Below are 57,045 nucleotides of genomic sequence, written 5' to 3'. Positions count from 1 at the left end.
TCCGAGCGACAAGCTGCATATCGGCCATGCTTACACGACGGTGGCGGGGGATGCAATGTCCCGTTACAAACGGCTTCGCGGCTACAACGTGATGTACTTGACAGGTACGGACGAGCACGGGCAAAAAATCGAGCGCAAGGCGCAGGAAAAAGGCGTGACGCCTCAGCAATTCGTCGATAACATCGTTGCGGGCATCAAGGAGCTGTGGAACAAGCTGGACATTTCGTACGACGACTTCATTCGGACGACCGAGCCTCGGCATACGCTGTCCGTGGAGAAAATTTTCGCCCGTCTGATCGAGCAGGACGACATTTATTTGGGCACATACGAGGGCTGGTATTGTACGCCGTGCGAATCGTTTTTCCCCGAAAACAAGCTGGTGGACGGCCACTGTCCGGACTGCGGGCGTCCCGTCGAGCTGATCAAGGAAGAGAGCTATTTCTTCCGGATGAGCAAATATGCGGACCGTTTGCTGAAATATTATGAAGACAATCCGGACTTCATCCAGCCGGAATCGCGCAAAAACGAGATGATCAACAATTTCATCAAGCCGGGTCTAGAAGATTTGGCCGTATCTCGGACTACGTTCGATTGGGGCGTCAAAGTGCCTAACGATCCGAAGCATGTCATTTATGTATGGATCGACGCACTGTCCAACTACATTACGGCGCTCGGTTACGGCAGCGACGATGATAGCAAATTCCGGACGTATTGGCCGGCGGATGTTCATCTGGTAGGTAAGGAAATTATCCGTTTCCATACGATTTACTGGCCGATTATGCTGATGGCGCTGGATTTGCCGCTGCCTAAGAAGGTGTTCGGGCACGGTTGGCTGCTGATGAAGGACGGCAAAATGTCGAAGTCCAAAGGAAACGTTGTAGATCCGGTCACTTTGATCGACCGCTACGGCTTGGACGCGCTCCGTTATTACCTGCTGCGCGAAGTTCCTTTCGGCTCGGACGGCACGTTCACCCCGGAAAGCTTCGTGGAGCGGATCAATTTCGACTTGGCGAATGATCTGGGCAACTTGCTCAGCCGTACTGTCGTCATGATTGACAAATATTTCGGCGGTACCATCCCGGAATATATTCAAGGGGCGACGGAATTCGACGCCGCATTGCTTGAGACTGTGGAAACGACGGTTCGTAAGGTAGAGGAAGCGATGGAAAACATGGAGTTCTCCGTTGCGCTGGGCGCGATCTGGCAAATGGTCAGCCGGACGAACAAATATATCGACGAGACGCAGCCGTGGGCGCTGGTCAAAGACGAAGGCAAACGTCCGACGCTCGGCTCCGTGCTGTATAGTCTGGCGGAATCTCTACGCATCGCCTCTGTTATGCTTCAGCCTTTCATGACCCAAACGCCGCACAAAATGTGGCAGCAGCTCGGGATCCAGGAAGGACCGCTCACTGCATGGGATTCGATTCATGTGTTCGGAGCGCTGCCAAGCGGAACGCGCGTAGAGAAGGGCGAAGTGATGTTCCCGCGGCTCGAGGTTGAGAAGGAAGTCGCCTATATTGCGGAAGCTATGGGCGGAACAGCTGCTTCTGCTGAGCCTGAAGCGGAAGCTCCGAAGGCGGTTAAGGCTGAAGCCGGCAAAAAAGGCGCCGAGGGGGCGAAGCAAGAGGAAGCTGTCGAGGGCGTGCAGGAAATTTCCATCGACGACTTCTTCAAGGTCGATCTGCGAGTAGCGGAAGTGCTTGCCGCTGAGCCGGTAAAAGGCGCCGACAAGCTGCTCAAGCTGCAGCTCGATCTTGGTACAGAGCGCCGTCAGGTTGTTTCCGGCATCGCGAAATTTTACACGCCGGAGCAATTGGTTGGCCGCAAAGTGATTTGCGTAACGAACTTGAAGCCGGTGAAGCTGCGCGGCGAAATGTCCCAAGGAATGATCCTCGCGGCATCGCACGGAGATCAATTGACTTTAGCTACAATTTCTGATGCACTTCCTAACGGATCTGTGGTAAAATGAGGATTGTTCACGTTAACAATTCATAATGAAATTTTATGACTCTTTTACCAGGAGGCTTTGATCTATGCAAAACAATGATGGAATGAACTACGCACCGCAGGGCAAACCGAACAAGGTAGTGGAGAAAGGCGAATTTGCTTTTGCCGCGATTGCTCTGGACCACGGCCACATTTACGGTATGTGTAACGGCTTGATCGAAGCGGGTGCGGACTTGGTCGCTGTGTACGATCGGGACCCTGCCAAAGTGGAAGCATTCATTAAAAAGTATCCGCAAGCAAGAGCGGCTTCCTCCGAAGAAGAAATTTTGAACGATCTGACGATCAAGCTGATCGCTGGAGCTGCCGTTCCTTCCGAGCGTTGTGCCTTGGGACTTCGCGCTATGGATCACGGCAAAGATTACTTCACGGACAAGACGCCTTTCACAACGTTGGAGCAGATCGAACAAGCTCGCGCTAAAGTAAAAGAAACCGGCAAGAAATACATGGTTTACTACAGCGAGCGTCTGCATGTAGAGAGCGCTGTATTCGCCGGCCAGTTAATCGAGCAGGGAGCTATCGGCCGTGTCGTTCAGGTTATCGGCTTCGGACCTCACCGTCTGAACGCGCCTTCGAGACCGGACTGGTTCTTCAAGCATGAAAATTACGGCGGCATTTTGTGCGACATCGGCAGCCACCAAATCGAGCAGTTCTTGTACTACACCGGAGCCAAAGACGCAACGGTGCTGCACAGTAAAATTGCCAACTACAACAGCAAGGACTATCCGGAGCTTGAAGATTTCGGCGATGCAACGCTCGTTGCCGACAATGGCGCGACGAACTATTTCCGCGTTGACTGGCTGACCCCGGCTGGTCTAGGCACTTGGGGCGACGGACGGACGACGATTCTCGGTACCGAAGGGTACATCGAGATTCGTAAGTACATCGATATCGCCCGCGATCCGAAGGGCGACCATCTGTACCTCGTCAACAAAGAAGGCGAGAAGCATTTCTCGTTGAGAGGCGAAGTAGGCTTCCCGTTCTTCGGCCAGCTGATCCTTGACTGCATCAACCGTACGGAAATTGCGATGACGCAAGAGCATGCCTTCAAGGCGGGCGAGCTTTGCGTGAAAGCGCAATTGCAAGCGGTGCGCGTAGAGTAGTCGTTGTTTTGCATAGAGCACCTGTCCTCCCGACCTTGATGGTCTGGAGGACAGGTGTTTTTTTGTTGCACGCACTGCAGGTCGAGGGCAGCTGTAACGCGGAAAAACCGCGTTACAGAGCGCAACAGAGGCAGCAAGCGGCGCAAGAGAGAGCTGTAAGTCGGAAAAACCGACTTACAGAAGGCCTCCCGCAGGCCGATGGCAGCTGTAACGCGGAAAAACCGCGTTACAGAGCGCAACAGAGGCGGCGCAAGAGAGAGCTGTAAGTCGGAAAAGCCGACTTACAGCAGGCCCGCCGCGGGCCAAGAACAGCTGTAACGCGGAAAAACCGCGTTACAGAGCGCAACAGAGGCAGCAAGCGGCGCAAGAATGAGCTGTAAGTCGGAAAAACCGACTTACAGAAGGCCCGCCGCAGGCCGCAGGCAGCTGTAACGCGGAAAAATCGCGTTACAGGGTGCAACAGCGGCAGCAAGCGGCGCAAGAGGGAGCTGTAAGTCGGAAAAACCGACTTACAAAGGGTCCGCCGCAGGCCGATGGCAGCTGTAACGCGGAAAAACCGCGTTACAGAGCGCAACAGAGGCGGCGCAAGAGAGAGCTGTAAGTCGGAAAAGCTGACTTACAGCAGGCCCGCCGCGGGCCAAGAACAGCTGTAACGCGGAAAAACCGCGTTACAGCTGCTCTCCTACAACCCTGCCCAATCCGCAGCGATACCATGAGCTAATCGATAGCATCGGATGCGTTCTTTTCCGCTCCCGCCGGAGACGAGCAACCCTTTAGTAAGCAAAGTGTGAAGCAGCTTCCGAGCTTTTTCAGGTGCTACGTCGAGCAATAAGCGGACGTCATTAGGTACCAAGCTGCGATTCGTTCGAATCGCCAATCGAAGTATTTCTTTTTCCTCAGGAGTTAGACCACTGAGTATAGGATTGAACGAAACCCCTCCCAGCCATCTCCCCATAAACTGCTGAAGGAGTTGTTCACACATTCGCGGACGTTCCTTTACATCATCAAATGAAAACCGCAAAATTTTCCATCCGTCGATGACCAAATGGTTTTGCCGAATCCATTGATCGGAAAATTGAGTTCTGCTTATTCTTTGCAGATGCGGACCGAACCCGTCAATCTCAATTGCCAAACGAATCGAGGATTGGATATAAGCAAAATCCAAATAGCGGAATCCGTCTCGAAAATCATTCACCTCATATTCGGGGTGCAGATGATTGAAATGACCGAAAGCAGGCCACCAAACCTGCTCCAAAAAACATTTTTCCGCATAGCCATGTCCATCTGCGAATCGGCGCAGCCGTTCACCGCGGCGAAGTTGCCTGTGATACTCAATGAAATTCTCATAGGATAACTCGAAGCCCATCCCTATTCCACCCCTTGGAAATAAATAAAGCCGCCATCCATCAGCAAAGGCTGAATGAAATGGCGGCGTGTGCTTCACGACGCAATGGTTTGTTTTTTACAAATTGTACCTTGTCATGTGGATTCGAGTCAAGATAAACAAAATAAGCCTGAATTGTTTGCTGTGGAGAAGGTGCTTTACTATATGATGCAGAACAACCCTAGTAGCACTTATGTAGGAAAGAGGGAGTATTCGCATCATGTCATCATTGGAAATCAATATCAACCAGCTAAATTGCAGGGTCGAGTGCTCATTATTCAAATATTGGACAATGCTGGATGAAATCAATAACTTTTCATCTCATTTTGAGAGCGGCAAAATTTATGCCCTTGTAGGAAAGGGTTGGAATGGCGGCTGGGCTTTATCCTATTTTCTGACTGGAAGATCCGAGGCAAATGAACGCTGTTACGATTCGGTGTATGTAAACGGCGAAAAAGCCAATTCCCTTTTATTCCGAAAAATAGCTTGTTACATAGGGGAGGGAGTTTCAGAACACCCATTTCAATCAAGAACACGTTACCGGAATAAATTCACCAGAAAACTTTTCGGAATAAAAACAGTAGCGGAGCAGATCCAACAAGGAATTTTATATAGTAATAACAGGTATAGCTATGAAGATGTCGCAGCAATGTTTGAATTAACCGGCGTCTATGAGCATGATGAGAGAAACGGCCGGGTCCACAGACCATTAGCGTATCAGGGCAATGAAATATGGAGAGCCTCCATGGCCATTGGTTTTGCCTATGGAAAGAAAGTATATGCCGCCCCGTTGATGATGCCCAATAAAGATTGGTTGAATTACATTATTGGAGATTATAACAGAAGGTATATTGAACTTCTTAGAAGTCACAACTCTATCATTATTATTCCCGTACATAACGACCAACAAGTGAAAAATTGGGCGGATGAAATCATTTACTTGTAATTCCGCCCCCAACCCCTAAACCTCGTTAATCGTAAATATTATTAACTATTGACACAAGCCCGGTGCGGACGTATAATCGAAATCGGCTAATAAAAAACTTTACGATTTACATTTCAGGGGGAACGTTTCATGCTGTTTCGCAAAAAAATGCTTGTTGTTCCGATGCTGCTGGCATTGATAGCCGCAGTCGCCCTTTCAGGGTGCGGAAAGTCGCAAGCTACGCTGGTCAACGGGAAAATCAATGTCGTTGCAAGCTTCTATCCTCTATATGATTTTACGAAAAAGATAGGCGGAAACCACGTCAACGTTATCAATCTCGTGCCGACAGGGGTAGAACCCCACGACTGGTCGCCAAAGAGCCGCGATATGCAGAACTTGTCCAAGTCGCAAATGTTCGTCTACTTGGGCGCCGGGTTCGAAGGCTGGGTTCACGATACGCTCGATAGTCTTCCGAAAGACTCGACAGTAGCTATAGTAGAAGGAAGCAAAGGCGTGGAGCTCATCGCATCCACTGAGGAAGGTCACGACCATGCAAAAGAGAGCAAAGACGCTCATGATCATAATGAAGCGGAGTTTGACCCGCACGTCTGGTTAAGCCCCGTCAATGCGAAGGTGATTGCGCGCAATATTAAAGATCAGCTCGTGAAAACCGACGCTGCGCACCAAGCGGATTATGAAGCCAACTACGCCAAACTGGCGGGCCAGCTGGATCAGCTGCACAACAAATATAAAGAGTCGCTGTCCAAGCTGCCGAAGAAAGAAATCGTCGTTACGCACCAATCGTTCGGCTATTTGACCAAAGAGTATGGGCTGACCCAGAAAGCCATCATGGGCTTGTCGCCGGATTCGGAGCCGACGTCCAAGGATTTGAAGGAGATTAACGATTTTATCCGGAACAACAATGTGAAATATATCTTTTTCGAAGAGCTCGTATCCGACCGCCTGGCGAAAACGTTGGCCAAGGACGCCAAAGTTGAGACCATAGTGCTGAACCCGCTGGAAGGCTTAACGGAAGAGCAGACGAAATCCGGTGCCGATTACCTGTCTGTGATGGAGTCGAATTTGAATAATTTAATAAAAGCATTACAATAGAAGTAAGACCTGCGAAAAAAGGAGCTTGCAGCTATGGAACAAGTGAATGCAGGATGTCATCAGAGCATTGTCTCGATTGATGACGTCTTTTTTTTCTACGAAAATAAAAAAGTCATTGAACATCTCAATTTCAATGTGCTTGAGAGGGATTTTGTCGGCCTGATCGGATCGAACGGGGCGGGCAAAACAACGCTGCTGAAAATGATCGTCGGGCTTTTGAAGCCGACCCAAGGGGAAATCCGGCTGTTCGGACAGCCTATCTCCACGTTCCGCGATTGGGATAGAATCGGCTACGTGCCGCAAAAGAACGCGTTCAACCCGCTGTTTCCGGCGACGGTTCGCGAGGTTGTGCTGTCGGGACTGTACGGGAAAAAGAGCATGTTCCGCCGGCTGACGAAGGCCGACCAGCAAAAATGCGAGGACGCGCTGTACGTCATGCGCATCGAGGATTTGGCCGACCGCCGGATAGGCCAGCTGTCGGGCGGACAGCAGCAGCGCGTATTTTTGGCGCGGGCGCTAATTAACAACCCGGAGCTGCTCATATTGGACGAGCCAACGGTAGGGATCGACGCCGAGACGCAGGCCGGCTTTTTCCGGATGATCCGGCATATGCACCAGCATCACCACATTACATTTATAATGGTATCCCACGATATGGATATGGTACAATCATATATCGGGACGGAGCCGGTTCAGAAGAGCGGGACGCTCTCCTTTTACGTGAAGCATACGCATGAACCGGAAAATTGCAAGGAAACGAACTTAACCCATACGATGCAGCAGCTGCGGGAGCAGATAGAGGTACTATCCTAATTCAAAAAAACGCAGCGTATCATTCAGGAAATAGAATCGGGAAACAGGCTTGCAGGAAAGCTGCGGAGCTGAAGCTAGGAGAGAATCAGGTGGATATTTTTTCGGAGTATTTTTTTCAAAGAGCGCTGCTGGGAGGCTTGCTGATCGGTCTAGCCGCTCCCATGATGGGGGTATTTCTTGTGCTGCGCAGACTATCGATGATCGGCGATACATTAGCCCACGTGTCGATAGCCGGTATCGCCCTCGGATTTTTGATCAACGTATATCCTATAGGCGTCGGCCTTTTATTCGCGATATTGGCTTCGTTTGCGATAGAACGCCTGCGAAAAGCATATAAGACCTACGCCGAGCTGTCGATAGCCATCATTATGTCAGGCGGGGTAGCCTTGGCGACGCTGCTGTTTACGCTGGGCAAAGGCTTCAATATTAATGTGATGAGCTATTTTTTCGGAAGCATCTATACGCTTGATACAACGGACGTATGGGTCGTTCTGGGAGTCACGGTCCTTGTGGTCGGCGTCATTTTGTTTAATTACAAAGAGCTGTTTCTGATGTTTTTCGATGAGGATGCGGCCGGTGTGAGCGGGCTGCCGTTACGTTTCTACAATATCATGATTACAATGCTTACGGCGCTCGTCATCAGCGTGGCGATCAAAATCGTAGGGGCGCTGCTAGTATCCTCCCTGTTAACCATTCCGGTCGCTTGCAGTCTGCTAGTAGCCAAGAGCTTCCGGAACTCGTTGTTCTGGGCGGTATTGTTCTCCGAAATCGCGGTTCTGGGTGGACTGATCGCCGCTGGAGTATGGAGCTTGGCGCCGGGAGCTACGATTGTGCTGGTGCTGATCGGCTTGCTGATTATCAGCATGTTTGTTAAACGGGGATTCCGTTTGTAAGTGTAAGAGGATTTCGCAAGAAGGGGGCATCTCGTAGACATGGAAGTGAACTTATGGATAGCGCTATGGGCCGGGTTTGCATCGTTTATTTCACCTTGCTGCCTGCCGCTCTATCCCTCATATTTATCGTACATAACCGGGATATCCGTCAGTCAGTTGAAGGAAGGCGCCAATACCGGAGTGCGCGCCAAGACGGTATCTCACACGCTTTGTTTCATTATCGGCTTTTCGATTATTTTTTACAGCCTGGGCTGGGGCGCCGGACTCGTTTCGAATCTTTTCATTGATTATAAAGATTTGCTGCGTCAGATTGCCGCTATTCTCATTTTTGCCATGGGCCTGTTCTTACTGGGGATATTCCAGCCGCAATGGCTTTTGAAGGAACGCAAGGTGCAGTGGAAGTTTAAGCCTGCGGGCTATTTGGGCTCTATCCTGGTAGGAATGGGGTTTGCAGCAGGATGGAGTCCGTGTATCGGACCGATTCTATCGGCGATTCTCGCATTGGCTGCTACGAATCCGGATTCATGGTTCCCGCTGATCAGCATGTATTCGCTCGGCTTCGCGATTCCGTTTTTCGTTCTGGCGTTTTTCATCGGAACCACGAAGTGGATTTTGCGCTATTCCTCTAAAATTATGAAAATAGGCGGGGGCTTGATGATCGTCATGGCTATCCTGCTGTATACGGATCAAATGACCCGCATCACCATTTGGCTGAACTCGATTACCCCCGACTACTTGAAGTTTTAAGTGAAATAATCGATCGTAGCATTCGGGAAATTATCGAAAATTTGCTCGGTTATGAACTCGCGCAGCGCCGTTGCCTGTTCATCGGGATAGACGTACTTGCCTTGACCCCAGCGGCCCCATTTATACTTGCGCTTCGTTTCGTCGAGCTCAAGCTTCGTTTTGGGATAACGCTGCTGGATCACGTTCTTGGCGGTCTTCGTAAAACGGTGCTGAATCAATTCGAACGTTAAATCAGAGGTGGCTTCTTCGGGAAGCGCCTCTTTTAATTTTTCCAGCAGCACGCGGTATCCATCCTCCCAGCCTTCATGCCAGATGATGGGGGCGATGATGAAGCCTAACGGATAGCCGGCTTTCGCCACTTTGCCCGCGGCCGTGATTCGTTCGTAGAAGCTGGAGGTGGCAGGCTCGAAATTTTTGATGACATAATCGGCATTCACGCTAAAACGAAATCGGGTATGTTTATTATGTTTAGCGTCCAACAGTGGTTCCACATGGTGAAACTTCGTTACAAAACGCAACCGGCCGAACGGTTCCTTGCCCATAAATTCAATCAGCTCTTTGAGTGAGCCGCTTATATGCTCCAAGCCTACGGGATCGGAGGTACACGCCGCTTCGAACCGGGTAATTTCCGGCGCGCGTTCTTCGATGTATTGTTTGGCCGCTTGTAAAATATCGTCCGTATTCACATAGATGCGAATGTACGGCTTGGCGCCGAGCGTAGTCTGCAAATAGCAGTAGTGACAGTGCGCCATACAGCCTGTTGCGATAGGTATGGCATATTCGGCGGATGGCTTGGACGTATCGAACTTCAATGTTTTGCGGATACCTACGACCAGCGTTCGTTTGGCGATGCGGTACTTCTCCAGGTCGCTTTCCCCGGGCAGGTTGGTGATGCGGTTATGCGACGTCGTCATATGAATCGGAAGCCCTTGCTGCTTGGCCCATTCCAGAATTCGTTGGCCTTTCGGATAATTCAGAGCGTCCGGCTCGAAATAAACAAGCTCGGGAACGAACACATCCGTCTGGCGAACCGGCGGAGATAACATTTCAACCGACATGGTGTCTAGCACTCCTTCAGATGGATTAGCACATTTTGGTGACTTGACTTGCTTCCTGCAGGCGGCATGTGTTATAGTAAAAGGCGCTTATTATGACCATAGTTTGATCCTGTTCGCTTCAGCTCACTCATGGGAATTGCAATGAAGCTTGCAAGACGGGGCTTTTTTACGAGAAGCGATACATCAGCAGGACCACGCAACGGTTGACGATGTACGGGAGGAAGAGCAGATGGCTACACCGAGTATGGAGGATTATCTGGAAAGGATCTACAAGCTGATCGATGAAAAAGGATATGCCCGCGTATCCGACATCGCCGAAGGCTTGGAAGTGCATCCTTCTTCAGTCACCAAGATGATCCAGAAATTGGACAAAGATAACTATTTGGTGTATGAAAAGTACCGCGGTCTCGTACTGACATCCAAAGGGCAAAAGATGGGCAAGAGACTGGTCGACCGGCACCAGCTGTTGGAAGAATTTCTGACTATGATCGGCGTATCGGAGGATACGATTTATAAAGATGTGGAAGGAATCGAGCATCACTTGAGCTGGGATTCCATAACTTGTATTGAAACGCTGCTTGAGTATTTCCGCAGAGACCCGTCCCGCGGAGAAGAACTGATGAAGCTGAAAAAGGAAATGGACGAATCGTAACATCCCGCATCCGACTACTTGCTCGGGTGCTTTTTTGTTGAAATGCCGGGGCGGGCGGGGCCGTCACAAGACGGGAGCTTGTTCCTGGCTTCAGTTCGTAATTTTTTGCAACAAAAAGGGCATATATGGTATAGTTTGCGTATAAATGTTCGTTTCTTGAGGTGAATTTTTTGCTAAAAAAGCTGGTTCCGCAACTGCAAGTGAATACGATTTACGACATTGATCTGCATGCATTGTGGGAGCAGGGCAAGCGCGGGATTATTACGGATCTCGATAATACTCTGGTAGGGGCGAAGGCGCCTTTGGCCACTCCGGAGCTGATCGACTGGCTGAAGGTTGTAGGACAGCTCGGTTTTCAGGTTGTTATCGTATCCAACAATAACAAGCTGCGCGTAAGCAAATTTGCGGAGCCCTTATCGCTTCCTTTTATTTACCGGGCCAAAAAGCCGACAAGCGCGGCGTTCCACAAGGCGTTGAAGCTGATGAACCTGAAGCCGGAAGAGACGGTCGTCATAGGCGACCAGATGATGACTGATGTTCTCGGCGGCAACCGAATGGGATTGTACACGATATTGGTCCTTCCGATCGCCAGAGGCGACGAGGGGATTTTTACGAAGATCGTGAACCGGACGCTGGAAAAAGCCGCATTAACATGGATGAGAAAGTAGGTAATTGACAACATGACAGAAACGAATTTGGAGCACGCGGCCTGTGCCGGCTGCGGAGTGAAGCTGCAGACCGAATCGGCGGAGAAGCTCGGCTATGTTCCCGAGAAGGCTTTGGAACGGACGCCGGTCATTTGCCAGCGCTGCTTCCGGATTAAAAATTATAATGAAGTGTCCGGCGTCACACTGAATCAGGACGACTTCCTCAAGCTGCTCAGCCATGTCGGCAGCACGGATTCGCTCGTCGTCAATATCGTCGATATATTCGACTTTGAAGGTACATTAATCAGCGGCTTGTCCCGATTCGTCGGCAACAATCCGATCGTGCTGGCCGTCAACAAGATCGATCTGCTGCCTAAAGTAACCAACTACAATAAAATTGTGAACTGGGTGCAGCGGCAGGCCAAAGAATTCGGCTTGAAGGTCGTTGAGGTCGTATTGTGCTCCGCCAAGCAAAATATGGGATTCGAGCGGGTGCTTGAAGCGCTGGACAAGCATCGGAACGGACGCGACATCTATGTCGTCGGTGCGACCAATGTCGGCAAATCCACGCTGATCAACCGTCTCATTCGCGACTATAGCGATTTGGACGCCGAGCTGACAACTTCGCATTACCCGGGTACGACGCTTGATCTGGTCAAAATTCCGCTTGATGACGGAACGTTCATTATCGATACGCCGGGAATCGTCTACAGCCACCGGTTGACCGAACTGGTCAGCAAGCAGGACTTGGGCAAGCTCATGCCGGATAAACCGGTCAAGCCGCTTGTGTTTCAGCTGAACGAGCAGCAGACGCTGTTCTTCGGAAGCTTTGCCCGGTTTGATTTCGTTCAGGGCGAACGGCAGTCGTTTACGTTCTACGTATCGAACGCCTTGCAGCCGCACCGGACGAAGCTGGAGCGTGCGGACGAGCTGTACGAAGAGCATAAAGGAGAGCTGCTTGCTCCGCCTACCCGCGAAGCGCTGGAGCTCTTGCCTAAGCTGGTCAAGAATCCGGTCAGAATACCGAAAGGGAAGCTGTACGACGTCTCGATCTCGGGACTCGGCTGGGTAAAGGTCAACAGCAGCGCCGGGGCCGATCTGGTCATTCACGCTCCGAAAGGCGTTAAAGTTGCAGTAAGAGAAGCGATTATATAAATATTTAGTCGAGCAACAGCAAGTATGGGAGCGGGGGTCAGAAGTATCATGGGGAATAAGTTGGACAGTCATACGATAATGTACGGAGTGTTCGGTGATCCGATCCGGCATTCCAAATCGCCGATTATGCTCAACCGCGCTTTTGAGGAGACGGGAATTAACGCTGCCTATGCGGCGTTTCATATTTTACCGGACCAATTGAAGGATGCCGTTGCGGGAATTCGCGCGCTGCAGTTCCGCGGCGTTAACGTGACGATCCCTCATAAAGTCGAGGTTATGGACTATATGGACGAAATCGACGAGAGCGCCCGAGTGATCGGAGCCGTCAATACGATCGTGAACGATAACGGTCGGTTGACCGGCTATAATACCGATGGAATCGGGTATGTACGTTCCTTGAAAGAGGAGACCGGGATTGATCTGAAAGGGAAAAAGGTGCTCATGCTCGGAGCCGGCGGAGCGGCACGCGGTGTCGGTTATGCGTTGGCCAAGGAAGGCGCCTCACACATCTACATTTCCAACCGGACGGTGGAAAAAGCGGACGAGCTGGCTGAAACGCTCTCCGGCTTCACTAGCACTAGCGGCATGGGGAGCGACCGTGTGGCGGACGTCGTCGATGAGGTCAGCTTAATCGTCAATATTACGCCGGCAGGCATGCATCCGAATGTCGATACAGTCCCCATGGACACGTCGCTGATCAAGGATCATCTGGTTGTTAGCGATACAGTCTACAATCCGCTGGTTACGAAGTTTCTTCGCGAAGCGAAAGAACGCGGCGCCGTCATTCATCCCGGGCTTGGCATGTTCATCTACCAGGGGGCATACGCCTTTGAATATTGGACTGGGGTCCCTGCTCCTATTGCGGCTATGCGTCAAGTCGTGGAGCAATCGTTTACGAAATAACAACGTGTTGCAGGCAAATGCAAGCTGAAATCAAGTCAACGCGTATCACATCAGAATAGAGGCAAATCATATGTTAACAGGCAAACAGAAGCGTTATTTGCGCTCGCAGGCGCATCATTTGAACCCGATTTTTCAAGTCGGCAAAGGCGGTGTCAACGATCATTTGATCCGTCACATTGAGGAAGCTTTGGAAGTGCGGGAATTGATCAAAATCACCGTACTGAACAACTGCATGGAGGACCGCAGCGAGGTTGCCGAGCAGCTGGCTGAAGGAGCCGGAGCGGAGCTTGTTCAAGTCATCGGCAAAATTATTATTCTGTACAAAGAATCGCGCGAACATAAAACTATCGAGCTGCCGGTGTAACCGATGCCGGCGAATGCCGGAGAAGACCGTAGAAAACCGTGGGCAGCGGAAGCAAAATGAGGTGTATGCATGAAGATTGGCATCATGGGGGGAACGTTCGATCCGATCCATATCGGCCACCTGATTGCAGCGCAATGTGCTTGCGAGCAGGCGGGACTGGACGAGGTCTGGTTCATGCCGACGAATGTTCCGCCTCATAAACGGCAAGCTCCCGGAGCGACGCCCGAGCAGCGATGGGAGATGGTGTGCCGCGCTGTCGACGGGCATCCTTATTTCCGGCCAACGGATCTGGAATTGAAAAAAGGCGGCGTATCTTACAGTATCGATACGGTCAAGCTGCTTCGGCAGGAGCATCCCGGCCATCATTTTGCATATATTATCGGAGCGGACATGGTGCAGTATTTGCCGAAATGGTACAAGGCGGAGGAGCTGGTCCAGCTGGTCTCGTTCATCGGCCTGCAGAGGCCGGGATACGTGCTGGAGGAGGACCTGCTTCCCCAGGCCATTCGCCAGGCCGTAACGATGGCTGCGATGCCTTTAATCGAGCTGTCCTCCACAACGATTAGGGAGAGAAGAAGCCGGAACCAATCCATCCGATACATGGTTCCCGACCGTGTATATGAGTATATCGAGGTGAACGGAATTTATGGATCGTAAGCAGCTGATGGAAGCGGTAAAAGCGCAAATGCCCGCCAAACGGTGGGAGCATACGCTAGGGGTCATGGAAACGGCAGTCCTGCTGGCCAGGCAATACGGATGTGACCAGGAAAAGGCTTATTTGGCCGCTATCGCTCACGACGTATGCAAATATTGGCCTGTCAAGGAACAGGAAAGTATAATCCGGGACAACCATTTGTCTGACGATTTGCTCGATTATGATAAGGAGCTGTGGCATGCTCCGGCGGGAGCTTTTGTTGCGGAGCGGGATTACGGTATAACGGACGAAGATGTATTGAATGCGATTCGTTTCCATACATCGGGCCGGGTCGGGATGTCGTTGCTGGAGAAGGTCGTCTGTCTCGCCGATTATATCGAGCCTGGACGCGATTTTCCGGGCGTGAATAATATCCGTGAAATCGCTGAACATAGTGTAGAGAAGGCGTTGGTCGCCGGATTCGATGGCACGATACGGTTTTTGCTGGAAAAAGGCAAGAAAATCTATCCGCTTACGGTTTTGACGCGAAACGCGCTTCTTGAAGAAATCAAGCGGCTGGAAGAGCAGCAATCATTATAATCATTAAGTGAAGACATAAGTCATTGGCATAATGAATAGAACAACCATAAAGGAACTACCATTTAAGAGGAGGAACATGAATGAGTATAACCCCGGATAAATTGATGGCCCTTGCTGTAGATGCGGCAGACGACAAAAAAGCGATGAATGTGGTCACGTTGGACCTGCAAGGTATTTCCCTCATTGCCGATTACTTCGTAATCTGTCACGGGAATTCCGAAACGCAAGTGCAGGCGATTGCCACTGAAATCAAGAAAAAGGCCGAAGAGAAGGGCGCACGAGTTCGCGGATTGGAAGGAATGGATACGGCACGCTGGGTGCTGGTCGATCTGGGCGATGTTATCGTTCATGTGTTCCATCGCGATGACCGGGAATATTACAATATCGAGCGTCTGTGGTCTGACGCGAAAGTGGTTGAGCGGGTATGAGATTGGAAGCAGGCAATTGGGTCAAGCTGGAGGTGGCGAGAGAAGTCTCGCCCCACGGCTATTTTTTGACCGACGATAATCAGGATGTGCTGCTGCATTATAGCGAAGTGGAAGGCGATATCACGGTAGGCAGCATGGTCGATGTGTTTCTGTTCTATGATTCGGAGGACCGGCTGGCTGCGACGATGCGAAAGCCGTTGATTCAATTAGGCGAAGTGGCGCTGCTGGAAGTCGTCGATATTCATCGCCGCTTCGGCTGTTTTCTTGAAATGGGCCTTGGCCGCCATTTGCTGCTGCCTTTCCGTGAGCTTCCGGAGCTTCCGGAGCTACGTCCGCAAGTGGGGGACAAGGTGTTCGTTATGCTAGCCCACGACCGTCAGGGGCGTCTTGTAGCCAAACTGGCAGGAGAAAAGGATTTGCTGCCGCTGTGCTTTCATGCGCCGACCACGTGGCGTAACACTTGGGTTCAAGGCAGAGTATATAAGACGCTGCAGATGGGGACGTTCGTCATATGCGAAGGCGGAGTTCTCGGTTTCGGAGCCATCGGGATGATCCACGCTTCGGAACGGACAAGACTGTTACGACTTGGCGAGCAGGTGGAAGTACGGGTCAGCTACATACGTGACGACGGCAAAGTGAACTGTACGATGAGGGCGGTCAAGGAAGTCGGCCGCGACGAGGATGCGGAGAAGCTGCTCCAGTTTTTGCAGGAGCGCCCGAACGGCTCTATGCCTTATTCGGACGAGACGCCGGCGGATGTGATCATGCAGCGCTTCAAAATCAGCAAATCCGCTTTTAAACGAGCGGTCGGAAAGCTGATGAAGGAAGGGCTCGTATACCAGGAAGGCAGCTGGACTCACCTGAAGAAGGATTCTGCTGCGGAATCGGAAATGAATCCAAAGAATTAAATAAGCGTATGCGTACCGGCTTTGCCTTGAAGGCTGCCTGCAACGATCTTGACAGGGGTTGCGGGAGGACAAGGCTGCCGGTTTTTGCATGCCTGCCGGAAAGGAGCGGAAGAAACGTGGCCTACGAATTGTTCGCCTATCATTATGACCGCCTTATGGAAGATATGCCTTATGCGGAATGGCTTGATTTCTTGAACCAGTGCTGGGTGAAATACGGTCAGCCGCAAACCGTCGCCGATCTTGGCTGCGGTACCGGCAATATTGCTCTGCCATTGTCTCAACAAGGCTATGAAGTGTTCGGCATCGACTTGTCCGAGGATATGCTGGCGGTAGCCCAGCAAAAAGCTTACGAAGCGCAGCGGGAGCAGCCGTTTCAAGGCCGCGGCGAAGTGACCTGGCTTCAGCAGGATATGCGGGACTGGAGCTTGATGCAGCCTGTAGATGCCGTCATTTCCCTATGCGACTGCATGAACTACTTATTGGAAGAAGAAGATGTGGCGCAAGCGATTCGCCAGGCTTATGCGGGGCTGAAGGAAGGCGGCCTTTTCGTGTTTGACGTACATACCCGCCATCAGCTGGAATCGTATGCGGAAGAACAGCCGTTCTTCCTGAATGAAGACGACATCGCCTACATATGGACAAGCGATTACGATTCGGAACGATGCGAGATTGAGCACGCGCTTACGATCTTTGTTAAAGACGAAGCGTCCTCCCATGGTGCGGACGAATGCTTCCGTAGAGTCGAGGAGCTGCATTCGCAGCGGGCTTACCCGTTGGAATGGCTGAAGCAGGAGCTGCAGGAAGCCGGCTTTCGAGAAGTGGATGTGTACGCCGATTTTATGTGGAAGTCGGTTGCGGAAGAGACGGAACGCGCTTTTTTCGTCGCGCGCAAATAGGTTAGCTTGCCCATGGACGCATAGAGCATGGCTATCCTTTCATGATTATGTTCACGATTCCTAGAATGATCCCCCATAGTGGAAGAGACAAAGCAATGCCGTTGATAATCCCGGACATGTAAGGACCTCCTTACTTGTTAAGTGCTAAACTAGCACTAGCATTGCCATTTTACCGGTGAAGTAATCAAATCAGGCGTCTTCATGTACAATAGATTCGAGTGGGCTTGACATTGCTGCCGTATTTTACATATAATCGCTTTATATGTAGTTACCGGCTGAGATAAGAAGTAGTAACTCTGCATCATGTTATTCAGAGAGTCAGCGGTTGGTGTGAGCTGGCACTTGGTGAGAGTGAACTCGTCTTGGAGCTAGAGGGTGAAGTTCAAGCATGCATTAGATCGTGTGATCTTCTGCATAAACTTGAATCTAGCCTGATCGTCGCCCTCGCGTTAAGGGGAAGAGTGAACAGGGGCAAAGCATGCCTTCTGTTAACTAGGGTGGTACCACGGGAAGCTCGCCTCTCGTCCCTAGCGTTGCGCTAGCGATGAGGGGCTTTTCTATTTTGCAGCTGAACTTTTTTGAATTTTGGAGGAGGCACATTCGTATGACACAAGAAGCTAAAGAGCAGCAGGGCTATAACCCCCTGGTCATCGAACCGAAATGGCAATCACATTGGGAAAACAATAAAACGTTCAAAGTGCTGGACGATGAGAGTAAACCGAAATTTTACGCTCTGGACATGTTTCCTTATCCGTCCGGTGCCGGTCTGCACGTAGGACACCCGGAAGGCTACACGGCTACGGATATCGTATCCCGCTACAAGCGGATGCGCGGTTATAACGTTCTTCATCCGATGGGATGGGACGCATTCGGACTTCCAGCGGAGCAGCATGCACTCGATACCGGGCAGCATCCGCGCGATATTACGATCAAGAACATCAACAATTTCCGCCGGCAAATCAAGTCGCTCGGCTTCTCCTATGATTGGGACCGCGAGATCAGCACGACCGATCCGGAGTATTACAAATGGACGCAATGGATCTTCATTCAGCTGTACAACAAAGGTCTCGCTTACGTCGACGAAGTGCCGGTAAACTGGTGTCCTGCACTGGGAACGGTTCTGGCCAACGAGGAAGTCATTGACGGCTTGAGCGAACGCGGCGGCCATCCGGTTATCCGTAAGCCGATGCGTCAATGGGTATTGAAAATTACCGAGTATGCGGAGCGCTTGCTGGAAGATTTGGAGGAGCTTGACTGGTCCGAATCGATCAAGGATATGCAGCGCAACTGGATCGGCAAATCGAAGGGCGCCGAGGTCGTCTTCCAAATCGAAGGCCACGCGGATCAAAGCTTGAAAGTATTTACTACCCGTCCGGACACCTTGTTCGGCGCTACGTACTGCGTAATGGCTCCGGAGCATGAGATGGTGGAGCAAATTATGTCGGCCGATCAGGCAGCCGCTGTGAAGGAATATCAGGACAAAGCGGCGCGCAAAAGCGACCTGGAGCGTACCGACCTGGCGAAAGACAAATCCGGCGTATTCACGGGCGCTTATGCGATCAATCCGGTAAACGGAGGCAAAGTGCCGATCTGGATTGCCGACTATGTGCTTGCAGGCTACGGAACAGGCGCCATCATGGCGGTTCCAGGACACGATCAGCGTGACTGGGAGTTTGCGAAGCAGTTCGATCTGCCGATTGTTGAAGTAGTCAAGGGTGGAGACGTAACGAAGGAGGCGTACGCCGGAGACGGCGAGCACGTGAATTCCGGGCTGTTGAACGGTTTGAACAACGAGCAGGGGATCGCCTCCATGACCGAGTGGCTGGAAGCTAACGGCAAAGGTCAAGGCAAAGTAACGTACCGTTTGCGCGACTGGTTGTTTAGCCGTCAACGCTATTGGGGCGAGCCGATTCCGATTCTTCACTTGGAAAACGGCACGATGAAAACCGTTCCTGAGGATCAGCTTCCATTGCTGCTGCCGGATGTCGAGCAGATTGCGCCTTCGGGTACAGGCGAATCGCCGCTTGCCAATGTGACGGAATGGGTAGAAACGGTCGATCCGGAAACCGGCATGAAAGCGCGCCGCGAGACGAATACGATGCCGCAATGGGCGGGAAGCTGCTGGTACTATTTGCGCTTCATCGATCCGAAGAACGACAAGGAGCTGTGCTCCAAGGACTTGCAGCAAAAATGGCTGCCGGTTGATCTGTACATCGGCGGAGCCGAGCATGCGGTGCTTCACTTGCTGTACGCTCGCTTCTGGCATAAGGTGCTGTACGATCTGGGCGTCGTCTCCACGAAGGAGCCGTTCTACAAGCTGGTTAACCAGGGGATGATCCTGGGTGAAAATAACGAAAAAATGAGTAAATCCCGCGGCAACGTAATCAACCCGGATTTTATTGTGAACGAGTTCGGTGCGGATACGCTCCGCATGTATGAAATGTTCATGGGGCCTCTTGAGGCTACCAAGCCTTGGAATGTCAACGGCGTAGAGGGTACGTACCGCTTCTTGAACCGGATTTGGCGTTTGTTCGTCGGGGACAACGGTGAGCTTCAGCCGAAAATCAGCGCGGACGAAACGTTGGGCAGCGATACGTTCAAACGTACGTGGCACCGCAGCATCAAGAAAATTACGGAGGATCTCGAGGCGCTGCGCTTTAATACGGCGATCAGCCAGCTGATGATTTTCGTAAACGAGGCTTACAAAACCGATCGTCTGCCTAAGGCAGCGATGGAGCATTTCGTACAAATGCTATCTCCTATCGCACCGCATTTGGCTGAAGAGCTGTGGGAGAAGCTGGGGCATACAGAATCCGTTTCTTATGTAGAGTGGCCTACGTATGACGAAGCATGGACAGTAGATAACGAAGTGGAAATCGTCGTTCAAGTGAACGGCAAAATCGTCGAGCGTACGATGGTATCCAAAGACGCAAGCGAAGCGGATATGCAGGAGCTTGCTATGGGGATGAGCAAAGTACAGGAAGCGATGAACGGGAAGTCTGTGCGCAAGGTGATTGCAGTTAAAGGCAAGCTGGTCAACATTGTCGTTGGCTAGATCATTTTGTAAATAAAAATAACCGCTCTGCCGAAGCAGCAGCGGTTCATATGGAAAAGCGTGAAAGCATCGCGTTTTTAACTGTCCTTATTTGTTGAAAACAGGGCTCCCACCTTTTCCAAATCTTCTTCATATTTCGAATGAGTTGTGCGGACCAGGTTGTTAAACAATCCGTGCAGCTCATTTTGCATTATACGGAGTCCTTCGGCCGTAATACCGCCGGGAACGGACACTCTCTTTTGCAGTGTCGCAGGGGAGAAGCCTCCCGTCGTCAGAAGCTTTCCGGTGCCGAGCAGCATTTCACAGGCAAGCTGAGTGGCTTCGGCTTCGGCAATTCCGGTTTCCTCTACAGCGGCTTGAACGAATTTTTCGAGAAAGAAGGCGATGAAAGCGGGACCGCAGCTCGATAAATCCGATGAAATGCGAGTGAATTGCTCTGAAACGCGAATCGGAGCGCTGATATGAGACATTAAATTGTCGAGCAGTTCTTTATCCTCAGCTTCCAGCCGGTCGCCATAAATGCATAAAGTCGCTCCGCTAAATACATAATTGGTGATGCTCGGAATAATCTTGGCGATTTTGGACGGGAGCTGCTCTTCCAACAGCTGAATCAGCACGGGACTAGTGATGGAGACGATAATTTGCTCGGGCTCAGTGGTGCTGCGGATTTCATCGATGACCGTTTTATAGTCGCCAGGCTTTATACATAGAAAAATAAGCCTGCAATGGCGGACCACTTCTATATTGGAAAGGGCTACCTGTAGCCCCGGATAAACGGCTGCCAGACGCTCCACTTTGTCAATGGTTCGATTGGTTGCAACGATTTGTTCCGGATTCAGAGCCCCGGACTGAATGAATGCCTCGATGAGAATACTGCCCATGCTGCCTGTGCCTATGAATCCTACTTTCATGACCATCCCCCCTGATAAAGTGCAGCCTTCTTAATCATTATGCAGTGACGTATTCGAATATGTTCGTTTTTTGCCCGAAATGAACAAAGGAGGGAAAGTGACGTTTGGACTTCTTATTTAAGGATAAAACGAAATCCGGTACCGTACTTTTGGTGATTTTGCTAACGATCGGTCTGGGAGGTTGGTTCGGGTACACAGGGTGGAAGGAAGCGGCCAGCGAATCGTCCCAATGGCGGATTGCCAATGAGGAAATGCAGGAGCTTCTTGCGCGGCAGCCTGAAGCTAAGACGAATCCGGAGCAGTCGGTTCCTACCGGAACGAAAGAGAAGGCAGAGGGAGCTTCGGATGAACCCAAAAACGCGGCTAACCCGGCCTCAAGCGCTACAGCTTCAAAGACTGCCGATAGTTCAGGGGATTCCAAGCAAGCGGGAGAGAAGGGAACGGCTGCTTCCATACCATCCACCACGTTAACCGGCAAGAAAATGAATTTAAACACGGCTACCCTGCAGCAGCTGGATGAGATCCCCGGTATCGGTGAAAGCAAGGCGAAAGCGATCGTCGCACATCGGGAGAAGCTGGGAGGTAAATTTCAATCCGTGGAGCAGCTAATGGATGTGAAGGGCATTGGGGAGAAGCTGCTGGAGAAAATGCGTCCGTATCTTACCCTAGAGCCTTAATCTACTGAAACAACTTTCGTTTTTTGACAATATATGAGAGAATGATTGAGAGGAGAGTTTTCTTACATTGGGGAGGTATTTTGAAGATGAGCGAGGATAGAAAGTTAGGCTTGGAAACATTGGCAGTACATGCAGGTCAGGAGATCGATCCGGCAACGATGTCGCGCGCAGTTCCATTGTATCAAACGACATCCTACGGATTCCGCGATACGGAACATGCGGCTAATTTGTTTGCACTTAAAGAATTCGGCAACATCTATACTCGTCTTATGAATCCGACAACAGACGTATTTGAGAAAAGAGTCGCTGCTCTCGAGGGAGCGCCTGCCGCTTTGGCTACGGCTTCCGGACAAGCAGCCATTACTTATTCGATCTTGAATATTGCCGGCTCCGGCGATGAGATCGTATCGGCAGCGAGCCTCTATGGCGGTACATATAACTTGTTCTCCACCACTTTGGCCAAGCTTGGCATCAAGGTACATTTCGTGGATCCGTCCGATCCGGAAAATTTCCGTGCGGCGATCACACCGAAGACGAAGGCTCTGTATGCCGAAACGGTCGGCAATCCGAAGGGCGACATCCTGGATATCGCTGCGGTAGCGGCCATCGCTCACGAGAACGGCATTCCGCTGATCGTGGACAATACGTTCCCGAGCCCTTACTTGTGCCGTCCGATTGAACACGGTGCGGATATTGTCGTTCATTCCGCAACCAAATTTATCGGCGGACACGGCACGTCCATTGGCGGTATTATCGTCGACGGCGGACGTTTCGACTGGAAAGCTAGCGGCAAGTTCCCAGGCTTGACGGAACCGGACCCAAGCTACCATGGCGTAGTCTATACAGATGCGGTAGGACCGATCGCTTTTATAATTAAAGCACGCGTTCAGCTTTTGCGGGATATGGGCGCCGCGATATCGCCGTTCAACTCGTTCCAGCTGCTGCAAGGATTGGAAACACTGCACTTGCGCATGGAGCGCCACAGCTCCAACGCACAGAAGGTCGCCGAGTTCCTGGAGCAGCACGACGCGGTAGAGTGGGTTAGCTACGCGGGTCTGCCAAGCCATCCTTCGTACGAGCTGGCGCAAAAATATATGCCGGACGGCCAAGGCGCGATCATGACCTTTGGCATCAAGGGCGGCATCGAAGCGGGCCGGAAGGTGATCAATAACGTGAAGCTGTTCTCGCATCTCGCGAACGTCGGCGATTCCAAGTCGCTGATCATCCATCCTGCGAGCACGACGCATCAGCAATTGTCCGAGCAGGAGCAGGCGGCGGCAGGCGTAACGCCGGGAATGATTCGCCTGTCTATCGGAACGGAATCGATCAATGACATTATTTATGATCTGGATCAAGCCATTCGTGCTAGCCAGAACTAAACAACGGAGAATAAAACGATGACGACACGGAAAAATTGGGATACTTACTTCTTGGATATGGCGTATATGGCATCGACTCGGTCCCAATGCAGCCGCAGGCATGTCGGCGCCGTACTGGTACAAGGAAAGAAGCTTTTGGGAGCCGCCTATAACGGTGCGCCAATGGGAGTGCAGGACTGCTCGGAGGCCGGATGCATGCTGGTCGAAGAATATGAGCTGGTCGAGCAAGCCGGCACGGAGCAGGTTGTTAAGAAGCAGCGCTGCATCCGAACGATCCATGCGGAGCAAAATTTGCTGCTGTTTACGGACCCGAAGGACAGGGAAGGCTCGGTAGTGTATGTAACCGATCAGCCTTGCTGGACATGCGCCAATATGCTTGCCAATAGCGGAATTATCGAGATCGTATATCATCGCCCGTATCCTAAGGACAGCGATAAAGTGAAGTCGCTGATGGATGCGAAAGGCATTACGATCCGGTGTTTGGAGGCATACGAGCCGCCTGTAGGTACGGTATCGGAAGTACAGCACTAATCATAGGTTATGAGGAAGAACCTCTTTCGCACAGATGCGACGGGGTTCTTTTTCTTTTTTCCGATTTAGGGAGGGGGGAGTTAGCGCGTGATGCAGAGGCCGATTATCGGGGTTACCCTGCTCTGGACGTTCGGATATATTATTGCATATGGTGTTGAGCTGCCGTTCGTTTCTTTATATACAAGCCTGGTTGCAGCGATGGTTGGAGTCGTTGTATGGATGTTGAACTTGAGAGGAAGAACGGCGATTTGCGCATTATTGCTGATTATTATTGCAGCTGGTTATTTTGAAGACTATGACAAACGTAATGTAACCAATTTGTCCCCGGAATCACTTGCCGACAGCGATTCTAACGCCAATGGAGTATACAATGGGATCATTGTCAGCCAAGTGGAAGTCGATGGAGATAAGGCTTCTTTTACCATGCGTACGGATGGGGAGCTGTCCGAGCTGGTGGCTGTAAGTGTGAGGCTGCTGTCCAAGCAGGAGCAGCAAGTAGCTGCCGGCTGGCAAAGGGGAGATAAGATCGGTGTCCAGGGAGCGCTTCAAGCCCCGGGGGAAGCACGGAATTTCGGCGGGTTCGATTACCGCAGCTATTTGAGATGGAAGCATATTCACTGGCAGCTGAATGCAAAGGGCGCTTCCCAGATCCATGCTGCACCGCCCGATATATGGACTTGGAGAATGATTCTTCGCTGGAACGACCAGTTTCGCTCCATGCTCGGAGCGGGGGTGGAACGGTTATTTCCGCCCGAACAGTCGGGCTTTATGAAGGGAATGCTGATCGGGCTGACGGATGACATCGAACCGGAGCAATTTCAGCAATTTTCAAAGCTGGGGCTCACCCATATTATCGCGATTTCAGGGTTGAACGTAGCGATATTTCTTGGCTGCGTGCTGTGGATTATGCGCAAGCTGGGCTTTACGAAAGAAACGTATTTATTGACCTCAATGGCGCTGATGCCATTGTATATCATGGTTACCGGTGCTTCGCCTTCGATTATCCGGGCGGGATTGATGGCTATGATTGCGCTGTATGCCGCTTATCGCCATACGTTGAAGGACGGGCTGCATACGGTGCTGATCGTTGGATTGCTGATGCTGGTATGGGAGCCGTATTATTTGCTGGATGTCAGCTTCCAGCTTTCTTTCCTTGTAACGATCGGCCTTATTCTCGGCGTACCGGTAGCCAACAAGCTGATGCCTATACGTTCGTCCTCTTGGAGGGACGCTATCTCTATAACAGTCGTCGCCCAATGCATTTCCTTTCCGGTGTCAGTCTACTATTTCAATCAGTTTTCTTTGTTATCGCTGGCGGCTAATTTTGCCCTCGTTCCGGTGTTCAGTATGTTCACGATGCCGGCGGGAACTGCATCGCTGCTGATCAGCTTCCTGTACCAGCCTGCAGGTCAAGTGTTGGCATGGATCGTTGCGAAGCTTAACGAGTGGATTTTCAAGCTGGTAGCAATTAGCAGTAAATGGCACTTGTTTCAGACGATATGGCCAACGCCGGGGATCGCATGGATTATTGCGTATTACGCTGCTTGGGCGCTGCTGCTTTATTTTGCTTTGATGAACCGGGCTGCAGGTGATACGTCCGTTAGTCCCGTGGAACCGATGCTTTCGTATAAGCCTGGGAAAAAGAGATCTAGCCTCGGCATCTATGCTCGAATCCGAAACGGGGTGTCCATCGTTCGCCTTCCCGCAGCGGCAGTTATGCTGTTGGTGCTGATGATTTACGCGTATGAGCCGGACCGGTGGAGCCGAGAGGGACAGGTGCATATTATCGATGTAGGCCAAGGAGACAGCATTTTCATTCGTTCTCCACAAAGCCGAAGCGTCATTCTCATCGACGGAGGAGGAACCGTCACCTTTCGTAAGCCGGGAGATGAGTGGAAGCAGCGTTCCGATCCGTATGAGGTGGGACGTAAGCTGCTCGTTCCGCTGCTCAAGAAGAGAGGGATTCAGACTATCGATTATTTAATTGTGTCGCATGAGGACGCCGACCACATTGGAGGGCTGCAGGCGGTTCTTGAGCAAATCCCGGTCAGGCAGCTGTTGTTCAATGGAACGCTTAAGCCTTCGCCGGGAGTAGAGAAGCTGTTCCAGACGGCGTTGGATTACAACGTGAAGCTTGTAAAAGCTTATGCCGGCGATATTCTTCAGGTGGATGCGGATACGCGTCTCCGGTTTCTGTACCCTGTCTCGCTGGACAAGGCGGAAGCGGTAAGGATGGAGTCGGAACAAAATGCCGAATCCGTCGTGTTTGTAATGGAGATGCAAGGAACGAAATGGCTGTTTACGGGAGACATGGAGCAAAGCTCGGAAACCGCTGTGCTTCGGATGATGGAAAACGACAAGAGTGCATCAGCCAGCTTGGATACGAATGCTTCTTCGCTGCCTGCAAGCCGTCAGCAACTTTTGCCGACGGGCCCTGTCGACGTGCTTAAGGTTGCACATCACGGTAGCAAAACTTCGACTACGGAAGCTTGGCTCAAAGCATGGAATCCTAAGTTTGCCGTGATTTCAGCTGGTGTGAACAATATATACCGTCATCCTCACCCTACGATTGTTGCACGGCTGGAGGAGCGGGGGATCGGGGTACTGAGAACGGATGCCCATGGTGAAGTGCAAATGAGCATCCGTGACGGAGCCATTCATGTAAGAACAAAGCTTGGCGAGCGGTCTTAGATAGATCAAGACTGAACTAGTAAAACGAAACCCGGCTTATCTTGAAAATAAGTCGGGCCAGGTTTTCTAAGTGTAAGAAAGAATTGAATTTAATAGCTCCAAAAGTTGATCCGGTTACCGTAGGGATCATAGAAGTGCATGGACTTGAAGCCGGTGCCCACAATATCGGAAACGGAGACGCCTTGCTCCTTCCATCTCCGATGCTCTTCTTCCATATCCCTTAATCGGAAGTAAGGGTTGGCGGTCCCATCCGCAATTCCTTGAAATACCTCGCGAGGCTGCTGCTCCAAGAGCAAATTTTCATCTAGGATGATGTATCCTTGAGCATGAGCGTCATGCACGATAGGTAAGCCCAATATTTCGTGATACCAGGCTGCCGCCCTGTCCAAATCCGGAACCGCAACGCGCCAGTGAGAGTAGTCGGTCACCCGCTTATCGGCATGCATCGCGGGCTGATTCGAGCTTATCAGCGTATGCCTCGTGCCGTCAAATGCGAACACGTCCAGACTTTCCTGTCCTGTAATATCTATATAGGGGCCGGTGGTCCGAATGTTGTGTTCACTGAAATACCGGGCGGCCTCCGATATATCCGGACAACAGAACGTATAACGTACGCGAGCTTCCTTGGCGCCCCAATCGGAACGGAAATGGACGAGGGGACTTGGCGAAACAAAGGATTTCAAATGAATAAGTCCGCGTTCCGCAAAAGCTAGCGAGCTCATTTTCTCGACTTCGGATTGGGGATCCTGCTTCCCTGACCAGGTCTTCTTGTTCCAGCCTAATCCTAAATGCCTCGTGTACCAGTCGATAGCTACTTCATGCTGCTCATAAGGCACATAAATAAATCCTCCGTCCCAGCTTAAACGCGGCGGTCCTGTAATGGAGCTTCCCACGTCGGTTGTCTCGCCCGTAACACGGAAAGATTGTACTGTCACATGAGAGCGATGTGCGGCTCCGATGCCAATCTGTCCTGCGAGAGCTGTGAAGTCGCCCGTCGTGCGGAATCGTTCCTCGCCGTTGATTTCCAGGCTGGCATAGTCCTTCCTGATCCGCCATGTCATGATTACCCACTCATTGACGGGGATGCGTCCTTTTCCTTGAATGCCAATGCCCTTACCGGTTGCGGGATCGTGCCAGCGGAGCTCGTCCAGATTGTTTTCCCAGTTCATGATCACTTGACCTTGATGGAATATCAGACGAATATTCGTCGAGTCGGTCTTGGCTACCGCTTCAATCGTCAGAGGCACCTTGTACTTGTTTGGCGTGACCGCATATCCTCCGTCGTTTTTGCAATAGAGGGTCAAGCCTTCGTTCGTCTGATCCGCGCTGCATGCGACAGCGGTAAGCTCGTTTACAAGCTGCATGGCAGTGGTCAAATGATCATCTCCATTCCATTTATTAACAGTACAAAAAATATAATACCAAACATACGTTCTGTTGTAAACGCTGTTTTGCAGCTGTATTCCTGCTAAAATGCGGAGATTGGATACGCTAGTGCAAACGATCAAGCTCTTAGATCATATTGTGGTGAACATCCGATCTTTCATCAGCGGCTCTAACGGTCAGGCGAGTTTAAAAAAAGAGGGCGTTAGCCCCCTTGCTTACCATGGATTTTCTGCCACTTTTTATATTTATCTTTATCGTCTCCCTGATCGTCATCCTCTTCTTTTTCTTGTTTTTCCTCATGGAATGCTACGGTCGCGTGACCCGTAATTTGGTCGAACGGAGTATAGTCGCTGTTGGGAATCCCTTTTCCTGAGATGATTTTGGCGCTTATGATCCCGAGCAGAACGAGAATAGGTACGATGAGTGACAAAGTGACATACAATCCGAAGTCTTCCAAGCTGCTTCCATCCTTTCATCTCAAAGTATGACATTGATATCCCCAAAAACCGACGGTTTGAAAGTTATACGAATGCTGTACGAAATTGTTTCGTTCCATGGGTCTTAATAACGAACCCAATTTTTGTATAGATCCTATTGCACTGTAATCATCTCTTGAATATTAGCTCGCATTCCCGTATAGTGTTAGATTGTGTGAGTCTTATGAGGCTTATGATAAGACTTCACGGGTGGGTGAGGGACTAATGAAAAAGAAGGAAAAGACATGACATCAAAGAACCGTTGGAAAGCCATTTGGTTCGTCTTGTTGGGCGCCGCCTCTTATGGCGTGTTGTCTACTTTTGTGAAGCTCGGTTACCAGCAGGGTTTTTCCGCTGCGGAAATAACCGGAAGCCAAGTATTTTTCGGATTCGTCGTTTTATGGCTTCTTAGCTTGCCACAACTTCGTCAAATGAGAGGAATTTCGGGAAGCATCATTCTGAAGCTGCTTGTAGGCGGTATGTTTACCGGCTTGACCGGCTATTTTTATTATCAATCGCTGCAATCATTGGATGCATCGTTCGCCGTATTGTTATTGTTCCAGTTCACCTGGATGGGGATGCTGCTCGACTGGATTACGGAGAGAAAAGCTCCGACGCTGTTTCAATGGATCGCGATGGTGTTGACTCTGGGCGGGACGGTTTTCGCATCCGGGGTACTGTCCGGCACACTGGACCGTCCGAGCGCAAGCGGGATTGGACTCGGCTTGCTGGCCGCCTGCTGCTATACGGTATTTATTTACTTCAGCGGCAGGGTAGCTGCTCATTTGCCTGCGCTGTTCCGGAGTACATGGATGATTACCGGCGCGGCAATTCTTGTTCTTACGCTGATGCCGCCGCAATTTCTATGGAACGGCTCGCTGGGACAAGGGCTTTGGATGTGGGGGCTGCTGCTTAGCGTATTCGGAATGATTCTGCCGCCATTCTTTTATGCCAAAGGAGCTCCTCATATTGAAACCGGGCTGGCTGCTGTACTCGGATCCGTTGAGCTGCCTGTTGTTATCGTCTGCTCCGCGCTGCTGCTGCATGAGTCCACTTACTTCATGCAATGGGTAGGGATAGCGATGATTTTGCTCGGTGTTATCGTATCGGAACGAAAATTCGAAGGAAACCCAAGCACACAAGCATAGCACAATACCTCACAACACAGGTTTCATTAATTAGATAATCGACATGAGAAAAACGTCTATCGACGTCCTTTCACAGAGGAGCGACCGCGTTAAGAGGTTGTTTTTATCGCCAAATAGAATTTTTACATCCGATGACCTCGGAATCTTATAAATTCTATTGTGGTCAAAAAAACGCAGTGACCGTTATCAGTCGGTCACTGCGTCTTTCTTTTTGTGATGCTCCGTATAGTGAAGCCTAAAGCTTAATAGAGCGCTTTGTCGATCGGGAAGCTTTGGCCGCTCCACGCTTTTTTGTTCGTCCACTCCGCCTCGCCCTGCCAGAACGGGTCGTCCTCGGACAAGCCTAACGGCAGGAATACGGCTGCGCACAAGTAGAGGCTGCCGGTAGAAATATACGTTTCGCCGACCTCAGGCTGATGGCCGCAGAAGCCGATGGTTAGCCATCCGTCCTCGTCGAATGTTCCTGGTGCATCGATCATGCGGCGGATAACCGCCGTGAGCGCGCATCGCACTTGAGCGGGCTGCAGCGAAGCTTCCAGACGATGCTGCAGCGCCATTTGGCTGAGCAGTTGGAAGGCTCCGAAGCGGTATGCGAGCGATCGTCCGACGGCCGGGAACGTTCCTTCCGGCGAAATCAATCGTTCTTGCTGCGTCGCATACCGCTGGGCGCGCTTCAGCACTTTTTCTTTCATGGAAGCCCACGCGGCATCTTCGGATTCCAATGCTTCGATAATGTCCACCAGCATCGGCTGGATCACGAAGCTGTTATAATAATCGGCATGAAAATCCGGTCCGTCTCCGTATACGCCGTCCCCTTTGTACCAAAGCTCATGCTGCCGCAGCGCGTAGTCGACGCGCATCCGATCCCAATCGGCGCCTGCGCGATATAGCGCGGTCTCGATCATGGCTGCGAACAACAGCCAGTTATTGTAGCCAGGCTTGCGGGTACGTGTCGATTGCAGCGCCTTGATTACGTTGTTCTGCACCCGCGAGTCCAGCTTGTTCCACAATTGCTCGGGTGCCCTGAGGATCGCATGCGATAAAAAGGCCGCATCAACAATAGGCTGATACCCTTCAGCGAAGTTCATGAAATCGGGGGAAGCCGGGTCGGTCGCAGCATCGATAGCTTGTCTCGCCCATTCCGCATAATGATCTCTCAGACGGCCTTCCTCGCCTTCCTTGCTGCCGTTTTCGAGCCATGGGGCAATGCCTGTCAACAGGCGTCCCAATGCTTCCAAATAAGTATACATAGGCCGGTCGTCGAGCTTTCCTTCGACAGGCATTGTTGCTTTCAATTGCCGATTGCTTAAATGATGCAGCACAGGATGAGCGATTCGGCTTAATGTATCGATCCAAAATGTGCGGTCTTGATGGCCTTGCGGCATAGAAGGTCCCTCCCCAAAAGGATGTGTATGTTATTTGCTCATCATTTTACAACAAACCTATAAGGTTGGTCATTGTTGAACATGACAATAATCTTTGTGGAAAACGGTGGTTTAGGATGCGCAAAAGATCTGCGATCCCTTGGCGAATGTCACGAAGCGACCGGGATAACCAAGCGATAAACGATAAAAATGGCGAAGCAGGAGGTTCGGCAACCATTCGGACAAACGGCTTGACTTTTGACGAAAATGTGACAAACTGACGATCGTCAGTTAAAATTTCACCTCGCTAATTGACTTGTAAAGGCTGCAATTATTATAATTCCTTACTAGAGTCAGTCTGGAGGTTGGAATATGAGTGCCGAGCGTATCAAGCAAGCTGCCATTTTGAAGTTTACTGAAAATGGTTATGAGGGGACTTCGCTGTCGGAAATAGCGGAAGAGGTAGGGATCAAGAAGCAGTCCGTATACTGCCATTTTAAAAACAAAGATGATCTTGTTCTTACGATCAATCAGGAGATCATTCAGGATGATGTTGATTTCTTGACCCGTTATTTCGAACGGATGAAGGATTCCCCACTGGAGGAAGTGCTCCATACGTTAATCGACGAATACAGAGAAAAGTACCTGAACGACAAAAAATACAAGTTTATGTTTCTCATGTCGTTCATTCCGCCTAAACATTTGGAAGTGTACTTCTTGAACTCATACAACATTCATTTACTTCATTTAAAGACGCTGCTGACCGCCGCCTTTGCCAAAGCGCCGAATATTGCCGTTACGACTGAAGAGGGGATTACGGCGTTTACGACGATGTTTGACGGCCTTATGACTCAATTGGTCTATGAGACGCCGAAATCGTTCGATAAGGCGTTCGAGCTTTCATGGAAGGTATATTGGCGAGGGATTTCCGTGTGACATCTCAGACGTTCCGCAGCATAAAGGAGAGGGTAATTTTATGAACAAAGGGTGGTATTTTATTTGGATCGGCGGCCTGTTGGAGGTAGTCTGGATTTCCGGCATGAAGACGGCCGACAGCATAGCGGACTGGCTGCTAGTAGCACTGATGATATCCATTTCGTTCGTGCTTATTTTACTGGCTTGCAAAACACTTCCGGCAGGTACCGTCTACGCGGTTTTTACAGGAATAGGCGCGGCGGGAGCCGTGGTGGCGGAAATGCTGTGGTGGGGGGAGCCGCTGCGCTGGTCCAAGCTTGCGCTTATCGCGCTGCTGCTCGTAGGAGTCATTGGACTTAAGATGGTTACCGATCATGGAGAGGACGATGCCAAGGCGGAAAAGGCGGGTGCGAAGCAATGAGCTGGCTCTTTTTATTGTGTGCCGGAGCTTGCGAGGTTGTCGGCTTCGTCTGCCTACAGCAGGTGAACCGCAGCGTGAATGTTCGCTCGGTCTTATCGTTATTGCTGTGCTTTGCGTTCAGCTTTTTCTTTCTTTCCAGGTCGTTAGGCTCTATCCCGATAGGAACGGCTTATGCCGTTTGGACGGGAATCGGGACCGTAGGCAGCACGGTGCTTGGGATGTATGTATACGGCGAGTCGAAGAGCGCCAAGAGAGTGTTTTTTATCGCCTGCGTTATCGCGGCCGTTGTCGGCTTAAAGCTGATTTCGTAAGTCTTGTATTCTAGCGGACGGAGAGCATAGTCTTGCAAGGAAGATATTCATAGATTGTTCCCATAACATGTCGGGCCTGCGCCCGGCTTGTTGCGTTTTGTCGAGTTATTTTATATACCTGCCGTCTAAAATTTGCTATTCTTTAATAGAGTTCGATAGGCTGCAACATTTTAAAAACAACATACGTTTATATAGTTGCAAGAGAGGGGGATCCCAGTGGTAGCGCCAGAACTTATAAAGGCTGCCCAATCGGGCGATCGCGACGCTCTAATTACCCTACTGCGTGAAATAGAAAATCATGTGTATCGTACTGCTTATTATATTCTGGGCAATGAGCAGGACGCTATGGATGCCGCACAGGAAGCGTTAATACGTATTTATACGAAAATTCATTCTTATGAAGAAAAAGCTCAGTTCAAAACGTGGGTTCAACGGATCGTCACCAATTTGTGCATCGACAAATTCAGGAGGTCCAAGCCTACCGTTTCCATTGATGAGCATGAGATGGTTTTTAGTGCAAACAGGACAGTAGAAGATGAGGTTATGTCCGCGTATATTGCCCAAGATATCAAAGAGGCGATTGATAAGCTGCCGGAGCATCATCGATCGGTTGTTGTACTGCGGTATTTGCAGGATTTCTCCTACAACGAAATTGCCGAATCTTTGGATCTGCCCATCAACACGGTGAAATCATACTTATTCAGGGCGAGGCAGCAGTTACAGACGTTATTGCAGGATTACAAAAAAACCAAAAGCGACGCCGTCCGCGGCTAAACGCCCGATGGTTTGGCATAGTCAATGATTCTGCTTGTACTTGTAAAATATCAATTGTGAATTGTGCAGAAAGGTAGTGTGCGGGATGATGTGTCAAGAGGTGATCGAACTCATGCAGAGATACCTCGATCAGGATCTCGATGAAATGGAATATGAGCAAATGCTCGGTCATTTGCAGCAGTGCCCTGATTGCACGGAGCTGTTCCAGCGTTTGGTAGCCTTGTCCCAGGAGCTGGAGCAATTGCCCAAGGTTACGCCTGCTTACAGCTTGGTCGATGCGATATTGCCGAAGCTCCAGCGGATTGATGAAGGTTACCCTGCCGTTGAGTTTCCGGCTGCAGCGATTCCGCCCGTTTCCGCTGCTCCTCAGGACAGTCTTGGAGCGGAACAGGAATCGAAGGTCGCTGAAGTGGAAGGCTGGCGGCGCAGAATGCGCGGATGGGTCTCGATGAAAATCGTCGGAGGAGTCGTCGCGGCGGGTCTGGTGCTCGGATTTTTCGTTTTCGATCAACAGCAGCAGCATACGGCTAATACGGAAGCGGGGGGAATGCTGCTCCCGCAGTCGGCTCTGAACAAGTCGGCGGGTTCGGAGAGTAAGACGCCGGCAGCGGATTCCAACGCGACCAAACCTATGCTGGACCGGATGACTGCGGATACTACGGAGAAATCGGATGCAAAGCTGAAAACGGACAATAGTACAGCGGAACCGGCTGCTCCTGTACCTGGACCTAATAAGGCCGGGGAGATGGTTGAACCTAACCAAGCCAGAACCGTTCAACCGAAGAGCGAGCCGCTGGACACTAGCAGGCAGCAGGTAAACGAAGCTGTGCCGGCCCCTCCGGCCGGGCAGCAAGCTCCCGATGATTCGGCTCAAGCCCCTGACGTCTCGGATCAGGCTCCTGCAGCAGCTCTATCCGTGCCAGAGGCGGACTCCGTCCCGCCGGCAGCCGGAGGCAGCTCCGGTGCCGTTAGTCCATCGACAGAAAGTCCGCTGCAAAAGTCGGGGGAGCCATCCGTTCCATCCGATGCGGCGAGAGGAATGATGAACAAGACGATCGCTCCTGATGAGAGGCAGCAGGGCTTTGCGCAGACGCCAACAGATACCAATGATGCGGCCAAAGACAAGGCTCAGGATGCGCCGATTAACGGGCTGTTTTCCATTAGCGGCACAGCGGTCGCCGGCAGCACGCTGGCGTCGAAGGACCACGCTTATGTAGCGGTAGTGACGGAGCAGCGGCAGGTCGTCATCCGTGATAATCAAGGCAAGGATCTGTTTATTTCCTCTAATAAATGGACGGAGAAGGACAAAGTCGAGCTGACCGAATGGACGGAGGACGGGAAGCTGAGCTACAAGGTAACCAGCGGAACGGCTGTCACTACCTATACGATCGATATGAAAGCAAAGACGGAAGTCAAAAAATAATTTATCGTGCTCACCATATTGGCAGCAGGCGCATACTATATGGTGAGCACTACAATACGAGTCGCGTCGTATGACCACCACGGGGAAGGTTTCTAGAGCTTTCCTCTAAGTGTTTATATAGATGGGGTTTCGTACAAAGGGATTATGTCCAAAACCTTCGGGTTTTGACGTAATCCCTTTGTTGTTGCTACAATGTCTACAGAATACTGTGAGGTGGGCGAACGGATGGATTACAAAACGGCTTTAAAACAAATCCAGCAGGGGAAATTTGCTCCGGTTTATGTATGCTACGGGGCGGAGTCTTATTTGATCCACTCCTTTATCGAGAAGCTGACGGATCGCTTGGTCGATCCTGAGCATAAATCGTTTGCCGTCAACAAATACGACCTCTCGGAGACGCCGCTCGATACGGTCATCGAAGAAGCGGAGACGCTGCCGTTTATGGTGCCGAACAAGCTGGTCATCGCTACAAACGCTCTGTTCTTGACGGGAGCCAAGGAGAGCACCAAGGTGGAGCATAAGACGGAACGATTGCTGGACTACATGAAATCGCCGGCGGATTTCTCGGTGATTGTGTTTACGGTTGATGCTGACAAGCTCGATGAGCGCAAAAAGCTCGTCAAATCGCTTAAGGAAGCGAATTGTCTCGTGCCATGCTTGACGCTTACGGCGGAGGATTTGACGAATTGGGTCAAGCAGGAGGCTGATAAGGCAGGCTTTGGCTTCGCTCCGGGTGTGCTCGATCAGTTCATCCTGTATACGGGTACGAGCCTGCAGGCATTGTCGAGCGAATTGGAGAAATGCGCTCTGTTTGTAGGGCAAGGCGGAGTGCTGACGGCAGACGCACTGGAGCAGCTTGTAACGCGCAGCATCGAGCAGAACATATTTATCCTGATCGAGCATATCGTTCAGCTGCAGCTGGAGAAAGCTTTTACGATGCTGTCGGAGCTCTTGAAAAGAAAAGAGGAGCCGATCAAGATCATGGCTCTAATAGCGCGGCAGTTCCGCATCATGTTCCAGGTCAAGGATTTGCAGCAGCAGGGGTATTCGCAGCAGCAGATGGCGTCGCAGCTCGGCTTGCATCCATACGCGGTCAAGATCGCTTCCGGCCAGTGCAGCCGGTTCGAACTGAAGAAGCTCGCGAATATTCTTGACCAGCTATCGGACCTGGATTATCAGATGAAAAGCGGAAAGATCGATAAGGTGCTCGGGCTTGAGATGTTTTTGTTAAAGCTGATCGCTTAAAGCGAGTTATCGCCTCCCGTCCGCTAGTAAATGCCGGAGTCGGGAGGCGATGCTGATTAGAAACGAAAAATGGCCGACTCCCTTAGGAATCGGCCATTTTTTTATTATGCCTGTGCAGAAATCGCGTTAAGCTTTTTAGCTAAGCGGGATTTTTTGCGGGCAGCGGCATTTTTATGGATTAAACCTTTACTTGCTGCTTTATCCAGCTTTTTGCTGGCAGCAATCAAGGCTGCTTGTGCAGTTTCCACATTGCTGCTAGCTGCAGCAGTTTCGAAGCTCTTTACTGCAGTGCGAAGAGCGGATTTGTGAGATGCGTTGCGAAGACGACGCTTTTCACTTACTTTAACTCTTTTGATCGCGGATTTAATGTTCGGCATTGACGTTCACCTCCTAATACGACTTGCATATCGGTGCTTTTTTGTTGACAACTCTTGATATTCTAACATGCTCCATATCAAATTGCAATAGAGTGGGCGGACAGGCCTGACAAATGTTTGAATAGCGTCCAATGCTTTGTCACACAATAATTAGCAGACTTATGCCGAAAGGAGAACAGCTCAATGGATTTAAGCGTTTATTCCGTCCGTACCGACCTTGCCCTCGAGGCGCACGACCTGGCTTCTTCGTCAGGACAGCTCATTCCGGGTGTACATAGATCCGTCGAAAATTTAGAAGGAATCAAGATCAGCACCATCGACATTACCTCTGAGGAAGGCTCGCGGTCCGTCGGCAAGCTTCCCGGTCATTATATTACCATCGAGGTTCCGGAGCTCCGCGTGAAGGACAGCGACCTGCAGGACCGGGTCGCCATGGTGATGGCCAAGCAATTCGAAGCCTTCCTGGCCAAGCTCAATATCGGACCGATGGCGAAGGTATTGGTCATCGGGCTGGGTAACTGGAATGTCACTCCTGACGCGCTCGGGCCTATTGTAGTCGAGAATATGCTGGTGACCCGGCATTACTTCGAGCTGATGCCCGATCAAGTAAGCCCCGGCTACCGTCCGGTCAGTGCAGTAGCGCCCGGCGTGCTCGGCATCACCGGAATCGAGACGGGAGAGATCGTTCAGGGAATCGTAGAGAAATCCAAGCCCGATCTCGTCATTGCTATCGATGCGCTCGCTTCCCGTTCGCTGGAGCGGGTGAACACAACGATACAGATCGCGGACACGGGGATTCATCCGGGCTCGGGAATCGGCAACAAGCGCAAAGGGCTGACGCTGGATACATTGGGCGTTCCCGTCATAGCGATCGGGGTTCCGACCGTCGTCTATGCTTCCACTATCGTTAACAACGCGTTCGACATGATGCATAACCACTTCCGGAAGCAGACGAGCAATACGGGGCAAATATTGGGCTTGCTCGACAATATGCAGGAGAATGAGCGGCTTGAGCTCGTTAGAGAAGTGTTGAATCCGCTGGGCCACGATCTGCTGGTGACTCCGAAGGAAATCGATCAATTTATCGAAGACATCGCCAACATTATTGCAAGCGGCCTGAATGCCGCGCTGCATGAAGCGGTCGATTCGGATAACGTATCGGCGTATACGCATTGATACGTCTCCTTTATTAATGAAGAAAGCGTTAAGCTCGGTGTTTTCAGCCGATGGCTTGACGCTTTTTTTGCGCGTAACGAATCTACTGGAATTTACAAACTATGACTATGATTTTATGGTTCTAGCTCCTACCATTCGCTCATAGATTTGAAGTAGAAGCTTTCGTTGTTGTTGAGTCATTGAATGATAGGTTGATAGGGAGGATTAACACGATGAAATGGACTGCCGTAACCGTCAATTTAAGCAAATATCGCAAAGCGGGACAAGACCTGAGAGTCTACTTCCGAGTCATAAGCTATCTGGTAACCGGAAGCCTGCTCTTTTTCGTAGCGTTAGGGCTGCTAGGCTACGCCCAGTCGAGGCTGACCAACGCGGAGCCGAGCTCGTCCATGAAAGGCTTGGCCTCATCCGTATCGAGCCAATTTTTTATGGATATGATGGGGATGGAGCTGCCCCATTTGCAGAATGAGGGCAAATCGTTCACGTTCTCTCAGGCCAACGTCTCCGGATTTTTGTTCTCTCTTATTACCGATCTGAACCTGAAGGATCCGAAAACGTTCATCGCCCGAGAAATGCCGGGCATGACAAGCGACCGTGCCGTCGTATTGCGCAAAACGAGCACCACCGGACATGACGGTCCGGAGGATTACGGTCCCAAGGCGGACGCCCTACCGAAGACGGGAGAAGGCAGCGAGGGCGCGATCACCGCTAATCCGCCTGTCTCTAATGAAGGAGAAGGAGCCGTTCAAGGTCCGGCCATCCCTGCACCGACCGCCCAGGGGCCCAAAACCGCAGGGAAAAATATCGCCTTCATCTATCAAACGCACAATACCGAATCGTATTTGCCCGAGCTTCCCGGCGTAACGGATCCCGATAAAGCTTACGACTCCAAGAAGAACGTCACTCTCGTTGGCCTCCGTTTGGCGCAAAAGCTGGAGCAAGACGGGATTGGAGCGGTTCATTCCGATCAGAACTACCCCGCTATAGAGAAAAAGTTTTATTACCCGTATTCCTATAAATACTCTCTGAAAACGTTGCAGGAAGCGTCGGCATCCCATCCGGATCTGAAATTTTACTTCGACATTCACCGCGATTCGCAGCGGAGGGAAAAAACGACGGTTACGTTGAACGGCAAAGACTATGCGCAGCTGTACTTTATTATTGGAGGCAAAAACCCTAATTGGAAAGAGAACGAGGAGTTCGCTTCGCAAATCCACCAGACGATGGAGGCCAAATATCCGGGCATATCCAAAGGGATGTTCGCCAAAGCGGGCGAAGGCAACGGCGTCTACAACCAGAACTTTTCACCGAACAGCGTGCTGATTGAGGTGGGAGGAGTGGATAATTCGCTCGAGGAGTGCTACCGGACGGTCGATTTGCTGGCTCAGGTCATATCTGAAGTCGTTCTAAATGTGCAAAAGGTGGACGGAAGCGCGCCGGGCGAAACCAAGGACGGCAAGAAAGCAAACTAGAATTCAGGATTACGGGGGCGGGAAAGGTGAGGAATTTTTACGTTAAGCTGCTGCTAATTGTGTTGGGGATCGGGTTCAGTATCTTCTTCGGCGTCGATTTGGCGACTCGGGGCGTCGAGCAGGTTCAGGGGCCGATCACGGCGGCTCCTTCCTCTTCGGGTACGGGCAAAGTGTGGCAGACCGACAAGGCACAGGACAATAAGGCAGCCGCAAAAGAGACGAGCAGCGGCAAGCCGACTCCCAAGCCCGCCTCCCAGGAATCCAAGGAAAAGGCGAAAGCGGAGTCCGAGCCCCCTGAGCCGAAGGCGGAAATTACGGAAGCGTCGGGGATCAACCGGCTCGGCAACAAGCTTGGAGAGCTGCTGCAAATTATTGCGCATCATGGCGTGAAATGGTTCGTCGCGATCTTCGATGCTATTACAGGATAAGCTTTGGTCAGCCATCCATTGATGCGCAACCTCACAACTGCTATAATTAGAGGTATTGTAAATTTGTAGGTTAGTGAGGGTCCGCGCAGATGGATATTGTAGCAAGACAGAAAAAGATAAGAAACTTCTCGATTATTGCCCACATCGACCACGGCAAATCGACGTTGGCCGACCGTATTCTGGAGTTCACGGGAGCACTTTCTTCGCGCGAGATGCAAGAGCAGGTGCTCGACCAGATGGATCTGGAGCGGGAGCGGGGCATTACCATCAAGCTGCAAGCCGTACGTTTGAACTACCGGGCGGAAGACGGTGAAGAATATATTTTGAATTTGATCGATACGCCGGGACACGTCGACTTTACGTACGAGGTATCCCGAAGCCTGGCGGCCTGTGAAGGCGCCTTGCTGGTTGTTGACGCGGCGCAAGGTATCGAAGCGCAGACACTGGCGAACGTGTATCTGGCGCTCGACAACAATCTGGAAATTTTGCCGGTCATCAACAAAATCGATTTGCCAAGCGCTGACCCGGATCGGGTAAAGCAGGAGATCGAGGATGTTATCGGCCTGGATGCAAGCGAAGCGGTATTGGCTTCGGCCAAAGCCGGAATCGGGATCAAGGAAATCCTGGAGCAGGTCGTACAAAGAGTGCCGGCTCCGACAGGCAGTCCCGATCAGCCGCTGAAGGCGCTCATCTTCGACTCCCATTACGATCCGTACAAGGGCGTCATCGTGTACGTCCGCGTTTTGGACGGGTCCATCCGTTCGGGATCGAAAATCAAATTTATGGCTACCGACAAGGTGTTCGAGGTTATCGAGGTCGGAGCGTTCAAGCCGCGGATGACGATCGTGGATTCTTTGGACATCGGCGACGTAGGCTTCATCGTAGCGGGAATTAAGAATGTCGGCGATACGCGCGTCGGGGATACGGTAACGGATGCGAAAAATCCGGCTCCGGAAGCACTGCCCGGTTACCGCAAAATCAACCCTATGGTGTTCTGCGGATTGTATCCAATCGAAACGAGCGATTACAACGACCTGCGCGAAGCATTGGAAAAGCTTCAGCTCAACGATGCTTCGCTTAGCTGGGAGCCTGAGACATCGACGGCGCTCGGCTTCGGGTTCCGCTGCGGCTTCCTCGGCCTGCTCCATATGGACGTTATTCAGGAGCGGATCGAGCGCGAGTTCAATATTCCGCTGATTACGACGGCACCGAGCGTTGTGTTCAAAGTCACTTTGACTAATGGAGAAGTTCTCACGATTGAGAACCCGTCCCTATTCCCCGAGGTCGGCAAAATCGACTTCGTTGAAGAGCCGTACGTCAAAGCGGCGATTATTGTTCCGAACGATTACGTTGGGGCGATCATGGAGCTTTGCCAAGGCAAGCGCGGCGAGTTCGTCAACATGGAGTATTTGGATACGACTAGGGTAACGCTGACGTACCAAATTCCTCTATCCGAAATCGTCTACGACTTCTTCGATCAGTTGAAATCGAGCACCAAAGGCTACGCTTCGTTCGATTACGAGCTGTCGGGCTACAGAAGGTCCAATCTCGTGAAGATGGATATCATGCTGAACGGAGAGCAGGTCGACGCCTTGTCGTTCATCGTACACCGCGATCGTGCTTACAACCGCGGCCGAATCATTTGCGAGAAGCTGAAGGATCTTATTCCGCGTCAAATGTTCGAGGTGCCGATTCAGGCGGCGATCGGTCAGAAGATCATCTCCCGTGAAACCGTTAAGGCAATGCGCAAAAACGTACTCGCCAAATGTTACGGCGGTGACATTTCCAGGAAGCGGAAGCTGCTGGAGAAGCAGAAGGAAGGTAAAAAACGGATGAAGCAGGTCGGCAGCGTCGAGGTGCCGCAGGAAGCGTTCATGGCCGTTTTGAGAATCGACGAATAGATGAGAGCGAGGCAGGTGCGCCCAAGCAAGCGCATCTGCTTTTGCATTAAGAGAAGGAAAGGAGGAGAATAACGATGATTCAAAGGCAGGAAACGCCTCAGGCGGTTTATATCCACATTCCGTTTTGCACGAATAAATGCCACTATTGCGATTTTAATTCCTATGTATTGAAGGGGCAGCCGGTGATGGACTATCTCGACGCGCTGGAGCGGGAGATGGAGCAGACGGCGACTCTGGTGCCTCCGCGGCAGATCGAGACGATCTTTGTAGGCGGCGGAACTCCGACGGTGCTGCTGCCGGACCAGATGGAAAGCTTTTTGCGGCGGGTGAAGACGTATTTCCCGGATCAGGCGCCAAACATCGAGTTCACGATGGAGGCGAACCCCGGCACAACCGATTTGGAGAAGCTGCAGGCGATGAAGGAAGGCGGCGTCAACCGGATCAGCTTCGGTGTTCAGTCGTTCGATAATGCGCTGCTAGAGGGCATCGGCCGCATTCATAATACGGACGACGTATACCGCAGTCTGGAAAATGCCCGCAAGGTCGGTTTCACGAATATGTCCATCGACCTGATGTTCGGTCTGCCGAAGCAAACCGTCGCGACGATGAACGATTCGCTGAATAAGGCGCTGGCCCTGGATTTGCCGCATTACTCCATCTACAGCTTGAAGGTGGAGGAGAATACGCTCTTCCATACGCTGTATCAGAAAAATCAGCTGCCCCTCCCCGAGGAGGACGAGGAGCTGGACATGTTCCTGCTCATTATGAACAGGCTGAAGGATGCAGGATATACCCAGTATGAAATCAGCAACTTCGCCAAGCCCGGCTTCGAGAGCCGGCATAACAGCATGTATTGGCTGAACCGGAGCTATTACGGCATCGGGGCTGGTGCTCACGGGTATACCCGCGGCATACGTCACATCAATATTAAAGGCGTGCAGCCGTATATCGACGCTACCCGCACAGGGCTTCCGATTCTTGAAAAGCATGAAGTGAGCGAGCAGGATGCGATGGAAGACTTTATGATGGTAGGGCTGAGACTGCTGAAGGGCGTGAGGAGTGCGGATTTCTACACGCAATTTCAACGCGAGCTGGAATCCGTCTTCGGCTCCGTACTGAATAAGCTCTTAAGTCAGAAGCTGTTGGAAAAAACAGCGGACGGGTATCGGTTGTCGGAGCAGGGCGTTCTGCTCGGCAACGAGGTGTTCGGCGAATTTTTGGGCGGGCTGGAGCAGGCAAGCGTCAGCTAATTATAGGCGGAACATTCCCCTTCGAATCGTGAAAACCACAGTACATTCTGAGGTATTCGGATATCGGAGGGGAGTTTTATTATAGAAGGCTATCATAGGCTTGTCTGAGGCGAGCTTTCGTACATTTTTCTTATTGAATTTTTTATACGTCTTGTTGTATATTTATTCATATCGAATTTTTACTACGAATGGTGGGTTTTCTATGGCAGTCACATGCAGAAATGCGACGGAACAAGACATTGATACATTATATGATATTATACAAGGATATGCGGAGCAGGGGATCATGCTGCCGAGGTCGCGCGAGACGCTGGCGTCGCAGATTGACACCTTTGTTGTGGCTGTTATAGAAGATCGCCTGGTCGGCTGCGGATCGTTGACCCGCTTAGGGCAGGATTTGGTTGAGATTCGTTCCCTGGGAGTCACGGCAGGATATAAAGGGCAAGGCATCGGCAAAGCAATTGTCAGCGCATTGGTGGAAGAAGCGAGACGGCAGGAAATCCCCAAGGTAATGGCGTTGACGTATGAGGTCGCCTTCTTTGAACGGAACGGATTTACCGTCGTGCAAAAAGAGATTTTTCCCGAGAAGGTATGGCGGGACTGTATTCATTGCAAAAAGCAGCATTGCTGCGATGAAATAGCCGTTTTGAAGCGGTTGGATTGACTTGACACAGACCTTCGGGTCTGTTATTTTTGTATTATGATTTAGCACTCGACAGATTGGAGTGCTAACGACGGAATGGAAAATGCAGGATCCCGTCTTTTTGCGACAGCAAAGGATGTTTCTTGACATGATCGGCTTTGACAAAGGTTGGGTGGGAGGTCACCGGGAAATCTGCCCGGTTGCAGCTTCCGCCCAGTAACTATAGCAATGAATGGACAACGGCAATACCGTATCGAAAATGTTTGGGAGGGTTGAATATGTTGACCGAACGCCAACGCCATATTTTGAGTGCCATCGTAGATGATTATATTCGTTCAGCAGAGCCGGTAGGCTCCCGCAGCATATCCAAGCGCGGCAATGTGGGATTCAGCCCTGCCACCATTCGGAACGAGATGTCCGATTTGGAGGAGATGGGCTATCTGGAGCAGCCGCATACGTCCGCCGGACGGATCCCGTCTCATAAAGGATACCGGTACTATGTCGATCATCTCATCACCTTCGGCGGCAGCCTTGCGCAGCATGAGGTGGAGGCTTTAAAATCTTTTTTCGCAGGTAAAATGCAGGAGATGGAGCAGGTCATCCAGCACGTTGCGATGATGCTGTCCAATCTCACTAACTATACATCGATCGTCATGAAGCCGGAAATGTTCAATACGACGCTGCGGCATTTGCAGATCGTTCCGCTGAATGAGCGGACGGCGGTTGCCATTATCGTAACGAATACCGGACACGTGGAGAACAAGACGGTAACGATCCCGGAAGGCGTGCCGATGTCCGAGATCGAGAAGGTCGTCAATCTTTTGAATGCGCGTCTGGCCAACGTGCCACTGCTGCAATTCAAGTCGAAGCTGTTCACCGAGATCGGCGAAGAAATGCGCAGCTACGTTTCAGGCTACGAAGAGCTGATGATGATGCTGAACGGGGTCGTCGATCAGAGCGAGGAAGACCGCATTTTCTTGAGCGGAACGACCAATATGCTGACGCAGCCGGAATTTCAGGATATGGAGAAGGTCAAAAACATTCTTGATCTGCTGGCGGAAGCGCCGATGCTGGCCAAGATCATTACCGGAGCCTCGGCAGGCATTCAGGTGAAGATCGGCAGCGAGAATACGGTGGAAGCCATCAATAACTGCAGTCTGATCACCGCTTCTTACTCGTTCGATGGCAAGCATCTCGGAACGATTGGGATTCTTGGACCGACTCGGATGGACTACGGCAAAGTGATCAATTTGCTCAATCATCTGTCCAAGGATATGACGACAATGCTGGAGCGCTGGTACAAATGAGCCAAATGAAACCTGTCACGAACGAGGGCGACGATACGTATGCTACTTTATTGAATAATGCGGGAGCGATCCGTGCGATTTGTTCGGCTGTAGAAGGCACGCTAGGGCCCAAAGGGCTCGACACGATGCTGGTCGGCGGCCAAGGCGAAGTCATTATTACGAATGACGGGGTCACGATCCTTGAAAAAATGGACGTGACCCATCCCGCCGCCCGCTTATTGATTCAGGTGGCGCGCTCCCAGCAGCAGCAGGTCGGCGACGGAACGACGACCGCTACGGTGCTGGCGGGTGCGCTCGTAGCTGAAGGGGTGGCTCAGGTTACGCGCGGCGTGCCGGTAGCGAAGGTGGTCAAGGGCATCCAGCTCGGCGTTCAAGCCGCTCTGTCGTCGCTTGCCGAACGGAGCCGCCGCATGGAAGGCTTGAAGGATCCGCTGCTGTACCGGATCGGGTATATCGCGGGCCGCGAGCATTCGGATTTGGCGGAGCTGATACTCGAAGGGGTGAAGCGGCTTGGCGTTCACAAGCTGCAGGAGGAAAATTTCCGTTTCTCCGATGTAGTCATATCGCACAGCAGAGCGATAAGCGAGGTTTGGCCCGGCCTGCTCATACAGAAGAAGCCGGTCAACGCGCAGCTTGACTTTCCGCCGGATGCGGCGTCCGTCCTGGTCTTTCAGGATGCATTCGAGCCGGAAACGGTTGACGATGAAGCGCTCATGACGGAGGCCGGCTTCCAGAAGCAGATGCAGCTGAAGGAACAGTTCCGCAAGTCGCTGGAGAAGCTCGTCGAGCTCCAGGTCGGCCTTATCATCGCCGACCGCGGAGTGAACGCGGACGCCGAGCAGTTTTGCACCGACCATGGCATCATGGTCGTGCAGAGAGTGCCGCGCCACGACCTCCGGCTCGTGTGCGAATACACCGGCGCGCGGCCGATACGCCGCAGCGGACTGCGCAAGCCTGCCTCGGAGCTGGCAGGCTATCTCGGCTTCGCTGGGCGCGTATCGTACGACGATCGCCTTGAATGCGTCCGCATGGCCGAAGGCAAAGGGCGGACGCAGGTGACGATCGTCGTAGGCGCCAGCACGAGCGAGGTCGTTGGCGAGCGGCTGCGCATCGCCAAGGATGCGGCCTCCGCCGTGCAGGCTGCGCTGCGCGGCGGGTGCTTGCCCGGCGGCGGCTCGGCCGAGATGGCCGCCGCCTATGATCTGGATCGTCTGCGTGAGACGATCCAGGGGATGGAGGGCTTCGGCGTAGCGGCCGTAGCCCAGGCGCTGCGCAAGCCGCTCGCGCAAATCGTCGTGAACGCGGGCTACAATCCGCTCGAAAAGGTCGAGGAAGTGAAGGCGGCGCAGATTAACACCGGCACCGATTCGCTCGGAATCGATTGCGATACCGGTGCGGTGGTCAATATGCTGGAGCACGGCGTCGTGGATCCTACCCAGGTGAAGCTGCATGCGCTCCAGGCAGCGGGCGAGGTAGCCGCCGCGGTGCTGCGGATTCATACGGTCATCAAGATGAAGCAGCTCCGCACGGAGGAGTAAGCCGGCCTCCGTCACATGATGCATGATGCAAGCCTGTCCGTACTGCTTACATTGCATATCGGATGGTTACAATAGATTTGATACTATGCGGATTAGGTCAAGGAGGTGACACACACAATGAGTACTGAACAAAAGAACCCTGTTGAAGGTCAAGCGGAGAGCGAGGTTCAAGCTGACGCTACATATACAGAAGCCAATGAGGAAACCACGGAAGCAGCAGAATCGGCAGCTCAATCCCCTGAACTGGAGGAGCTTCGCAAGCAAGCGGATGACAACCATCAACGTTACCTGCGGGCTCAAGCGGATTTTGACAACTTCAGAAGACGCACTCGCCAGGAGAAAGAGGAATTCGCCAAATACGCTTCCTTGAAGGTGATCGAGCAGCTTCTGCCGGTAGTGGACAACTTCGAGCGTGCGCTCGCCGCGGGTAAAGACAGTAAAGATTACGATGCGCTCCTGAAGGGCGTCGATATGATTTTCCGTCAACTCGATCAAGTGTTAGCGAACGAAGGTCTGCAGGCGATGAACGCGGTAGGCCAGCCGTTCAATCCGGAATTCCATCAAGCGATCATGCAGGTGGAATCCGAAGAGCATGGTGAAGGAATCGTCGTAGAAGAAGTTCAGAAGGGCTACCTTCTTAAAGATAAAGTACTGCGCCCAGCGATGGTTAAAGTCAGCTCCTAGTATTTGCTGCTATTGCAATCTTCCTGGATTATGCTTCACTACAACACAACAAAATGAACCGATTGGTTTGATAAATTAAAGGAGGTTCTATTCGACATGAGTAAGGTAATTGGTATTGACTTGGGAACAACGAACTCTTGTGTTGCTGTAATGGAAGGCGGCGAAGCCGTTGTAATTCCTAACCCGGAAGGAAACCGTACAACTCCATCCGTAGTAGGCTTCAAAAAAGACGGGGAGCGCGTAATCGGCGAAACGGCAAAACGCCAAGCCATCACGAATCCGGACCGTACCGTCATTTCTATTAAACGCCACATGGGTACGAACCATAAGGAAAACATTGACGGCACCGAGTACACGCCGCAAGAAATTTCCGCAATGATTCTGCAAAAGCTGAAAGCCGATGCCGAAGCTTACCTGGGTACTACTGTAACGCAAGCGGTTATTACCGTTCCGGCTTACTTTAACGACAGCCAGCGTCAAGCGACTAAAGATGCAGGTAAAATTGCCGGTCTGGAAGTATTGCGTATCGTTAACGAGCCGACGGCAGCCGCTTTGGCATACGGTATGGAGAAATCCGAGGACCAAACGATTCTCGTATACGACTTGGGCGGCGGTACGTTCGACGTATCGATTCTCGAGCTCGGCGACGGTTTCTTCGAAGTTAAAGCGACCAGCGGTGACAACCGTCTCGGCGGCGACGACTTCGACCAAGTAATCATCGACTATTTGGTAGCTGAATTCAAAAAAGAGCAAGGCATCGACCTGAGCAAAGATAAAGCGGCGGTTCAACGTCTGAAAGACGCGGCTGAAAAAGCGAAAAAGGAATTGTCCGGCGTATTGACTACGACGATTTCCTTGCCGTTCATTACCGTTGTTGACGGAGTGCCTCAGCACTTGGAAGTCAACTTGACCCGCGCGAAATTCGAAGAAATTTCCGCATCTCTGGTAGAAAGAACTATGGGTCCTGCTCGCCAGGCATTGAGTGATGCAGGCTTGTCTGCTAACCAAATCGATAAAGTTGTACTAGTCGGCGGATCCACTCGTATTCCTGCGGTACAAGAAGCGGTAAAACGTCTGATCGGTAAAGAGCCTCACAAAGGCGTTAATCCGGATGAGGTCGTTGCTCTTGGAGCGGCGGTTCAAGCGGGCGTATTGACAGGCGACGTGAAAGACGTTGTATTGCTCGACGTAACTCCATTGTCCTTGGGGATCGAGACGGCAGGCGGCGTATTTACGAAAATGATCGACCGCAATACAACGATTCCTACTACAAAATCGCAAGTATTCACAACGTATGCAGACAATCAGCCAAGCGTAGAAATCCATGTTCTTCAAGGGGAACGCGCTATGGCTAACGATAACAAAACGCTGGGCCGCTTCATCTTGGGAGACATTCCTCCGGCTCCGCGCGGCATTCCGCAAATCGAAGTTACTTTCGATATCGATGCCAACGGTATCGTTAACGTTAACGCTACGGATAAAGGCACAGGCAAGAGCCAAAAAATTACGATCACTTCTTCCAGCGGCTTGAGCGACGAAGAAATCGACCGCATGATGAAGGACGCTGAATCGCATGCCGACGAAGACCGGAAGCGTAAAGAATTGGTAGAGGCTCGCAATAATGCCGATCAGCTGGTATACTCGGTAGATAAAACGATTAAAGATCTTGGCGACAAAGTAGACCAAGGCGAAATCGATAAAGCCAATGCAGCGAAAGAGAAAGTGAAAAAAGCGCTGGAAGGCGATAATCTGGATGAAATCAAAGCGGCTACGGACGAGTTGACTGAAGTGGTTCAGCAGCTATCCGTAAAGCTGTATGAGCAAGCTCAAGCACAGCAAGCTGGCGATGCAGGAGCAGCCGGAGCGGAAGGCGCACCGAAAAAGGATAATGTCGTAGACGCTGACTTTGAAGTAGTTGACGACAAGAAGCAAGGCTAATCCAGCCTGAACTTTTATAGTGAAATGACAGGTCAAAGCCGCTCGCCGGCTTTGACTTTCCCTATGTTGTATAGGAATTGCTAAGCTTTTACCGGCTTGGCATTTCTATAGAGCGGGGAAATCCCGAGATTTGGGCGGCTAAAGGCAATTAGCTTCCCTTTCGGGGCACTTTTTATCGGCTTTAAGAATGGGAGTGGAACAATGAGCAAACGCGATTATTACGAGGTACTCGGGGTAGGCAAGGATGCATCGCAGGATGATATCAAGAAAGCATACCGTCAAATGGCTCGTCAATATCATCCGGACGTGAATAAAGCCGACGATGCCGAGCAGAAGTTCAAAGAAGCCAAAGAAGCCTATGATGTGCTAAGCGACGATCAGAAGAAAGCCCAGTACGACCGTTTCGGTCATGTAGACCCGAATCAAGGTATGGGCGGCGGCTTCGGAGGCAATGCCGATTTCGGCGGCTTCGGCGACTTGTTCGATATGTTTTTCGGCGGTCAGGGGCAGCGCCGCAACCCGAATGCTCCACAACGCGGCAACGATTTGCAGTATACTCTGACTATCGAATTCAAGGAAGCCGTATTCGGCAAAGAAACCGATATTCACATTCCGCGTACGGAAACGTGCGATACATGTCACGGCAACGGCGCCAAGCCTGGTACGAAGCCTGAAACGTGTACGACGTGTAAGGGTACGGGCCAGCAGGAAGTCGTCCAGAACACCGCCTTCGGACGTATCGTCAACCGGCGCGTTTGTTCGACTTGCGGCGGTCAAGGGGTAACGATCAAGGAGAAGTGCGGAACGTGCCATGGCTCGGGGAAAGTAAAGAAGCAGCGCACGATTCATTTGAACATTCCTGCAGGTGTCGACGACGGGGCACAGCTTCGCGTTTCCGGCGAAGGGGAATCGGGAACGCGCGGAGGTCCGTCCGGCGATCTGTACGTAGTTATCCGGGTGAAGCCGCATGACTTCTTCGAACGTGAAGGCGACGATATTTACTGTGAGATTCCTTTAACGTTCGCTCAAGCGGCATTGGGCGACGAGATCGAAATACCGACTTTGACCGAGAAGGTCAAACTGAAAATTCCTGCCGGCACTCAAACCGATACGTATTTCCGCTTAAAAGGGAAAGGCGTGCCGCGTCTGAGAGGTTACGGGCAAGGGGATCAGCACGTGAAGGTCGTTGTCGTGACGCCGACGAATATGAACGAGGAACAAAAGGAATTGCTGCGCGAGTTCTCCCGCTTGAGCGGTGAGAATACGCACGAACAGCAGCAGTCCATCTTCGAGCGGATGAAAAAAGCGTTTTTGGGCGATTAATCATTCGTTATTGCTAGAATATAGCACATATCGATTAGAGGCACATCTGACACAGGGAAGCTTCCCTTGTCGGTGTGCTTTTTTTCTTGTGCAATTTGTGGGTTACGCTACAAGCGCATATTCTCATCCCTTTTGCGGACAATAGAAGGAGCGTTTTACTCAACCTATTGACGAGGAGTGACCACGGATGAAGAATAAACAACAATCGTTGCAACAAAATCGCAAGCTCCCTATCGCCAAGAATGAAGATGTCGATTACAGTGCGGAAATGGCTGATGAAAACGATCTAGAGGCGGTAGAACGCGCAAATCAGGCGGATACGAGACAGCAGCAGTCCTGATGAACTAAGGAACCTGAAGTTGCAGGAGGTATTGGCAGCATGGCTGAGAAAAGCATATTGGCATTATTCCCGTCTCAAGAACAGGCACAGCGTATCGTTCCGAAGCTACAAGCTCTTCGGGTCGCCGACGTCTCCGTCGATCATCTTCATAACATTAACGGAACCGGAGTTAGCGAGTCGATGAATCCGCTGGTCGGCCGTTTCCCGGGATTGTCGTTCTTGACCTTAGGCAAGGAAGGCCAAGGGATTGATGAAGGGATACTGACGGCGCCCAGTGTGGATGCGAGCGGTATGAGCGCGCCGATGTCGGAAGTGTTTACCGGCGCCTATGAGGGAACCGACCGGATGGATACGCTGATGACGGTTGTTGTTGATGAACGGTGCTATGATCAGGCGCTCCGCGTTATCAATGACGGCGGCGGCAAGCTATAATGTTACATGTAGCGGAAGCTTCCTGGACAAGGAAGCTTTTTTGTTTGGACGAATTATTGTATACTGGGAATCATGTGCATTTCTTAGTTGATCGTTTAGGGAGGATAACAACCATGCGTTGGCATGAAGTAACAGTACATACCACAGAAGAAGCCATTGAGATGATCTCGAATTTTATTCACGAGCTTGGCGCAGGAGGAGTATCCATTGAGGAATCAGGAACGCTGAACAAACAGCGAGATACCTCGTTAGGCCAATGGTACGAGCTTCCGCTCAACGATATTCCGGAAGGAAGAGCCGTTATTAAGGGATATTTTTCCGAAGGAACCGAAATGAAAGACATTATGGAGTCTTTGCAGCGTTCCGTAGCTCAATTGACGGAGTTCGATATCGATACCGGCAATCCGACCTATGAGCTGAAGGAAGTCGACGATGAAGACTGGGCTAACGCTTGGAAGCAATATTTCAAGCCGCTGCGTATTTCGGAGCGTTTGACGATCAAGCCGACCTGGGAGGAATATTCGCCGCAGGAAGAGGAGCTGATTATCGAGCTTGACCCGGGAATGGCGTTTGGAACCGGAACACATGCTACGACCTCCCTGTGCTTGAAAACGCTGGAGAAGGTCATCCAGGGCGGCGAGGACGTCATCGATGTCGGCACCGGATCGGGTGTCCTAGCTATAGCGGCCGCGAAGCTTGGAGCCAAACATGTGCTGGCTGTGGATTTAGATCCGGTCGCCGTGTCGAGCGCGACGGAAAACGCCCGGTTGAACGGTATGGACAACGACATTACCGTGAAGCTTAGCGATTTGCTCGGAGTTCTGCAGGAAAGCGCGTCAGGCGATGCATCGGCTGCCCTGGGAGTGAAAATCCCCGTACAGGTTGTCGTAGCCAATATATTGGCTGAGATCATTTTGCTGTTCGTTAAGGATGTCTACGATGTGCTCGCCGAAGGCGGGACTTATGTAGTATCCGGTATTATCCAGAGCAAGCAGAAGGACGTGGAGCAGGGCTTGACGGCTGTTGGCTTTACGGTAACGGAAAGCTATGAAGATCAGGACTGGGTAGTCATTATTGCCCGAAAGCTGTAGGTGGCCGATATGGATTGGAGTTCTTTTTTGGCTTACCCGGTAGATCAGCTGCCATTCATTTTTATTGTGCTGCTGTTGAGCTTTACCGTGCATGAATTCGCTCACGCTTTTTTTGCCGACCGGTTCGGGGATCCGACTCCCCGTTCCTTGGGCCGGCTTACGTTAAATCCGAGAGTTCATATGGATTGGCTCGGGATGATCTTTTTTCTCATCATCGGCATCGGCTGGGCCAAACCCGTTCTGGTCAACCGTGCCCGGTTCAAAAATCCGCGGATTATGGGAATCATCGTGTCTGCGGCCGGCCCAATCAGCAATCTGATTTTGGGATTTATCAGCCTACTGGTCTTTTTCCTGCTGTTCAAGTTCAATGTTCTCGATAATGCATCGCAAGGCGTTACCGAAGCGGTCAGACTGTTCTTCAGTTTTATGATCATGACCAATATCTTTCTGTTCATCTTGAACCTGCTGCCGCTGCCGCCGCTTGACGGTTACCGGATCATCGAGGATTTGCTGCCGACATCGATCATGATGAAGATAAAGGCCTACGAGCAGTGGATGTTCTACGCCATGCTCTTGATGTTCTTCATCCCGCCTATCCGTAGAATTACGATTGCGCCGATATTTGCTATGCAGTGGGATATTTTCAACGCATTCCATAAGATTGCCGTATGGATATTTGGCAGCGGAGTGGTAAAAATGTGAATACGGATTTTTATGCACTTGTCGGCGGGAATAACGGCAGGGGCTGTCCGTTTGGAGATTGCTGACAACGGTGGCTTTTTCGCCAAAAAAGTTGTATGATGAAATTTGATGCTTTACGAATTGTTAATGAAATACGAGCACTGAATAAAGAAAGTAGAGAAGACCATGCAGCGTTATTTTATTGCCCCCGAGCTGTTAACCGAAACGGACGTTACCATTGTCGGTGACGACGCACATCATATTATCCGCGTAATGCGCGGAAAGGCCGGCGATCAAGTCATTGTAAGCAACGGCTTGGATCGTGAAGCGGTAGTGCGGCTTCGGGAACCGGAGAAGGATCGGGTGGTTGCCGATATAGTAGAATGGCTTCCTATGCTCAATGAGCCTGCAGTTGAGGTTTGGATCGCTCAGAGCCTTCCGAAAGGCGACAAGATGGAGCTCGTGATTCAAAAGGGAACCGAAATCGGCGCCGACCGGTTTATTCCTTTTCAATCGGAGCGCACGGTTGTCCAGCTGGATGTAAAGAAAGAGGGCAAGCGGGTGGAGCGATGGCAGAAGATCGCTAAGGAAGCGGCGGAGCAAGCGCACCGCAACCGGGTGCCTGCCGTAGAAGCGCCTTTGTCGTGGAAGCAGCTCTTGGAGCGGATCGGACAGGCGGATGCAGCCTGGATTTGTTATGAGAAGCAGGACGGACTCCAGCTGAAGCAGCGCATTCAAGAAGCCTTAACCAAGCATCGGGACTCTTCGGTCAGCAGGACCGCTGCGGACGGACCGACTCAAGCCTATACCGCAGAGCAGCGAATCAAGCTGCTGTTAATTGTCGGCCCTGAAGGCGGATTTACCGAGCAAGAGGTGAAGGCTGCCGAAGCTGCAGGAGCTCATTCCGTCAGTCTTGGAAGACGCATTTTGCGGACGGAGACCGCCGCTATGGTCGGTCTTACTTGCATTTTATATGAAACCGGAGAGATGGGAGGATAACGAAGATGCCTACAGTTGCGTTTCACACGTTAGGCTGTAAAGTCAACTTTTACGATACGGAAGCGATTTGGCAGCTGTTCAAGCATGAAGGCTATGAACAGGTCGATTTCGAATCGACGGCGGATGTATATGTAATTAACACTTGTACCGTAACCAATACGGGCGATAAAAAGAGCCGGCAGATGATTCGTCGTGCGGTTCGCCGCAATCCGGAAGCGATTATCGCGGTTACGGGCTGCTATGCCCAGACGTCCCCTGCGGAAATTATGGCGATTCCCGGAGTCGATTTGGTGATCGGCACCCAGGATCGGGACAAAATTATTCCGTACGTCCAGCAGCTGGACCAGGAGCGCAAGCCGATCAATGCGGTGCGCAATATTATGAAAACCCGCCAGTTCGAGGAATTGGACGTGCCGGATTTTGCCGACCGGACCCGTGCGTTCCTGAAAATCCAAGAGGGCTGCAACAACTTCTGTACATTCTGTATTATCCCATGGTCTCGCGGCCTGATGAGAAGCCGTGAACCGGAGAGTGTATTGAAGCAAGCACACATGCTCGTGGACGCAGGATACCAGGAAATTGTTCTGACAGGTATTCATACCGGCGGGTATGGGGAAGATATGGAGAACTACAGCTTGGCGAAGCTGCTATGGGATCTGGATAAAGTGGACGGACTGAAGCGGATCCGGATCAGCTCGATCGAAGCGAGCCAAATTACCGAGGAAGTATTGGAAGTACTCAATGCCTCGGATAAAATGTGCCGGCATCTGCATATTCCTTTGCAGGCGGGCGACGACGCCGTTCTTGCCCGGATGCGCCGCAAATATACGACGGCCGAATTCGGAAACAAGATTGAGAAGATTCATAAGATTATGCCGGGCGCAGCCATTACGACGGACGTCATCGTAGGATTCCCTGGGGAAACCGAGGAGATGTTCCGCGCAGGCTACCGGTTCATGGAGCAAATGCAGTTCTCTGAAATGCATGTGTTCCCTTATTCCAAACGTACAGGAACCCCTGCCGCAAGGATGGAGGATCAAATCGACGAGGAGCTCAAGAATGCCCGCGTTCACGAGCTGATCGACTTGTCCGAGCGGATGCAGCTCGCTTATGCGAAGAAATTCGTAGGTCAAGTGCTGGAAGTGATTCCGGAGCGCGCGTATAAGGGTGAACCGAACAGCGGCTTGATCATGGGCTATTCGGACAACTATTTGCAGCTTGTTTTTGAAGGAAGCGAGGACTGGATCGGCTCTGTTTGCAAAGTCAAAGTTACGGAAGCCGGTGTCAACGAATCGCGGGGACAGCTGCTGCGCGTACCTGAAATGCCCAAAGCATTGATCGTGTAAAGCAAAGTGAGCCAAGGATTTCATTCCGAACGTAGGATGAAATCCTTGTTCTTTCTAAAGATGGAATCGGAAAGGGTGGTTGATATGAAGGAAATTTCCGCAGGAGGCGTAGTGTTTCGCAAAAACGGAAATGAGATTCACGTCCAAATGATTCAGGATCGCTACGGCAAGATCACGCTTCCCAAAGGGAAAATGGAGCCGGGAGAAACGATAGAGCAAACGGCTTTAAGAGAAATTCTGGAGGAAACGGGCATTGTCGGAGCGATTGTGGAGCCCATAGAGACGATCACCTATCAATTCACGATGGCTGGCGTAGGCATGGTCGATAAAGAGGTGCATTATTTTTTGGTCGAGGCGACGGGAGGCTCTCTCCAGGCGCAAGTGGAGGAGATTCGCGGAGTCGAATGGCTTCACCCTCTGGAGGCTTGGCATCAGCAGACGCACTCCGGATACGGCAACAACGATACGGTATTGAAAAAAGCATTGAATTCCCTTGGATATGAGGTGAACTAGAATGTCAGACCAATCGAACTTGATCGCAAAGCTGCCTTCGTACATTGACCATACGCTGCTTAAAGCCGACGCCACCTCGCAAATGGTGCGCAAGCTGTGCGAGGAAGCTGTGCAGTATGGCTTTTACAGCGTTTGCGTTAACGGCGTTTGGGTACCGCTGTGCAAACAATCCCTTGCCGGGAGCGGCGTTCGTATCAGCGTCGTCTGCGGGTTCCCCTTGGGTGCCAACGATAGCGGAGTAAAAGCCTATGAGGCGGCGAAAGCAGCCGAAGCGGGCGCTTCCGAGATAGATATGGTATTGCAGATCGGCCAGCTTCTGGAAGGCAATTTCGATGCGGTAATGGAAGATATCCGAGCCGTTGTAAACGCCGTTGAGGGTCAAGCCATTGTCAAAGTAATATTTGAAACGGGATTCCTTAACGAGGAACAGAAGAAAACAGCATGCCGCTTATCGGAAGAGGCTGGAGCACATTATGTGAAAACCTCCACTGGCTTCGGCCCGGGCGGAGCGGTTGTCGATGACATTCGACTGATGCGTGCCAACGTATCGTCATCCATCGGAGTGAAAGCTTCCGGCGGTGTCAGAGATTTGCAAACGGCTTTGAACATGATTGAGGCGGGAGCGACGAGACTCGGCACAAGCTCGGGAGTTGCTATAATGCAAGGAGTTTCCGGCTCATCGACATATTAACCATTTAGCGGACGTAAGTGAATGTGGGAGGAAAAACGTGGCTTCGTTATTTTTGAGCAAGAAAAGAAAGAAACGGCTGGAAGCAGGGCATCCCTGGGTATTCAAAACGGAAACGGACCGAATCGAAGGGGATCCCGTGCCCGGCCAATTGATTGATGTACATACGCATCTTGGCCAGTATGCCGCTACCGGATACTGGAATCCGGAATCGCAAATTGTAGTGCGTGTCGTTTCCTACGAACCTCTGGAAGCGATGGATCATCACTTTTTTGCAGAGCGGTTCCGCCGCTGTCTGGAGCACCGGGAGCGATTCCTGCCCGGCGCCCGTTCTTACCGGCTCGTATATGGCGAAGCGGATTTCCTGCCGGGGTTGATCGTCGACCGGTTTGAGGACGTTCTCGTCGTACAGCTTCTTACTTTGGGCATGGATCGTGCGCGCGAGGCGATCGTATCGGCATTAGCGGAAGTAATCTGTCCTGCCGGCATCTATGAGCGAAGCGACGTTTCCGTTCGCCAGCTGGAGGGTCTCGAGCAGCGTACGGGACTGCTGTATGGGGAATGTCCGCAGCATGTCCGGATTACCGAGAACGGATTGCTGCTCGATATCGATATTATGCAGGGGCAAAAGACAGGGTATTTCTTCGATCAGCGGGAAAATCGCGCTGCTATTGCTCCTCTGATGCTCGGATGGGGCAAACAAAGCGGAATCGAGCTGAAAGACGTCGTGCAGGAGGACGGGACGAACGTCCAAGCGCCGGTTAACGCCAACGGGAAGACGGTTTCCTTTCCTTTCTGGGACGGTGCGACAGTGCTCGAATGCTTCTCCCATACCGGCAGCTTTACGCTGAACGCGTGCAAATACGGCGCCAAGAAGGTAACCTGCCTCGACATTTCGGAGCATGCGATTGAAAGCGCCAGAACGAATGTGAAGCTGAACGGCTTCGAGGACCGGGTAGAATTCGTAGTCGCCGACGCGTTCGA

The 57,045-nt window shown here is 51.4% G+C and carries 56 protein-coding genes and 1 other annotated feature (2 of these 57 only partly in view); of the genes, 49 read left to right on the top strand and 7 right to left on the bottom strand.

Annotated elements, in window-relative coordinates; translation table 11 throughout:
* Both metG and ACFQ88_RS14935 read left to right on the top strand, forming a co-directional pair.
* Positions 1 to 1,969, top strand: the 3' portion of a protein-coding gene (gene metG, locus ACFQ88_RS14940) for a methionine--tRNA ligase (RefSeq protein ID WP_379454618.1). The gene continues 47 nt to the left of window position 1, outside the view; 1,969 of the gene's 2,016 nt are visible here — the last part of the coding sequence; its start codon lies off the left edge, out of view; the stop codon is at positions 1,967 to 1,969.
* 64 nt (positions 1,970 to 2,033) lie between these two features.
* The gene (locus tag ACFQ88_RS14935; RefSeq protein WP_379454617.1) at positions 2,034 to 3,107 is read left to right on the top strand and encodes a Gfo/Idh/MocA family protein; all 1,074 of its coding nucleotides are present in this window, start codon (positions 2,034 to 2,036) and stop codon (positions 3,105 to 3,107) included.
* Between the two features lie 682 nt (positions 3,108 to 3,789).
* Here ACFQ88_RS14935 and ACFQ88_RS14930 read toward each other — a convergent pair.
* Positions 3,790 to 4,551, bottom strand: a complete 762-nt coding sequence (locus tag ACFQ88_RS14930) for a DNA-binding response regulator (RefSeq protein ID WP_379454616.1) — start codon at positions 4,549 to 4,551, stop codon at positions 3,790 to 3,792.
* A 160-nt stretch (positions 4,552 to 4,711) separates the two neighbouring features.
* On the opposite strand from ACFQ88_RS14930, the gene ACFQ88_RS14925 reads away from it, so the two are divergent.
* The 5 genes from ACFQ88_RS14925 to ACFQ88_RS14905 all read left to right on the top strand — a co-directional run bounded on the left by ACFQ88_RS14925 (position 4,712) and on the right by ACFQ88_RS14905 (position 8,982).
* The gene (locus ACFQ88_RS14925; protein ID WP_379454615.1) at positions 4,712 to 5,437 is read left to right on the top strand and encodes a hypothetical protein; all 726 of its coding nucleotides are present in this window, start codon (positions 4,712 to 4,714) and stop codon (positions 5,435 to 5,437) included.
* Positions 5,438 to 5,566: 129 nt separating this feature from the next.
* Complete coding sequence (locus tag ACFQ88_RS14920; protein WP_379454614.1) at positions 5,567 to 6,529, top strand: metal ABC transporter substrate-binding protein; 963 nt, start codon at positions 5,567 to 5,569, stop codon at positions 6,527 to 6,529.
* Positions 6,530 to 6,562: 33 nt separating this feature from the next.
* On the top strand, positions 6,563 to 7,342 hold the full coding sequence (locus ACFQ88_RS14915; RefSeq protein WP_239627210.1) for a metal ABC transporter ATP-binding protein: 780 nt from the start codon (positions 6,563 to 6,565) through the stop codon (positions 7,340 to 7,342).
* Positions 7,343 to 7,431: 89 nt separating this feature from the next.
* Positions 7,432 to 8,235, top strand: a complete 804-nt coding sequence (locus tag ACFQ88_RS14910) for a metal ABC transporter permease (protein ID WP_239627208.1) — start codon at positions 7,432 to 7,434, stop codon at positions 8,233 to 8,235.
* A gap of 39 nt (positions 8,236 to 8,274) precedes the next feature.
* On the top strand, positions 8,275 to 8,982 hold the full coding sequence (locus ACFQ88_RS14905; RefSeq protein WP_239627206.1) for a cytochrome c biogenesis CcdA family protein: 708 nt from the start codon (positions 8,275 to 8,277) through the stop codon (positions 8,980 to 8,982).
* Here ACFQ88_RS14905 and splB read toward each other — a convergent pair.
* Positions 8,979 to 10,040 (bottom strand): spore photoproduct lyase, encoded by a 1,062-nt coding sequence (gene splB, locus ACFQ88_RS14900; protein WP_379454613.1) that lies wholly within the window; start codon positions 10,038 to 10,040, stop codon positions 8,979 to 8,981. The two genes, ACFQ88_RS14905 and splB, sit on opposite strands and share 4 nt — an antisense overlap.
* 229 nt (positions 10,041 to 10,269) lie before the next feature.
* Here splB and mntR point away from each other — a divergent pair, with 229 nt between their 5' ends.
* From mntR to leuS, 11 genes are all read left to right on the top strand, one after another.
* Complete coding sequence (mntR, locus tag ACFQ88_RS14895; RefSeq protein ID WP_239627202.1) at positions 10,270 to 10,692, top strand: transcriptional regulator MntR; 423 nt, start codon at positions 10,270 to 10,272, stop codon at positions 10,690 to 10,692.
* Between the two features lie 170 nt (positions 10,693 to 10,862).
* Positions 10,863 to 11,360, top strand: coding sequence for a YqeG family HAD IIIA-type phosphatase (locus ACFQ88_RS14890; protein ID WP_239627199.1), 498 nt, complete (start codon positions 10,863 to 10,865; stop codon positions 11,358 to 11,360).
* 12 nt (positions 11,361 to 11,372) lie between these two features.
* Positions 11,373 to 12,494 (top strand): ribosome biogenesis GTPase YqeH, encoded by a 1,122-nt coding sequence (yqeH, locus tag ACFQ88_RS14885; RefSeq protein WP_239627196.1) that lies wholly within the window; start codon positions 11,373 to 11,375, stop codon positions 12,492 to 12,494.
* A gap of 48 nt (positions 12,495 to 12,542) precedes the next feature.
* Complete coding sequence (gene aroE, locus ACFQ88_RS14880) at positions 12,543 to 13,397, top strand: shikimate dehydrogenase (RefSeq protein ID WP_379454612.1); 855 nt, start codon at positions 12,543 to 12,545, stop codon at positions 13,395 to 13,397.
* A 70-nt stretch (positions 13,398 to 13,467) separates the two neighbouring features.
* Positions 13,468 to 13,761 (top strand): ribosome assembly RNA-binding protein YhbY, encoded by a 294-nt coding sequence (gene yhbY / locus ACFQ88_RS14875; protein ID WP_239627191.1) that lies wholly within the window; start codon positions 13,468 to 13,470, stop codon positions 13,759 to 13,761.
* Between the two features lie 69 nt (positions 13,762 to 13,830).
* On the top strand, positions 13,831 to 14,418 hold the full coding sequence (locus tag ACFQ88_RS14870) for a nicotinate-nucleotide adenylyltransferase (protein ID WP_379454611.1): 588 nt from the start codon (positions 13,831 to 13,833) through the stop codon (positions 14,416 to 14,418).
* Complete coding sequence (gene yqeK, locus ACFQ88_RS14865; protein WP_239627167.1) at positions 14,408 to 14,995, top strand: bis(5'-nucleosyl)-tetraphosphatase (symmetrical) YqeK; 588 nt, start codon at positions 14,408 to 14,410, stop codon at positions 14,993 to 14,995. The genes ACFQ88_RS14870 and yqeK overlap by 11 nt, the downstream gene beginning before the upstream one ends.
* Before the next feature lie 80 nt (positions 14,996 to 15,075).
* Complete coding sequence (gene rsfS / locus ACFQ88_RS14860) at positions 15,076 to 15,423, top strand: ribosome silencing factor (protein ID WP_239627165.1); 348 nt, start codon at positions 15,076 to 15,078, stop codon at positions 15,421 to 15,423.
* Positions 15,420 to 16,331: a CvfB family protein gene (locus tag ACFQ88_RS14855; RefSeq protein ID WP_379454610.1), complete on the top strand. Its 912-nt coding sequence runs from the start codon at positions 15,420 to 15,422 to the stop codon at positions 16,329 to 16,331. Before rsfS ends, ACFQ88_RS14855 begins: the two co-directional genes overlap by 4 nt.
* A gap of 116 nt (positions 16,332 to 16,447) precedes the next feature.
* Positions 16,448 to 17,227 carry a class I SAM-dependent DNA methyltransferase gene (locus ACFQ88_RS14850; protein ID WP_379454609.1) on the top strand — a complete coding sequence of 260 codons (780 nt, stop codon included), beginning with the start codon at positions 16,448 to 16,450 and terminating at the stop codon, positions 17,225 to 17,227.
* 268 nt (positions 17,228 to 17,495) lie between these two features.
* Positions 17,496 to 17,759: a binding site (T-box leader), on the top strand.
* Positions 17,760 to 17,831: 72 nt separating this feature from the next.
* Positions 17,832 to 20,282, top strand: coding sequence for a leucine--tRNA ligase (leuS, locus tag ACFQ88_RS14845; RefSeq protein WP_379454608.1), 2,451 nt, complete (start codon positions 17,832 to 17,834; stop codon positions 20,280 to 20,282).
* A 77-nt stretch (positions 20,283 to 20,359) separates the two neighbouring features.
* On the opposite strand, the gene comER is transcribed toward leuS, so the two are convergent.
* Positions 20,360 to 21,193, bottom strand: coding sequence for a late competence protein ComER (gene comER / locus ACFQ88_RS14840; protein ID WP_239627155.1), 834 nt, complete (start codon positions 21,191 to 21,193; stop codon positions 20,360 to 20,362).
* A 104-nt stretch (positions 21,194 to 21,297) separates the two neighbouring features.
* Here comER and ACFQ88_RS14835 point away from each other — a divergent pair, with 104 nt between their 5' ends.
* From ACFQ88_RS14835 to ACFQ88_RS14820, 4 genes are all read left to right on the top strand, one after another.
* The gene (locus tag ACFQ88_RS14835; RefSeq protein ID WP_379454607.1) at positions 21,298 to 21,870 is read left to right on the top strand and encodes a ComEA family DNA-binding protein; all 573 of its coding nucleotides are present in this window, start codon (positions 21,298 to 21,300) and stop codon (positions 21,868 to 21,870) included.
* Between the two features lie 86 nt (positions 21,871 to 21,956).
* The gene (locus ACFQ88_RS14830; protein ID WP_379454606.1) at positions 21,957 to 23,249 is read left to right on the top strand and encodes a homocysteine synthase; all 1,293 of its coding nucleotides are present in this window, start codon (positions 21,957 to 21,959) and stop codon (positions 23,247 to 23,249) included.
* An 18-nt stretch (positions 23,250 to 23,267) separates the two neighbouring features.
* Positions 23,268 to 23,780 (top strand): deoxycytidylate deaminase, encoded by a 513-nt coding sequence (locus tag ACFQ88_RS14825; RefSeq protein ID WP_239627148.1) that lies wholly within the window; start codon positions 23,268 to 23,270, stop codon positions 23,778 to 23,780.
* Positions 23,781 to 23,870: 90 nt separating this feature from the next.
* On the top strand, positions 23,871 to 26,471 hold the full coding sequence (locus ACFQ88_RS14820) for a DNA internalization-related competence protein ComEC/Rec2 (protein ID WP_379454605.1): 2,601 nt from the start codon (positions 23,871 to 23,873) through the stop codon (positions 26,469 to 26,471).
* Positions 26,472 to 26,560: 89 nt separating this feature from the next.
* Here the strand turns inward: ACFQ88_RS14820 and ACFQ88_RS14815 are convergent, their stop codons facing one another.
* Together ACFQ88_RS14815 and ACFQ88_RS14810 are read right to left on the bottom strand one after the other, a co-directional pair.
* Positions 26,561 to 27,847 (bottom strand): VOC family protein, encoded by a 1,287-nt coding sequence (locus tag ACFQ88_RS14815; protein ID WP_379454604.1) that lies wholly within the window; start codon positions 27,845 to 27,847, stop codon positions 26,561 to 26,563.
* 212 nt (positions 27,848 to 28,059) lie between these two features.
* Positions 28,060 to 28,314: a DUF3951 domain-containing protein gene (locus ACFQ88_RS14810; protein ID WP_239627142.1), complete on the bottom strand. Its 255-nt coding sequence runs from the start codon at positions 28,312 to 28,314 to the stop codon at positions 28,060 to 28,062.
* A 264-nt stretch (positions 28,315 to 28,578) separates the two neighbouring features.
* On the opposite strand from ACFQ88_RS14810, the gene ACFQ88_RS14805 reads away from it, so the two are divergent.
* Positions 28,579 to 29,481 (top strand): EamA family transporter, encoded by a 903-nt coding sequence (locus tag ACFQ88_RS14805; protein ID WP_239627140.1) that lies wholly within the window; start codon positions 28,579 to 28,581, stop codon positions 29,479 to 29,481.
* A gap of 242 nt (positions 29,482 to 29,723) precedes the next feature.
* Here ACFQ88_RS14805 and ACFQ88_RS14800 read toward each other — a convergent pair whose 3' ends face one another.
* Entirely contained in the window at positions 29,724 to 30,866 is a 1,143-nt protein-coding gene (locus tag ACFQ88_RS14800) for a DUF2264 domain-containing protein (RefSeq protein ID WP_379454603.1), read from the bottom strand.
* 351 nt (positions 30,867 to 31,217) lie between these two features.
* Between ACFQ88_RS14800 and ACFQ88_RS14795 the strand changes: the two genes are divergently transcribed.
* The 6 genes from ACFQ88_RS14795 to holA all read left to right on the top strand — a co-directional run bounded on the left by ACFQ88_RS14795 (position 31,218) and on the right by holA (position 35,934).
* Positions 31,218 to 31,781, top strand: a complete 564-nt coding sequence (locus ACFQ88_RS14795) for a TetR/AcrR family transcriptional regulator (protein ID WP_239627135.1) — start codon at positions 31,218 to 31,220, stop codon at positions 31,779 to 31,781.
* Positions 31,782 to 31,821: 40 nt separating this feature from the next.
* A complete protein-coding gene (locus tag ACFQ88_RS14790; protein ID WP_379454602.1) occupies positions 31,822 to 32,181 on the top strand; it encodes a DMT family transporter in 360 nt (119 codons plus the stop codon).
* On the top strand, positions 32,178 to 32,492 hold the full coding sequence (locus ACFQ88_RS14785; RefSeq protein WP_239627131.1) for a DMT family transporter: 315 nt from the start codon (positions 32,178 to 32,180) through the stop codon (positions 32,490 to 32,492). Before ACFQ88_RS14790 ends, ACFQ88_RS14785 begins: the two co-directional genes overlap by 4 nt.
* Before the next feature lie 216 nt (positions 32,493 to 32,708).
* Complete coding sequence (locus tag ACFQ88_RS14780; protein WP_239627129.1) at positions 32,709 to 33,266, top strand: RNA polymerase sigma factor; 558 nt, start codon at positions 32,709 to 32,711, stop codon at positions 33,264 to 33,266.
* Positions 33,267 to 33,351: 85 nt separating this feature from the next.
* Positions 33,352 to 34,689 (top strand): zf-HC2 domain-containing protein, encoded by a 1,338-nt coding sequence (locus ACFQ88_RS14775; RefSeq protein WP_379454601.1) that lies wholly within the window; start codon positions 33,352 to 33,354, stop codon positions 34,687 to 34,689.
* 225 nt (positions 34,690 to 34,914) lie between these two features.
* Positions 34,915 to 35,934: a DNA polymerase III subunit delta gene (holA, locus tag ACFQ88_RS14770; RefSeq protein ID WP_379454600.1), complete on the top strand. Its 1,020-nt coding sequence runs from the start codon at positions 34,915 to 34,917 to the stop codon at positions 35,932 to 35,934.
* 104 nt (positions 35,935 to 36,038) lie between these two features.
* Here the strand turns inward: holA and rpsT are convergent, their stop codons facing one another.
* On the bottom strand, positions 36,039 to 36,311 hold the full coding sequence (rpsT, locus tag ACFQ88_RS14765) for a 30S ribosomal protein S20 (protein WP_239627123.1): 273 nt from the start codon (positions 36,309 to 36,311) through the stop codon (positions 36,039 to 36,041).
* A gap of 183 nt (positions 36,312 to 36,494) precedes the next feature.
* On the opposite strand from rpsT, the gene gpr reads away from it, so the two are divergent.
* From gpr to ACFQ88_RS14665, 20 genes are all read left to right on the top strand, one after another.
* Positions 36,495 to 37,487 carry a GPR endopeptidase gene (gpr, locus tag ACFQ88_RS14760; protein WP_379454599.1) on the top strand — a complete coding sequence of 331 codons (993 nt, stop codon included), beginning with the start codon at positions 36,495 to 36,497 and terminating at the stop codon, positions 37,485 to 37,487.
* A gap of 212 nt (positions 37,488 to 37,699) precedes the next feature.
* Positions 37,700 to 38,959, top strand: a complete 1,260-nt coding sequence (locus ACFQ88_RS14755; protein WP_239627119.1) for a stage II sporulation protein P — start codon at positions 37,700 to 37,702, stop codon at positions 38,957 to 38,959.
* A 26-nt stretch (positions 38,960 to 38,985) separates the two neighbouring features.
* Complete coding sequence (locus ACFQ88_RS14750; RefSeq protein WP_379454598.1) at positions 38,986 to 39,387, top strand: DUF3679 domain-containing protein; 402 nt, start codon at positions 38,986 to 38,988, stop codon at positions 39,385 to 39,387.
* An 89-nt stretch (positions 39,388 to 39,476) separates the two neighbouring features.
* On the top strand, positions 39,477 to 41,288 hold the full coding sequence (lepA, locus tag ACFQ88_RS14745) for a translation elongation factor 4 (RefSeq protein ID WP_379454597.1): 1,812 nt from the start codon (positions 39,477 to 39,479) through the stop codon (positions 41,286 to 41,288).
* 74 nt (positions 41,289 to 41,362) lie between these two features.
* On the top strand, positions 41,363 to 42,538 hold the full coding sequence (gene hemW / locus ACFQ88_RS14740; protein WP_379454596.1) for a radical SAM family heme chaperone HemW: 1,176 nt from the start codon (positions 41,363 to 41,365) through the stop codon (positions 42,536 to 42,538).
* Between the two features lie 202 nt (positions 42,539 to 42,740).
* Positions 42,741 to 43,202, top strand: a complete 462-nt coding sequence (locus ACFQ88_RS14735; RefSeq protein WP_239627110.1) for an N-acetyltransferase — start codon at positions 42,741 to 42,743, stop codon at positions 43,200 to 43,202.
* 257 nt (positions 43,203 to 43,459) lie between these two features.
* Positions 43,460 to 44,488, top strand: coding sequence for a heat-inducible transcriptional repressor HrcA (gene hrcA, locus ACFQ88_RS14730; RefSeq protein WP_239627108.1), 1,029 nt, complete (start codon positions 43,460 to 43,462; stop codon positions 44,486 to 44,488).
* Complete coding sequence (locus ACFQ88_RS14725) at positions 44,485 to 46,026, top strand: TCP-1/cpn60 chaperonin family protein (RefSeq protein WP_239627106.1); 1,542 nt, start codon at positions 44,485 to 44,487, stop codon at positions 46,024 to 46,026. Before hrcA ends, ACFQ88_RS14725 begins: the two co-directional genes overlap by 4 nt.
* A 117-nt stretch (positions 46,027 to 46,143) precedes the next feature.
* Positions 46,144 to 46,710: a nucleotide exchange factor GrpE gene (gene grpE, locus ACFQ88_RS14720; RefSeq protein WP_239627104.1), complete on the top strand. Its 567-nt coding sequence runs from the start codon at positions 46,144 to 46,146 to the stop codon at positions 46,708 to 46,710.
* A 96-nt stretch (positions 46,711 to 46,806) separates the two neighbouring features.
* Positions 46,807 to 48,648, top strand: a complete 1,842-nt coding sequence (gene dnaK, locus ACFQ88_RS14715; protein WP_239627102.1) for a molecular chaperone DnaK — start codon at positions 46,807 to 46,809, stop codon at positions 48,646 to 48,648.
* A 201-nt stretch (positions 48,649 to 48,849) separates the two neighbouring features.
* Positions 48,850 to 49,971, top strand: a complete 1,122-nt coding sequence (gene dnaJ, locus ACFQ88_RS14710; protein ID WP_239627100.1) for a molecular chaperone DnaJ — start codon at positions 48,850 to 48,852, stop codon at positions 49,969 to 49,971.
* Positions 49,972 to 50,158: 187 nt separating this feature from the next.
* Positions 50,159 to 50,311, top strand: coding sequence for a YfhD family protein (locus ACFQ88_RS14705; protein ID WP_379454595.1), 153 nt, complete (start codon positions 50,159 to 50,161; stop codon positions 50,309 to 50,311).
* A gap of 39 nt (positions 50,312 to 50,350) precedes the next feature.
* Positions 50,351 to 50,743: a hypothetical protein gene (locus ACFQ88_RS14700; RefSeq protein WP_379454594.1), complete on the top strand. Its 393-nt coding sequence runs from the start codon at positions 50,351 to 50,353 to the stop codon at positions 50,741 to 50,743.
* Between the two features lie 113 nt (positions 50,744 to 50,856).
* On the top strand, positions 50,857 to 51,834 hold the full coding sequence (gene prmA, locus ACFQ88_RS14695; RefSeq protein ID WP_379454593.1) for a 50S ribosomal protein L11 methyltransferase: 978 nt from the start codon (positions 50,857 to 50,859) through the stop codon (positions 51,832 to 51,834).
* 9 nt (positions 51,835 to 51,843) lie between these two features.
* Positions 51,844 to 52,536 (top strand): site-2 protease family protein, encoded by a 693-nt coding sequence (locus tag ACFQ88_RS14690; RefSeq protein ID WP_379454592.1) that lies wholly within the window; start codon positions 51,844 to 51,846, stop codon positions 52,534 to 52,536.
* A gap of 165 nt (positions 52,537 to 52,701) precedes the next feature.
* Entirely contained in the window at positions 52,702 to 53,514 is an 813-nt protein-coding gene (locus tag ACFQ88_RS14685) for a 16S rRNA (uracil(1498)-N(3))-methyltransferase (protein ID WP_379454591.1), read from the top strand.
* 5 nt (positions 53,515 to 53,519) lie between these two features.
* Positions 53,520 to 54,860 (top strand): tRNA (N(6)-L-threonylcarbamoyladenosine(37)-C(2))-methylthiotransferase MtaB, encoded by a 1,341-nt coding sequence (gene mtaB / locus ACFQ88_RS14680; RefSeq protein WP_239627093.1) that lies wholly within the window; start codon positions 53,520 to 53,522, stop codon positions 54,858 to 54,860.
* A gap of 84 nt (positions 54,861 to 54,944) precedes the next feature.
* A complete protein-coding gene (locus tag ACFQ88_RS14675; protein WP_239627092.1) occupies positions 54,945 to 55,373 on the top strand; it encodes an NUDIX hydrolase in 429 nt (142 codons plus the stop codon).
* A 1-nt stretch (position 55,374) separates the two neighbouring features.
* Positions 55,375 to 56,064 carry a deoxyribose-phosphate aldolase gene (deoC, locus tag ACFQ88_RS14670; protein ID WP_379454590.1) on the top strand — a complete coding sequence of 230 codons (690 nt, stop codon included), beginning with the start codon at positions 55,375 to 55,377 and terminating at the stop codon, positions 56,062 to 56,064.
* Positions 56,065 to 56,101: 37 nt separating this feature from the next.
* Positions 56,102 to 57,045, top strand: the 5' portion of a protein-coding gene (locus ACFQ88_RS14665) for a class I SAM-dependent rRNA methyltransferase (protein ID WP_379454589.1). 424 nt of this gene lie beyond the right edge of the window; 944 of the gene's 1,368 nt are visible here — the first part of the coding sequence; it begins with the start codon at positions 56,102 to 56,104; its stop codon lies beyond the right edge, outside the window.

This window comes from Paenibacillus sp. NPDC056579 (assembly GCF_042793215.1).
Classification (GTDB): domain Bacteria; phylum Bacillota; class Bacilli; order Paenibacillales; family NBRC-103111; genus Paenibacillus_S.
The sequence above is the reverse complement of the archived record's forward strand: the minus strand, read 5'-3'. Positions and strand labels throughout refer to the sequence as shown.

What these genes read in the sequence shown, in the direction of transcription:
- ACFQ88_RS14935 (WP_379454617.1), top strand. Translation starts at nt 2,034, where the DNA reads ATGCAAAACAATGATGGAATGAACTACGCACCGCAGGGCAAACCGAAC.
- ACFQ88_RS14925 (WP_379454615.1), top strand. Translation starts at nt 4,712, where the DNA reads ATGTCATCATTGGAAATCAATATCAACCAGCTAAATTGCAGGGTCGAG.
- ACFQ88_RS14920 (WP_379454614.1), top strand. Translation starts at nt 5,567, where the DNA reads ATGCTGTTTCGCAAAAAAATGCTTGTTGTTCCGATGCTGCTGGCATTG.
- ACFQ88_RS14915 (WP_239627210.1), top strand. Translation starts at nt 6,563, where the DNA reads ATGGAACAAGTGAATGCAGGATGTCATCAGAGCATTGTCTCGATTGAT.
- ACFQ88_RS14905 (WP_239627206.1), top strand. Translation starts at nt 8,275, where the DNA reads ATGGAAGTGAACTTATGGATAGCGCTATGGGCCGGGTTTGCATCGTTT.
- splB (WP_379454613.1), bottom strand. Translation starts at nt 10,040, where the DNA reads ATGTCGGTTGAAATGTTATCTCCGCCGGTTCGCCAGACGGATGTGTTC.
- mntR (WP_239627202.1), top strand. Translation starts at nt 10,270, where the DNA reads ATGGCTACACCGAGTATGGAGGATTATCTGGAAAGGATCTACAAGCTG.
- yqeH (WP_239627196.1), top strand. Translation starts at nt 11,373, where the DNA reads ATGACAGAAACGAATTTGGAGCACGCGGCCTGTGCCGGCTGCGGAGTG.
- aroE (WP_379454612.1), top strand. Translation starts at nt 12,543, where the DNA reads ATGGGGAATAAGTTGGACAGTCATACGATAATGTACGGAGTGTTCGGT.
- yhbY (WP_239627191.1), top strand. Translation starts at nt 13,468, where the DNA reads ATGTTAACAGGCAAACAGAAGCGTTATTTGCGCTCGCAGGCGCATCAT.
- ACFQ88_RS14870 (WP_379454611.1), top strand. Translation starts at nt 13,831, where the DNA reads ATGAAGATTGGCATCATGGGGGGAACGTTCGATCCGATCCATATCGGC.
- yqeK (WP_239627167.1), top strand. Translation starts at nt 14,408, where the DNA reads ATGGATCGTAAGCAGCTGATGGAAGCGGTAAAAGCGCAAATGCCCGCC.
- rsfS (WP_239627165.1), top strand. Translation starts at nt 15,076, where the DNA reads ATGAGTATAACCCCGGATAAATTGATGGCCCTTGCTGTAGATGCGGCA.
- ACFQ88_RS14855 (WP_379454610.1), top strand. Translation starts at nt 15,420, where the DNA reads ATGAGATTGGAAGCAGGCAATTGGGTCAAGCTGGAGGTGGCGAGAGAA.
- leuS (WP_379454608.1), top strand. Translation starts at nt 17,832, where the DNA reads ATGACACAAGAAGCTAAAGAGCAGCAGGGCTATAACCCCCTGGTCATC.
- comER (WP_239627155.1), bottom strand. Translation starts at nt 21,193, where the DNA reads ATGAAAGTAGGATTCATAGGCACAGGCAGCATGGGCAGTATTCTCATC.
- ACFQ88_RS14830 (WP_379454606.1), top strand. Translation starts at nt 21,957, where the DNA reads ATGAGCGAGGATAGAAAGTTAGGCTTGGAAACATTGGCAGTACATGCA.
- ACFQ88_RS14825 (WP_239627148.1), top strand. Translation starts at nt 23,268, where the DNA reads ATGACGACACGGAAAAATTGGGATACTTACTTCTTGGATATGGCGTAT.
- ACFQ88_RS14820 (WP_379454605.1), top strand. Translation starts at nt 23,871, where the DNA reads ATGCAGAGGCCGATTATCGGGGTTACCCTGCTCTGGACGTTCGGATAT.
- ACFQ88_RS14805 (WP_239627140.1), top strand. Translation starts at nt 28,579, where the DNA reads ATGACATCAAAGAACCGTTGGAAAGCCATTTGGTTCGTCTTGTTGGGC.
- ACFQ88_RS14800 (WP_379454603.1), bottom strand. Translation starts at nt 30,866, where the DNA reads ATGCCGCAAGGCCATCAAGACCGCACATTTTGGATCGATACATTAAGC.
- ACFQ88_RS14795 (WP_239627135.1), top strand. Translation starts at nt 31,218, where the DNA reads ATGAGTGCCGAGCGTATCAAGCAAGCTGCCATTTTGAAGTTTACTGAA.
- ACFQ88_RS14790 (WP_379454602.1), top strand. Translation starts at nt 31,822, where the DNA reads ATGAACAAAGGGTGGTATTTTATTTGGATCGGCGGCCTGTTGGAGGTA.
- ACFQ88_RS14785 (WP_239627131.1), top strand. Translation starts at nt 32,178, where the DNA reads ATGAGCTGGCTCTTTTTATTGTGTGCCGGAGCTTGCGAGGTTGTCGGC.
- ACFQ88_RS14775 (WP_379454601.1), top strand. Translation starts at nt 33,352, where the DNA reads ATGATGTGTCAAGAGGTGATCGAACTCATGCAGAGATACCTCGATCAG.
- holA (WP_379454600.1), top strand. Translation starts at nt 34,915, where the DNA reads ATGGATTACAAAACGGCTTTAAAACAAATCCAGCAGGGGAAATTTGCT.
- rpsT (WP_239627123.1), bottom strand. Translation starts at nt 36,311, where the DNA reads ATGCCGAACATTAAATCCGCGATCAAAAGAGTTAAAGTAAGTGAAAAG.
- gpr (WP_379454599.1), top strand. Translation starts at nt 36,495, where the DNA reads ATGGATTTAAGCGTTTATTCCGTCCGTACCGACCTTGCCCTCGAGGCG.
- ACFQ88_RS14755 (WP_239627119.1), top strand. Translation starts at nt 37,700, where the DNA reads ATGAAATGGACTGCCGTAACCGTCAATTTAAGCAAATATCGCAAAGCG.
- lepA (WP_379454597.1), top strand. Translation starts at nt 39,477, where the DNA reads ATGGATATTGTAGCAAGACAGAAAAAGATAAGAAACTTCTCGATTATT.
- hemW (WP_379454596.1), top strand. Translation starts at nt 41,363, where the DNA reads ATGATTCAAAGGCAGGAAACGCCTCAGGCGGTTTATATCCACATTCCG.
- ACFQ88_RS14735 (WP_239627110.1), top strand. Translation starts at nt 42,741, where the DNA reads ATGGCAGTCACATGCAGAAATGCGACGGAACAAGACATTGATACATTA.
- hrcA (WP_239627108.1), top strand. Translation starts at nt 43,460, where the DNA reads ATGTTGACCGAACGCCAACGCCATATTTTGAGTGCCATCGTAGATGAT.
- ACFQ88_RS14725 (WP_239627106.1), top strand. Translation starts at nt 44,485, where the DNA reads ATGAGCCAAATGAAACCTGTCACGAACGAGGGCGACGATACGTATGCT.
- grpE (WP_239627104.1), top strand. Translation starts at nt 46,144, where the DNA reads ATGAGTACTGAACAAAAGAACCCTGTTGAAGGTCAAGCGGAGAGCGAG.
- dnaK (WP_239627102.1), top strand. Translation starts at nt 46,807, where the DNA reads ATGAGTAAGGTAATTGGTATTGACTTGGGAACAACGAACTCTTGTGTT.
- dnaJ (WP_239627100.1), top strand. Translation starts at nt 48,850, where the DNA reads ATGAGCAAACGCGATTATTACGAGGTACTCGGGGTAGGCAAGGATGCA.
- ACFQ88_RS14705 (WP_379454595.1), top strand. Translation starts at nt 50,159, where the DNA reads ATGAAGAATAAACAACAATCGTTGCAACAAAATCGCAAGCTCCCTATC.
- ACFQ88_RS14700 (WP_379454594.1), top strand. Translation starts at nt 50,351, where the DNA reads ATGGCTGAGAAAAGCATATTGGCATTATTCCCGTCTCAAGAACAGGCA.
- prmA (WP_379454593.1), top strand. Translation starts at nt 50,857, where the DNA reads ATGCGTTGGCATGAAGTAACAGTACATACCACAGAAGAAGCCATTGAG.
- ACFQ88_RS14690 (WP_379454592.1), top strand. Translation starts at nt 51,844, where the DNA reads ATGGATTGGAGTTCTTTTTTGGCTTACCCGGTAGATCAGCTGCCATTC.
- ACFQ88_RS14685 (WP_379454591.1), top strand. Translation starts at nt 52,702, where the DNA reads ATGCAGCGTTATTTTATTGCCCCCGAGCTGTTAACCGAAACGGACGTT.
- mtaB (WP_239627093.1), top strand. Translation starts at nt 53,520, where the DNA reads ATGCCTACAGTTGCGTTTCACACGTTAGGCTGTAAAGTCAACTTTTAC.
- ACFQ88_RS14675 (WP_239627092.1), top strand. Translation starts at nt 54,945, where the DNA reads ATGAAGGAAATTTCCGCAGGAGGCGTAGTGTTTCGCAAAAACGGAAAT.
- deoC (WP_379454590.1), top strand. Translation starts at nt 55,375, where the DNA reads ATGTCAGACCAATCGAACTTGATCGCAAAGCTGCCTTCGTACATTGAC.